The following is a 57671-nucleotide window of genomic DNA, read 5'->3' as shown; positions in this document are numbered from 1 at the left end:
AGATTTTAATTACTGATCAAATCAACTCTGATAAGGAAAGAGGAGTACAAGCCTTTGCTCAGGGTAATTTTGATAATGCTAGAAGCAATTTTCAAGCATCTTTGCGCCAAAATCAAAATGATCCAGAAAGTTTGATTTATCTCAATAACTCCCTGGACAATAGTAGTAAATATATCAAAATTGCCGTGAGTGTACCCATCGGCGGAAATCTAAATGTAGCCAAGGAGATTCTGCGGGGTGTGGCTCAGGCTCAAGATGAGGTAAATCGTAATAGTGGCATTAATGGTAAATTTTTGCAAGTAGCGATCGCTAATGATGATAATGATCCCACCCAAACCCAAAAAATAGCGACGCATTTTGTCTATGATTCCAGTATTCTGGCTATAGTTGGACATAACGCTAGTAATGCTTCTATTGCGGCTGCACCAATATATCAGCAGGGAGGACTAGTGATGATTTCTCCTACTAGTTTCGCTCAAAATCTCTCTGGTATTGGTAGCTATATATTTCGCACGGTCCCCAATATTAGTTCCCAGGCCGAACCTCTGGCTGTTTATACCTTAAAAACCGCCCGTAAAACTAATATTGCTTTGTGTTTAGATTCCAAATCTATTGATAATCAATCTTTTAAGGATGAGTACGCCAAAAATATCGTAGCTGGTGGTGGTAAAATTAATCCCACCAAGTGCGATTTTTCCGCTCCTGATTTTAACTCTACTACCATAATTTCTCAATTAATTAGTAGTGGTGCTGATGGGTTGGTATTAGCTCCCTATGTTGGTAGAATTAACCGGGCTTTAGAACTAGCAGCAGCAAATCAAGGTAAGTTAGCGCTGTTTGGTAGTCCGACATTATACACCTTTCAAACATTAAAATCGGGGAAATCTGATATTAACGGTATGGTTATTACTGTACCTTGGCATCCAAAGGCCATTTCTGGTAATCCTTTTCCTGAAAAAGCTAGAAAACTTTGGGGAGGAACTGTGAATTGGCGTTCAGCAACAGCCTATGATGCAACTATGGCGATCGCTAAAGGTTTACAACAAGGTTATACCCGTGAAGCATTACAAAAGGTGCTACATAGTCCAGATTTCTTTGTCAATGGTGCTACAGGCAAGATTGAATTTCAAGAATCTGGTGATATTAAGGGTAAGGCAATATTAGTCAAAGTGCAACCAAGTAAAAACTCAACTGCTAACTATGACTTTTTCCCCTTGCAGGGAAAATAAATAGTGAGATGATGTTATTAACCATTTCAATTTGTTGCTTGGGTTTGACTGCGTTCTACCCAACCTGCGGGACTTTTTTGATCATGTTTTCATAACTTTATTAAGAATTGTTTCCATTCAATTAATATCCCCAGCAGGGGCTTTCCTGCCGTTCGCCCCTAGGCGGTTTTCCATTGAATTAATGTCCCCAGCGAGTGGGGACAAACAAACAATAGACATTAACAATCAAATAGACGATTGTTTCCATTCAATTAATGTCCCCAGCGAGTGGGAACCCCTCAATTTTAAACCCTTACCCGGCAAAGTGTCTAGAGACAGTTTCCGACAGCGAAGCGTGGCGTTAGCCTTATGTCAGGAAAAAAAGTGGTAAAACCACCAATCGAGAGCGGGAAAAAACCCCCGAAACCCTTACCCAGCAAGCGACCCAAGTTCCCAACGCCAAAATCAACATTTGGTTCAAAAATTACCGGTTGTTCAACTGGAGGAATTAGTAACGCACCTTGTTTAGTTTGAGCGATCGCCATTACCCCAAAAATGTTAAATTAATATACAGCGTTTTCCGCTCTGATGAGGTACAAAGTTGAATCATGAAACTCTTGTGGTGCGGGCATCTTGCCCGCTAAATATGTACCTCATAACACTCTTATAGTGCTGTATGTATTAGTAAAGGTCAAATAAATGACGAGATTTATACATGACCAATTCGCCAAAGATTATTTAGAAGAACTGCTAAAACCTTATGGAAAAGTAGAAGCACCCAGTCATGTATCTGGAGAAGTACGAGAAATAGATGTATTATTTACACCATTTCCTGAACAAAAAGCGGATATAGCATCATTAGGGTTATTAGGTAAACTAGCCACCACACTAGCCATATTTGAACCATTTCGCAACCCAGCCTCAACAGAAGAAATATGTGATTGTCTATTAAAATCATTAGAAGTTAGAGGTGCATTAAAACGAGAAGCAAAACGTAATGCAACCAAAATAGCAGAAAGTAATTTTCCTAAATTATGGATTCTCACACCCACAGCGTCTAAGAAACTGCTATCAGGATTTCATGGTATATTGGAATCAGATTCTTTACCAGGAATATACTATTTACCAGAGTCTTTCCGCGCAGCAATTATTGTCATTCATCAATTACCACCTATTCCAGAAACATTGTGGTTAAGACTTTTGGGCAGAGGAACGGTACAAAAACGAGCAATTGATGAATTAGCTGCGTTACCATCAAATCAGCCTTATGTGAAAATCACATTAGAATTACTGTACAACCTGCAACAGAACTTGAGAATAAATCAAAGTCCAGAAATAGAAGCAGAAGATAGGGAGTTGATTATGAGATTAGCACCACTTTATCAACAAGAGCGAGAACTCGCTAGACAAGAAGGACTACAAGAAGGAGAACAACGAGGCCTACAACAAGGAGAACAACTTCTGATTATCCGTCAGTTAAATCGCCGCATTGGTACAATGGACTCATCATTGATTCAACAAGTCCAAAAATTACCTGTTGCACAACTAGAGGAATTAGGAGAAGCCTTGTTAGATTTTACCTCAGTTACAGATTTACAAACTTGGTTACAATCTGTTAGCTAATCTTTTTCAAAAGACCGTTTATGATGTTTTCATGACTTTATGAAGAATTGAAAACTTTTTGATTTTTCCCGCCGAAAATTGGGATTAGGGGCTTGACAATTGATTTTGAATTTGTTATCATAGACTCGATAAGGAAGAACTATCTTACAACCAAATATTGTTAAACTCTGGAAAACCGCCCAGGCGCTATATTACCCACCATTCCCATCTTAGCTTTAATATACATATCGAAACAATCGAGGAATAGAATGGCGTTAAAAACCATTAATAATCCTGATGTAACAGTTTCGACATATAGACAAGTAGGTTAACACAATAAAACCAAACTCTGTAAAGAAAAGTAGGCGTTGCTGAAACCAGGTATGAATTTAGGTGTAGAGACGAGAATCCCTACATGAGGAACGTCTCTACAAGGGTTTTGAAATCATCAAAAATCATACCTCAAATCAACAACGCCGAAAAGTAACATGATTGAAAACTTCTTCACCCTTGCAAGAGTGCTATAACGACAATTTTTTGTTATCAACCATTTTAATTTGTAGGTTGGGTTGAGGTACGAAACCCAACACAGTCTATAACTATATGACATTTACAGCAAGTAGCTTTGAGTGAGGTACACCTTGTGCGGGCATCTTGCCCGCACCACAAGAGTTTTATTATTAATATTTGTACTTCATAAGATCGGGAACTGCTGTAATGTTGAGGTACGAAACCCAACACAGTCTATAAGTATATGACATTTAATGTTAAAGTACGAAACCCAACACAGTCTATAAGTATATGACATTTAATATTGGGGTTTCACTTCGTTCTACCCAACCTGCGGAACTGCTGTTCCTATTCCCTCGCCAAAGGTACAAGATATAGGTAAGATAAATTAGTTGCTATTTACCAAACCTCCGGGAGTTAGTTCTATGTTGAGTTTAAAAATTGCTGTTTATATCGTTGTCGGCTTGTTTGTGAGTATCTTCATCTTCGGGTTTTTGTCTAATGACCCAGCCCGTAACCCCGGTCGTCAAGACTCAGAATAAATATACAACAAATCACTCCTAGTGGCCGGAGGGTAGAAACAGGCTAATATGTAATTCAACCTTCCGGCTATTTTTTGCTTTTTGATCAGCTTAATTGCCTCAAAATATGTTTCATCCAGCCCTTCCACCTCAACCACCGCCAAATCTTGTATCGTCAAAACCTGTTTCTGATCTCGCTGCTACTGCTGTTATTAAGGTAAAAAATGATCAACAAAAACTGATCATCGATGGTAAAAATCAACAAGATCGGTATCAATCAACTACCAAGCCAGTCAACGATTCTCCCTTATCCCGACTAGAAAACTCAGGTGGGGAATTTTCCATAATTCAAGGTCAAAAACGCAAAATTATTTATATTATAGCCGGACAGCAGGTTTTAACAGGAACATCAACACCCCCGGTAGAAAAAAATTACGTAAATTTACAGGAATCAGGGAGAAAGGTTGATCTATTGGTTGGTGAAAAGACACCATCGTTACCAGTACAAAATCTGATTGAATTTAAACTGCGTCATCCTCAAGATCAGTCAAAACCTGATAATTTAGCAGTTCCCCCGTTACCGCAAATTTCAGAAACGACGAAAATATCACCGCAAAAAACAAGAATTGTGGAGGTAATTGCCGATCGCCAAGAGTATGATCAAGAAAGGCGAATTGTCACGGCTGAGGGTAATGTAGTAGTCAGGTTTGATGGTGCGGTAATTGATGCTGATACCCTACATATCAATTTAGATAATTTGATGGCGGTGGGGGAGGGTAATGTGGCTTTAACCAGGGGTAATCAGGTATTCCAAGGACGACGTTTTACTTATAATTTTATTCAAGATAGTGGTAATCTAGAAAACGGTAAAGGTGAACTTTATATCCCTACCACCGCAACGGATTTTGCTTTTTCCCCAAGTCTCCCTACAGATATTACCGCAGGTGGTGTACCTAGTCGCCCTTTGAGTTATCGGCTTCGCGCTAATCAACCTCTAACTGGTGTTAATAGTCCCGGAGGGATAGAATTTGGTGTTAGTGGTCAATCAGACGCGCGAAATGTTTCTGTACCTAAATCTGGTGGTGTCCTCAAGCGGTTACGATTTGAAGCCCAATATATCGAATTTTATCCCCGTGGTTTTCAAGCTCAAGATGTGAGAATTACTAATGACCCTTTTTCACCCCCGGAATTGGAAATCAGGGCGGCTAAGGTGACTGTGACGCGAGAAGCACCTTTAATAGATAGGGTGACTACCCAGGGTCAACGGTTAGTTTTTGATCAAAAGGTCGTTGTTCCTATTCCTGTGAATAGTCGCAAAATAGATCGTCGGCCACGACAGGTAAATCCCACTATTGTTTCTGTGGGTTTTGATAATGGTAAACGCGGTGGTTTGTTTATAGAACGCGCTTTTGAACCAATTGATAATGATCAGACTCGCTGGACTATTACACCCCAGTTTTATGTACAAAGGGCTGTAGAAAATGGTGGTAATGTAGCTAATTTGTTTGGTGTAAATACTAAACTGAATGCTGTTTTGAGTCCTAAAACTGTTGTGGAGGGTACGGGAGAGTTAACTAGTTTTGATTTTGATCAGGTGGAAGATACTTTACGCGGGAGTTTGCGATTACGCCAAAGTTTGGGTAATGTCAAGCCTTATACATTAAGTTTAGAGTCTAGTTACCGCGATCGCCTTTACAATGGTAGTCTAGGGTATCAAACTGTACAGAGTAGTATTGGTGGAATTATTACTTCTCCTAGGATTCCTTTGGGAAAAAGCGGTATAAATATTAGTTATCAGGGTGGCGCACAGTATATAAATTCTAACACAGATCGTCAGGATTTACTCTCACCACTACGCAAAAATGATCGCATTTCTCTAGGGCGTTTCCAAGGTAGTGTAGCATTGAGTAGTGGGATCAAATTGTGGACTGGGAAACCCTTAGCAGCTACTGCCAAGGAGGGATTAAAATATACATCTAATCCTGTAGTACCGTATTTACAAGCGATCGCTGGTATCACAGGAACTACTAGTTATTATAGTAGTGGTGATAACCAAGGCACTGTCACTGGTACTATTGGTTTAATCGGCCAAATTGGCCATTTTTCCCGTCCTTTCTTAGATTATACTGGCTTTAACGTCAGTTACTCCCAAGGCACTAATAGCGGTTTATCACCCTTTCTTTTTGACCGTTCAGTTGATAACAAAGTTCTCAGCACTGGTATTTCTCAGCAAGTTTATGGACCTATTCGCTTAGGTTTACAAACATCCATTAACCTAGATACATGGAAAGAGATCAGCACCGATTATACATTAGAATATAGCCGTCGGACTCATGGTATCACCCTTCGTTATAATCCAGTGCTGCAATTAGGTGGTTTTAGTATCCGTATCAGTGATTTTAATTGGACTGGTGGTACAGATCCATTTGCTAATGGACAAGTTAAACCAGTGGTTGGTGGTGTAGTCGGTGAGGAAAATTAAGCTTCAGCGGAACTATAATCGGGAATTAAACCACCTTTTTCGGTAATTTTCTTCGCTGCATCTAAAAGATACTCATAATAGGTGTGAGCAATAATAGATAACTGCTTACCAGCAGGATAAACCATATACCAATCCCGTTTAATTGGAAAGTATTGGACATCTAAAATGCTAAATTCCGTAGTTTCGGTTAATAATGTATGACGGGATAATACAGAAATACCTAAGCCACCAGCAATAGCTTGTTTAATCGCTTCATTACTTCCCAACTCCAACTTAACTTTGACCTTGACCCCATGTTTCTCAAACAGAGTTTGGACAGCGCTGCGAGTCCCTGAACCCGGTTCACGCATAATAAACCGTTCTTCACCCAAACGTTCAATAGGAATATTTTTTTCCTTTGCTAAGGGATGATCTGCGGGTGCAAAAACTACCAGCGGGTTTTCTAGAAATGGCTGGAAATTGACATCAAAATGATCGGGAATTTGACTCATAATATATATGTCGTCTAAATTATTCATCATCCGATCTAAAATCAGTTCATGATTTGTGACCTGGAGAGAAATATCAATACCGGGGTAAAGCTGACAAAAAGGACCCAACAATCTAGGTATAATATACTTAGCAGTAGTAATTACCGCCAGTTTTAATTGTCCTTGTTTTAATCCTTTTAAATTGGCAATGGTCATTTGAAACTTGTCCATAGTCTCAAAAATTTGCCGACAAGTAGCAAATAATTCCCGTCCCGCTTCTGTCAAGTATAAACGCTTTCCTACCTGCTCAAATAATGGCAAACCCACTGATTTAGTTAGCTGTTTGATTTGCATGGATATGGTAGGTTGAGTCAAAAACAACTCCTCCGCAGCGCGTGTAAAACTACCATGCCGTGCCGCAGCCTCGAACACCTTCAACTGGTGCAATGTCGCTTGGTTCAAGGTTATTCCCCTCTGATAACAATTTATATATATACTACAGTATTACGTAGCAACAAATTTTTTTTAAGTGTTATTTATACAAATATTGTATAAAATAAATTTGAGCATTTGCCCAATTGTAGGCGTGTCTAGCTACTCCAGAAGCTTTGCGAAAAGCTGTAACTTGTTGCTTATTTGGGGTGAGCGCAGTCTTGAAACTAAGCAACATTGTTCGACCTCCAATGCTTTGATTACTACTATTTAATCTATTAAAGTACATTCTGGTAAGTTTGTTTACATCTGGTTAGAATTTAAGTTGCAGTTTCCAACCCTATCTGATAGTTAAAATACATAGGGCTTGCTGTATGTATATTGATAAGCATAAAAATACTCCACTACAATAGATTTTAGTACGAATGAGTGGAGCATACTGCATAAACTCAGACAGTTTGTATCTTATTTAGATACTCCCAGAGTTAAAACTCAATTCAATGATACTAAGGAGTTTTTATATAAGCACTCATGGGTTCTTTGATAAATCGGATGTAAAGATGTCTAAAGGTAGATTTAATCACACGGGGCATGGCAAAATCTATAGGCATTAATTTGTCGGGTAATTGCCAATCTGTAATTTGTAGTAAATCAGGTGATAAATTAGGAAAGTGAATATCATTTAACTCTGGACATATTCCTAATCTTTGAGAGGCTGCAACTGTGGGAACTTGTGCCGGTGCAACTTGGAGAATTTCTAACATTGCTCTATCTAAAGCAAAGACATTACTAGAAGCTGCTAAAATTTCTAAGTTTCGAGGTTCTCCGGCACTAGGTCCATTACCTTCATGACCAATAATACCATCCAAAATTGTTAAAGTGGGATTAATTGCTCTGGCAGTTTCTACTAACATTTCACCGAATTTATTAGCATCTTTACCAGCTTCTAGATGCCACCAGGCTTTCATTTTACCAGGAACACAACCAAACAGATTTTTTACTCCCAATGTTAGGGTTAATTGCAGATGAGATTTAACTTTGGGAAGGTTAATAACCACGTCTGCTGACATTGCTTCTTTTGATAAAAGTAAGTGATTGAAATTGTCATTTACTGTTTGATAACGTTGGCCATGAAATTCAACAAGTGGTAAATTCAGTTCTGCTAAAATTGGTAATAAACCATTGGCTATTGCTACACCTTTAGCACTACCAAAAGCAGGACTATCCCCTAAAAATGGGTTTCCACCAACTGCAATTACCATTTCAGCAACAGCACGGACTAATTCTGGTCGTGTGGTACATTCTTTTGTAGGCCGAGAACCTGTGAGCAGGTTAGGTTTGAGTAAAACCCGATTTCCTGGTTTCACAAAGGCAGCCATTCCCCCCAAAGGTTCTAGCAGTATTTCCAAAGATTCTTTTAAAGCTTCTTGTTCGTAGGATTTGGCACGAATTAGACTAACAGATGGTTTTGGGGTTTGCATGGGTAATAATATGCGTAATAATTTGGTGACATGATCATAATATAAAGCAAATGGCCATAAAATCAATGTTCCCGGCTTCATCAATTCCATGACTACAACAACTGAAAATTATTTATCTAAATAGTGACAGAAAATCGTTAATACTTGTTCTATTGATAGTTTTTAGGAATACCAACTGGCGATAAACCGGCGATTACTTTCAAGTTTTGACAACGAATTAATTCACTAAAATTCAGTCCAGAACGCTCTTCTATTTTTGCTACAGCTTCAATGGCTGTTAACAAATGTTCGGCGGCTTCGGTTTCTGAATAACCTCGTCTTTGGGCAATACGAATAGCCGCTATATCAGCATTTAATTTTGATTCCTGAGATCTATTCATGCGCCAAATCTGTATGGCAGCTAAAGCAGTTAATCCCCCAGATATTACCATACCTACTACATCAGACTGCACCGCCTCCAATATTCCCCCCATAAACCCCGCTAAAACTACTCCTTGATAAATATTGGGTTGTAACCATTTTACCCCTGTTAACCAGCAAACCATCTGCAATAGCAGTAAATCCCGTTGGGGTCTTGTTAACCGTCGCCACAAATCGAAATTAATATATATCGGTCTTGATTGACTCAAAGGCAGGGGAAAAGCAGCATCTATTACCTGTTTTTGTTCTGGTTTACTGACGATTTTCGTCATCATTCGCCCAGAAGCAGGCATGACATCCAATAAACGACGAATTTCAATATTTGGCTCCATAGCATCCATTATTAGTCATAATTATCTATATTCCGTGGCTATTAAGATTACACTTTATTACACTTTATCACTTTATATTTATATGGACGCTTTTGATCCTCATCCCCCAGAATGGACAAATCAGGCAACTCACGCCTATCAGTTTCATTGTCCCAAATGCCACGCCAGTAGTCGAGAGGCTGTTAATGTGTGGTTAAATAGGCGATCGCCTGTAACTACCGCAGATCGTCTGCGTAAATGGCAAGAATTTTATCATTGTCATTGCGGTTATGTCTGGTGGGCTTGGAGTAATGATCGGCCACCAACAAATTTATCTGCGGAAAAATGATTTTTATCTGATATCCCCGACTTCTCAAGGCAGTCGGGGATCTATCTTAACTAAGACTTTAATGCAACATTTTAATTTAATCTAAATTTAATCTATTAGTTAAATATTTAGGAAAGTTGTGCATTTACTAATTCCCGCAGCCGGAAGTGGCAAAAGAATGGGCGCGAACCGTAATAAACTTTTATTACAGGTACGTTCAAAACCTTTGATTGCTTGGACTTTGTTAGCCGCAGAAGCCGCAAGTTCTATTAGTTGGATAGGAATTGTTTCCCAACCACCCGATTGGGATGATTTTAAATCCATTATCGCTGACTTAAAGCTGAAAAAAACAATAGCATTAATTCCTGGTGGTTCTACTCGTCAGGAGTCTGTTTATAATGGTTTACAGGCATTCCCAACTAATGCGGGACAAGTATTAATTCATGATGGCGCTCGTTGTTTAGTAACACCAAATTTATTTGATGTTTGTTCGGACGCAATTCTAAATTGTTCTGGTTTAATTGCGGCTGTACCTGTTAAAGATACGATTAAAGTTGTTGATGAAAATGGTATTATTACAAGCACACCAGAGCGTAAGCAATTATGGGCGGCTCAAACTCCCCAGGGGTTTGATGTTAATTTGTTAAAACATTGTCATGCTGAAGGTGTACGTCAAGGTTGGGAAGTTACCGATGATGCGGCTTTGTTTGAAAAATGCGGTCTGGAAGTGCGAATAGTTCCTGGGGAGGAGACTAACTTGAAAATTACCACTCCTCAAGATCTAGCGATCGCTGAATTTATACTTAGTCATAGGTAGCAGGCAAGAGGTAAGAGTTTTTTTTAGTGACTAATTTACAAATCTAAAATCCCAAATCTAAAATCTAAAATTCTGAATGGTCAAGAATATATCTATAGCCACAACGATAGAAGCGATTCTTTATTTAAAAGGTAAACCCTTATCTATCAGTGAAATTGCTGAATATGCCAAGTGCGATCGCCCTAGAGCAGAAGCGGGGGTTATCGAACTAATTGAGAATTATGCCCGACGGGATACGGCTTTAGAAGTCGTAGAAACTGAACATGGTTATAGTTTACAACTGCGCTCAGATTTTCATGATTTAGTACAAGTTCTGATACCAGTAGAATTGGGCGTAGGGGCTTTAAGAACATTAGCAGCGATCGCTCTTCATAATCCCATATTACAAAGCGAATTAATTAACATTCGTGGTTCTGGTGCTTATCAGCACGTTCAAGAATTAGTAGAATCTGGTTTTGTTCGCAAACGCCGAGAAAGTGATTCTCGTTCCTACTCCCTGCAAATAACGGCAAAATTTCATCAATATTTCCAAATCGAACAACTTCCTCAAATTTTGACAACTCCAGAAAAAGAACAACAACTAGAACTGAATTTAGAGGATAGTCCCAGCCATTAGGAATCATCACCACACAAACAGAATCCACGCAGGTAGCCTACCATACATTTTATCTATTCCCCGTAGAAAATGCGCTAGTTTACTAATATGGTTTAGAGTAGAATCAGCAGTTAAGCTAATATAAATCGCCAATGGTGTTTGATCCTGACTTTTCGCATGACGACTCTGAGCAACACCCTAATCAACTTCTGAATGATCGCTTTGGGGAAAACCCTAATCAATTACTCAAGTATTTACAGCATCAATCTCCCGAAGTTTTAGCCCGTGTCGCCCAATCTGTCAGCCCCGAAATTAAACAAATCATTTCCCAGAATGTCCAAGGACTAGTGGGGATGATGCCACCAGAGCATTTTCATGTCCAGATTACAACAGATCGGGATAATCTAGCAGGGCTACTGGCCTCGGCAATGATGACGGGCTATTTTCTCCGCCAAATGGAACAGAGAATGCAATTGGAACATTTATCCAATCAATAGTCAACCCCACAGGCGTGTTTATTCATGCCTGTATTTTTATTTATAGCAGTTTTAGGCATTGTGGTATCACTGATGATAATTTGCTGTAACCGCTGCTAACCTCTCCCCTAGATGAACCTATAGATATAAGCAAAATCTTTATCCTATCTTTAAGAATCCGCAACTAAAATCTAAAAATTAGCGATTTGTGGACTTGTTTACATGAAATTTTCCTATTGTTCACTTTGTTTTCTCACATTTTTTAGCACGTTGGGATTATTATCTACACAGCCGCAATCACAAACCGCCAATGCTCGTCCCAGAAATTGCCCTAGTCCGGTTTTAGCTCGTATTCAACGTCATCAGGTAAGCCCTGGTGAAACTTTAGCAGCTATAGCCAGTCACTATCATCTAGCACCAGAAACAATTATCGCTATGAATCCATCCGTGGGGAAGGGGGTGGTAAGTGCGGGAACAACACTACAAATTCCCCCTTTTAATGGCATGGTTGTGGAAATTCCTCCCCATCAAACTTGGCGACAAATAGCATCTAAGTATCAAGTTCGCCCGGATACGGTATTTGAAATTAATGGTTGTCAGGAAAACCCTAAATTTGTCTTTTTACCAATAATTCCAGGTGTAAAATTTCCCCCTAAGATAGCCACAAAAGCTACCACAACCGTGGGTAGTAATGGAAAAATTACTGGTTATCCTCTCCCTAATACTACAAGTGTGGCATTAGGTTATGGTTGGAACTATCACCCCGTGACCAAGGAGGCTGTTTTTCATAGTGGGGTGGATTTATTAGCACCTGTAGGTACTCCTGTGGTAGCGATCGCTCCCGGAATCGTCGTTTTTGCCAAGGAACAGGGTAGTTATGGCAAGTTAGTCATTATTAACCATGCAGATGGCTTACAAAGCCGTTACGCCCAACTTGACGGCATTAAAGTTACTCTAGGTAAAAAGGTCAATAAAGGCGATATTTTGGGAACAGTTGGAACTACAGGACAACCAACCTCTATTCAACCCCATCTTCATTTTGAAATCCGTGTTAACGGTTTCTTGGGTTGGGAAGCCAAAGATCCCAAAGGATTTTTAATTTAAACTCTGTCCATTTTCAAACATCGGGTTTTTCACAAGTTATTCCTGATCATTAACCGCAGATGAATTTCACGATGACGTTGGAAATTTTCTAAGTATATACTATGTATATATAAGTTTTTAATCCTGGTTTAATTCGTGATCGTCTGGAAAACTGAGGACAGGCAAGCGATCACCGCGAAATAATTCCTCACTTGCCTCTCCCAGGCTTACTAAAGCATCACTGGTGGCTTTTTGAGCTATGATCAACATGAGTATAGATACTGTACCAGCTTGCAAAAAACAAGATAGGGGAATGGTGAATGGAATTAAATTTAATCTGGGTTGAGAAAAGAACTGTTGGTTTACAGGTGACATTGTAATTCTTAATAGTTAGTAAATGAATAAATTTTTTCTGCTTTTTCCCAGTCTCTAACTTGATAGCACTATCTTTGTATTTTTGTCAATTTTGCCAGCCGCGAAGGTAACAAAATTGTAAAAAAACCGCTAAAGTGCGATAATTCTATGGTTATAGCTGACAAGTACAGTCAAAATCCTCCAGTACACCCTTCCTGTTAAATTTCACTGCCCATGAAAACAGTATTATTTAAATTATTTAATCGTCAACAATTTTTAGCACCATCGGTGAGTCATGCAGTAAATATAAATACTTACGTAATCAAAGTCCGATGGCTAGGTAATAACCTATATATTCTCTGTGAAAGTGTTGAGTGTCCACAAGGTTGGCAAACCCTGTTGGAGTTACTGCAACAACTAGAAGAAAACAATGTAGACAGCCTGACTAATAATGATCAATCCTCAATATACCAAGTATTAGTTTATGGTCGCAAACTAGGTGAAGATATTCCCCAATGGTGTTATAGATTGTACTTAAATCAACTGAATCAATATTTAGAACAGGTAGAAAAATCATTATTAGCAGGGACAGAAACACCCACAGGCTCAGATAGTCCACTGATGATCTCTAATGAGAGTTTGGCACATCAAAGAGATATAGAGGCAGATTGGCTGTCGCACCTAAATTTGACAACTCCAGAGGTGATGTTAAAACCATGGGATGATTCGGGAAATGTGCCAGCGATCGCTAGAATGTTGGAAACATCTGCTATCCGGGTGATGCTAATTCCCACAGAAGATTTATTACATATTATCTGTGATCATCCCATTTGTCCTACACTCTATCAAGTCTCTAGGAAATTTACTCAATTTATTATCCGCGAACTGCAAATTTCTGCTATAAGTGGTTTTTCTATTGATGTTCGTCGGGCTGCCGATAAAGAACTGATGTGGTTTCATGGACTTAACATGGTAGAACGTTCCCGACTAATCCCCACAGAGACACTGGAATTTGCTGTTACATCTGAATATGTAAGTTACCAGATTACTCATCAGACTCGTGAACCAATTCTATGTCTTAATTCAAGAAATGAGAAAGTACAAAATTTGGGCAAACAAATAGCAAAAAATTGGGCAGTAAATATTAATAAACAAATCCGACAGTTACTTTTAAACAGCCAATTATTTACAATATTTAATCACGACACAAATCAAAACCCTGATCATAAAGATCATAAAGGAATTGGTGGTGGTATGATTTGGCTGGGATTAGGATTACTTCTAGCTTTACAAAGTGATTTGATATTAAGTTATGTCTTAGCACGTTCTCTTAAAAGTTATCCCCAAGTTAGTGTTAGTAACAATATTGTTTCACCTTTACCCTTAGCATCTCATCCATCTTTGCCAGGAGAAAATAATCAAACAAGACCAGTTTCAAATCAATCAGTAACACCGAAATCACTTAATCATGATCAATCTACTTTTAATGCCTCTGGATTTATCAATGATCATGATACTAATTTCGCAGTAGCACCATTAACAGAAAACGCCACTGCCACAGCTATTCTATTAGCGGCCCGATCACAAATGCCCAGTTTTAATGCTAGGCAATTAGATGAGCAATTAGCTCTATATAAACAGCGTTTAGCTATGAAAAAACGCCCACCTGATGTCTTAATTGTTGGTTCTTCCCGCGCCCTCAGAGGAGTTGACCCCCTAGCCCTTTCTAGGGCTTTAGTCAGCCAAGGTCATAGCAATCTTGATATATTTAACTTTGGCATTAATGGAGCAACAGCCCAAGTTGTTGACTGTCTGATTCGTCAGATTTTAGAACCTGAAGAACTGCCGAAACTAATTTTATGGGCTGATGGTTCTCGCGCTTTTAATAATGGACGAGAAGATATTACTTTCAATGCAATTGCTGTCTCACAAGGATATAAACAAGTATTACAGAAAACTAGAACCAGAGTAAATGCTGATGTAGTAAATAAAAATAAAGAAGGTTTTATAGGAGAGATTAGCAGTAAATCAGCAACAAAAGATATTAACATCTATCAAGCGGCTGACAGTTGGCTAAATCAGTCTTTATCTGGGTTATCTGCTAGTTATAAAAACCGTGAGCAAATTAAAACTCTTCTGCAAAAAAAATTTGAAAATCTACCTTTTAGTTATCAACATCTCCAGGTTAAATCAAAGGTTAACCTCACAAGTTACTCCGCAATGACTAATTCTCTACAAGGAGTTGATTTTGATGGATTTCTACCTATATCTGTTCGATTTAATCCGGCTACATATTATCAAAAATATCCAAAAGTTTCTGGAGATTACGACAATGATTATAAATCTTTCCAGCTTGCGGGTAAACAAGAACAGGCATTTCGTTCAGTGTTAGATTTTACTAAAAAAAATAATATATCCTTGGTATTTGTAAATATGCCCCTCACTTCAGATTATTTAGATCCGGTTCGCACAAAGTATGAACAGCAGTTTCAAAAGCATTTATTAAAATTTACAAGTGATCCTCATTTTATTTACCGTGATTTAAGTCAACTATGGCCAACAGCAAGTAATTACTTTTCTGACCCCAGTCACATTAACCGCTATGGTGCCTATGAGGTTTCAAAAAACTTGGCACTAGATCCAATTATTTCCTGGACAAAAAAGTAATTAAATGGGAAAATAGCAAAGGGTATTATGTTATTTTTCCTCTGTGAATAATTCAAAACTATCATAATTAGTAATTAAACAATGAAATTCATATCAATTTTCTATGGGATTTTTCTGTTAAGTGTCTTGGTAATTTACTGGAATGTGTATTTAGCAAATTTCCGATTATGGATTCTCCTAATAGCCAGTATTTTGTTTTACTCATCTTTGCACATTCGATATTTACCATTACTTTTAATACTAACTTTTATCAACTTCCGCTTAGGTTTAGGAATTAGCAATAATACCTCATCAAACAAGCATTCTCAAGACTCGGATTTATCTCCAGAGGAATGGCATCGAAATCGGCGAAATCTATTATGGATTGGTATAGTTTTTAATCTTTTTATTCTCTTGGGTTTTAAGTATATAAATCATCTACAAAATTTATTTTTTCATCTGTTTAATCACTCAGATGGATCATTAACTAAGATAGTTTCTCCCTTGGGAATTTCTTTCTTTACATTTGAATGTATTGCTTATTTGATAGATGTCTATCGTGGTGATCCTGCTGCGGCTAATTTTATAGAATTTGCCACATATAAATTATTTTTTGCAAAACTTATTTCTGGACCAATTACTCGTTATCATCATCTGGAATTTCAATTCAATACACTACAACTTCCTAGTATTGATAGGACGGCTGAAGGACTGTGGTTAATTGCGCGAGGTGCGGTTAAAAAAGGAATTTTTGCCGATAATCTGGGCATATTTGTTGATTTATGTTTTGGTAATTTACAAAGAGCAGGTAGCACTGATTTGTGGTTAGCTACTTTTGCTTATGGACTACAGTTATATTTAGATTTTAATGGTTACGTAGATATTGCCCGTGGTAGTGCTTTACTGTTCGGTTTAGTTTTACCGGAAAATTTTAATTTCCCCTACTTCAGTACCAGTATTGCGGATTTTTGGCGACGTTGGCACATCACATTAGGTGATTGGTTGCGTAATTATCTTTACTTCCCTTTGGGTGGTTCTCGGCGCGGATTGATACGTACTTGCGGAAATTTATTGATAGTAATGCTATTAGCTGGGATTTGGCACGGTTCAGCCTGGGGTTTTATTGTTTGGGGTCTATTCCATGGTATCGCTTTAGCAGTTCATCGTCTCACGGCTTTTTTAAGCGATCGCTTAACAATTCTTAACCTATTTTGGCAAAATCCACTCGGAATAATCTGCGCTTGGCTGCTAACACAAATCATGGTTTTTACATCTTGGATTTGGTTTCGTCTCCCCAACCTCCGGGACTCTAGTTTAGTCATACAGCATCTTTGGGGTTATCCTGCTGATCAACAATTTGCGGAAAAGGTTTATGCAGAAGCTCTGAACAGCAATCAATATCAAATTTTTTACTTATTAGCAAGTATAACCATGCTAATGACTGTATCATATAGCTTCAAAGGAAGGATGAAATTAGATTTTAGCTGGCAAATGAAGATTGTTCTCGTCCCCTTATGCTTTTACGCAGTTTGGTTATTAGCTCCTCAAGGGAGTTTACCTTATATCTACTTTGATTTTTAGAGGAATTATCTGCTCGAATAAATTTCCTGTATACCTAATTACATCAGGAAAACATATAACTGACATAACTAATACTAATTTTAATTATCTTTACAAATTTCAATTTATCCTTTAATGTTGTATTCAGGTAGGCAAAACAACCTACCAAACATCATACGAACATAAAGCACTCATAAAATGACCACCACCTTACAACAGCGCCAAAGCGCCAACGTATGGGATCGCTTCTGCGAATTCATCACCAGCACTGACAACCGTCTATATATCGGTTGGTTCGGAGTATTGATGATCCCTACCCTATTAGCTGCTACCACCTGCTTCATCATTGCTTTCATTGCTGCTCCTCCCGTTGACATTGACGGTATCCGTGAGCCAGTTGCAGGTTCTTTACTATACGGAAATAACATCATTTCCGGTGCAGTAGTTCCTTCCTCTAACGCTATCGGTTTACACTTCTACCCAATTTGGGAAGCAGCTTCTTTAGATGAGTGGTTGTATAACGGCGGTCCTTACCAGTTAGTAGTATTCCACTTCTTGATCGGCGTATTCTGCTACCTCGGTCGTGAATGGGAACTTTCTTACCGCTTGGGAATGCGTCCTTGGATTTGCCTAGCTTTCTCTGCTCCTGTAGCAGCAGCTACCGCAGTATTCTTGATTTACCCCATCGGTCAAGGTTCATTCTCTGACGGTATGCCTTTAGGTATTTCCGGTACATTCAACTTCATGATTGTGTTCCAAGCAGAACACAATATCTTGATGCACCCCTTCCATATGTTAGGTGTAGCTGGTGTATTCGGTGGTTCTTTGTTCTCTGCAATGCACGGTTCTTTGGTAACTTCTTCCTTGGTTAAAGAAACAACCGAGAACGAATCACAAAACTACGGTTATAAATTCGGTCAAGAAGAAGAAACCTATAACATCGTTGCAGCACACGGTTACTTCGGTCGGTTGATTTTCCAATACGCTTCCTTCAACAACAGCCGTTCTTTACACTTCTTCTTAGCTGCTTGGCCAGTAGTTGGTATCTGGTTTACAGCTTTGGGTGTAAGCACAATGGCGTTCAACTTGAACGGATTTAACTTCAACCAATCAATCATTGATTCTCAAGGTCGTGTAATTTCTACATGGGCTGACGTAATCAACCGCGCTAACTTAGGTATGGAAGTAATGCACGAGCGCAACGCTCACAACTTCCCCCTAGACTTGGCTGCTGCTGATGTTGCTCCTGTTGCTTTGAGCGCTCCTGCAATCAACGGTTAATAATTAAAGCTTTCTTAACAGAGCTTAATTAAAGAAATGCTCTCCAGAAATGGGGAGCATTTTTGTTTTATAGAAAACCGCGAAGTTAGTGGAACTTTTACAACTGTTGGGGAATAGGAAGCCGGAGATAACCCCTATTATTGATTATTCACTCTAGAGGAGTTGTAGAGACAGGATTTTAAATCCCATTCTTTGGTGTTTCTGAGGGAGTGGGTTTATGTTCTTTAGGTAGTGCCTGTTTAGCGACATTTTCAGCAGCTTGTTTAAACATTGGTTCTATTTTATCGCGCCAATATTTAATATTAGGCAGCTTTTCCGGGTGGTCTCGATAAGCTAAAACCTGATGCCATTGACCATTATCAATTGCCTTATTAATATCATTAGCTAAAGCTTCTGCTTTTGCCCAATCACTTTGCCATTGATTAACAGTATCAACGGTTTGTTTAATACCAGAAACAGCATTTCCCGATGTTGACTTGAGCAGAGAAATTGCTCCTTGTAAATCTCCTGATTCAAACTTTTCCCTGGCCTTATCTACCGTTTTCACCTGATCCGCAGTAGCGGGTAAAGAAGGCTTTGCTGTGGGATTTACCACCACAGATTTTGCGGGAACTAAAGGAATTGGCCGAGATGTAATTAAAGGAATATCATCTACAGTTTGTATAGCCAAACCTTGGTCACGACGGCAAGAAATCCACTTTTCACGATTAGAAATGACATCAGAATGGGCCCAGGCCAACCTGCCAGAAGAAAGTTTAAGTTCTACCCAACCCCGCTTTGTCTGTTTACCGGTCACTTCAAACTGACTGGCCACACCCAAAGTTTTCAAAATATTATCAGAATTGATAGCGCTGGGTTCAGAACGGATATTAGAATCAGCCGTAACTACAGCTAAACATTTACTGATTAATTTGCTATTTTCTCCTGTCCAATTAATAGTTAAATTTTTAAAATTGGGATATATATTTGTAAATAAAGCCGCGACACCACCCGCTAGTAATATACCAATTAATAAAGGTAAAGGATCGGGTTTATTGGTATCTTGGGGAAGAGATTGTTGAGGAAGAGATGAAGAAGAAATATGATTAGCGGGAGAAACCGCCATTGTTTTTTGTGTCAATCTTGAAGATATAACTTGAGGAGATTGATAAATAATCTTAGGAGCTAGGGAGGGTTGGGAAAATTCAGGGATGATATTCACCAATTCTTGACAAGCTTGTAAAGCTTCCGTTGCTGTTTGATAGCGTTCTTTGAAGTGGTAACGCACCATCTTCGTTAAAATCGCCACCAAATTAGAATTAACGGGTATTAAATGCTGCCAGTTAATTTCCCCGGTATCTGGGTCATCTTGTAATTGACTAGCAGGAACTCCCGTTAATGCTTGAATAGCGATAATTCCCAAAGCGTAAAGGTCACTATTAGGGCGGGGTTTACCTTGACCTTGTTCCGTAGGCATATATCCAGGAGTACCAATAGCTACAGTAGCAGTTTTTTGTCCATTTACTGTCACCAGGGGTGAACGTAATTGTTTAACTGCACCAAAGTCCACTAAAACTAATTTATAATCAGCGGCGCGGCGAATGATATTATCAGGCTTAATGTCGCGGTGAATTACACCTTCTTGGTGAACAAACTCTAAAATCTGCAAAATTTCCAACAACATTTGTATGACTTGGGCTTCACTCCAAGGCTGTCCGGGGATAAGTTCTTCCTGGAGGGTGTGGCCGTCAATAAATTCTTGGACTAGAAAAAATTCTTGATTTTCGTCAAAATAAGCTAAAAGTCTGGGGATTTGGTCATGATTACTCAATTTTTCTAAAGTTTCTGCTTCGCTGTGAAATAGCCGTTTAGCAGTAGTAAAGATTTTAGAGTCAGAATTGGCTGGTTTCAAGTGCTTAACCACGCAGATGGGATTGCCTGGCCGTCTGGTATCCTGGGCAATATAGGTTTGACCAAATCCTCCCGTGGCCAAAATGCGAATGACTTGGTAGCGATGATCTAGCAATTTACCTATCATAATCTCCCTCCCCAGCTTTATAACCTAATTTTACCCATAGTAGTCAATATCTCCCAATTTCCTCCCCTGAGATCAGGTATCTTGAGAAAAGATTTAAATTAAAAGTACAATTCTTTCATCAAACAAAATCGTTAATTTTACTATCAGTATCCCCTTGACTAGGAATGCCACCTAAAATCACTAATTATACCTCATGGCAGCAAGCTGAAATCTTGATGCAACCTGCTTTTATTCGCGTAATTGATAATATTCGTAAGCAGCTTGATACATCCAATTGGCAAGGGACTTACCAAGATGTATTGACCTGGCCTGCTAACACGAGTGATGAAACAAAGTCTTTAGTAACTGAGTTGGTGCGGGAAATGGAAACCGCAACACCAACACAAGTAGAGGAAATTAAAGAAACTCTTGCTAGTTTGCCAATGCCTTATCCAGGATATCATTTACTTTTGCAAAATCAACAGGAACGGGTAAATATAGATTTATGGGATTTGTGTTATCAAATATGTTTTCTCAATTATAGTCCAGAGCAGGGGGCAGTTGATATTGATCCCAACTTAATTGACGAATATGGTGATGTAGACTGGCAAAATTTAGAAAATAAAACTCAGCAGTTAGTTAAACAGCTATTCGCTAGTTTACCAGCCAACCCAGACTAAATTTAAGAAGTTCTTTGAAAATCCTTAGTTTACAGAAAAACCGCTCTGGTAAACATCTCCCCCACGGGGGGAGAGGCTTTGAAAACCCCATTACAGTCACAAAAGTTCTTCGTTTTACCCTCTCTTCCTCAGAGATATAGAAATTATAGTAAAATGAAATACTTATATAGCTGGCTGTAATACTTAATAACTAGGACTGAGGAATTAAGCTGGTTGTTTTGGTGGTGCTATCCCAAACAATCCAGTTAATACTATTATCTAAATTATCGGCATTATTGGTAACTTTAAAATAGAACTTTTCTCCGTTTTTAAACTGGACAGCAAAATCAGCATTTTGGGCAAAAATAACTATAAAACCTCTATCCCGTAAACAATACATAGCCCAATTTTTTAAAGATTGTTTATGGGGTTCGTGGGGAATTGGTGGGTTAGTAATTACGTCGTTAAGAACTTTTAAAACTTTTTCCATGTTCGCATTTAATGAGGATCACAACGAATTTCAATCATAAACCCATCGGGGTCATAAAAATACAGCCCTCTACCTGTGGGACGGGAAACCGGACCATAAGCAATGACTAAATTATGATCTCTGATCACGGCAACGGCTTGATCAAATAATTCTGGAGCAATATCAAAGGCTAGATGATATGCTCTGGTAAAAGACTTGCTGGGATCTGGATCTGGTGGTAATAATTCTGGTTCTGCAAATAGGTCTATAATTGTGCCGTCAGGAGTGATGAAATTAGCGACTTTACCAGCATTGACAAGTTCTATTAATGTTTCTGGTATTTCGTCTCCTGTGAGTTCGTGTAAGCCTAAAATATGACCATAAAAATGGCGAGACGCTGCCATATTTTGGACGTTAAAAGCGATATGATGGACTTTACGGAGGTAGCCATTGGGAATAGTTTTTTGAGAAATCATGATCCCGAAATTTAGAATCTATGGATTTAAAATTATCTGCAAATCGAGAATAAAGCCTGGTAAAATATCTTCACCAGAAAGTTTTGGTGGGTTGTCAAAATCAAAATTTAAAACTTCTACATCCTTTCCGTAACGATAAATTTCTACCAAGGGTGTTTGTGGATCAATTAACCAACCTAAAAGCGCGCCATTATTTTCATATTCTCGCATTTTAGTACGTAATTTTTCTAAACTATCCGTTTCTGATCGCAATTCCACCACAAAATCAGGACAAAGGGGGGGAAACCGTTTTTTTTCCTCTTGACTTAAAGCATCCCAACGTGCTAGTTTTACCCAAGCTGCATCAGGACAGCGATATGCACCACTGGGTAGTTTAAATTCGGTGGAGGAGTCAAATACTTTACCTAATTTAGTTTGACGATTCCATAAACCTAATTCTATATTAATATCTGAGTTCCTAATTCCACTTTCTCCACCTGTGGGAGGCATAATAATTAATTCTCCGGTTTGGGTAAGTTCTAACTGACAGGGTTCGTTAGCAATGCAAAGTTGATAAAACTGCTCATCTGTTAAATTTACTGCGGGAGGTATGTTTAAAGTGAGGGTTTCCATAGGTTTTGCTTGAGGAGACTAGTTTTATTATCAGATAAAATTCAGAAAAATTTAGGCTAGGCGATCGCTAAAATTGACCCCAATGGTAAAAATGGCGAGATGCTGCCATATTTTGGACGTTAAAAGCGATGTGATAGACTTTACGGAGGTAGCCATTGGGAATAGTTTTGTTAGTCATTTTTGATAGTTAGAGTGATGTTTGGGGAAAGTTTGCGATTACTAGGTCGCGCAACGCTTAAGCTCATGTACCTTTGCGTCTTTGCTCCTTAGCAACTACCCTATGCCTTCGGCACGCTCCGCGAGTGGGATCTCTACGAAAGATTGCGAGACACAAAAAGCTATGTTGATTACAAAGTATCTTAATAGTATAATTATAAAAAAGTCAAAATTTTAAACAATATGGCAACGGGAATACCTAGTAAAAATGGACGTAATCACAAACAAAATACGACATCTTTCCGAATTGAATATGAAGGAAAAATGCCTGTAGAAGATATATTGAAAATTCAGCCAGCTAACTTAAATCATATAATTAGCGTTGAAGGATATCCTAGAAATCAATTAATATATGGCGATAATTTAAACGTTCTTCGCACATTATTAAATAATGAGAATGTTGCCGGAAAAATTAACTTAGTATACATTGATCCTCCATACTCCACAGGTAGCAGTTTTGAGTCTCGTAATAGCAATCATGCTTATCATGATCTCATGGAAGGTGCAGAATATTTAGAATTTTTGCGTCAACGTCTAATCTTAATCAGAGAAATTCTATCAGAAGCAGGTTCTATTTATCTACATTTAGATGAAAAAATGGCTTTTCCTGTAAAAATTATCATGGATGAAATTTTTGGAGTTAAAAATTTTCGTAATTGGATTACGAGAAAAAAATGTAATCCTAAAAACTATACACGCAAACAATATGGTAATGTTGCTGATTTTATTCTTTTTTATACAAAAACAGATAATTATGTATGGAATCAACCTTTTGAAGCTTGGACAGAAGACTCGATTAAAAAAGAATATCAATATGTGGAAGAAGGAACAGGAAGACTATATAAAAAAGTTCCTATTCATGCTCCAGGGGTAAGAAAAGGAGCAAGTGGTCAACCTTGGAGGGGTATTTTACCACCTCCCGGTAAACATTGGCAATATACACCAGAAACATTAGATGAAATGGATGCAAGAGGGGAAATATATTGGTCTTCAACAGGTAATCCTAGACGAAAAGTATATTTAGATAATAGTCAGGGGATTTCAATTCAAGACATTTGGCTTGATTTTAAAGACGCTCACAATCAAAATATTAAAATCACTGGTTATCCAACGGAGAAAAATTCAGAGATGATCAAACGGATAATTATGGCTTCATCAAATCTAGGAGATATTGTTTTAGATGCCTTTGCGGGAAGTGGAACTACTCTAACTGTAGCTGAAGAATTAGGTAGAAAATGGATAAGTATTGATAATTCTCCATTATCTATTGATACTATAATTCAACGTTTAGTTAATGGTAGTGAAGTAATGGGTGATTTTGTTAATGGCAAAAATGATGGTTGTAAATATAAACAAATAAACTTAATTGACGTTAGTAGAATTTTAAAAACAGGCTTAGACTTGTATATTGAAGAATCAGAAAGTTTAGAGTTAATTTCTGATCAAATCATCAAAAATTGGCATAGTAAACTTAACTATCTAACCAGCCTTGTGTAAGTCTCTCGTCTAACATTTTCAAAGTACAAACCATCACTCTACTTTGTCCATATTTTTCTAAATTAGCGTAATCATTCCACATAGAACCTAGAAGTAATCCAGGACCATCATTCAGCATCAATACTTTTAATGGTAAATTGTATGTCTTAGCATAACCCAAAATTTCTGTTATTTTATCTCGATTGCCACCTGTTCTATCATCTTCCTGAGAACCTCCCCTGTCGGAGTCATAACGAGCAAATCCAACTACTAATGGAGTTCCATCTAAGCGGGAGATTAACATATCCGCAGGAATTTGATATGGAAACTTATTCAAAACCTTATGCAACATTACGTCTTTCCCTGCGCGAACCGGTCCTTGGATAGAATAATTTTGGCTAAATACCTTATTAAACCATAAGAAAAAACTTTCTGTTAAATCATACCCTTTTTTTCCTTTTGTCTTATATTCAAAAAGAAGTGCCATGAGAATTTCATCAGGTATAGGACGGCTTTGCAAATTTCGTTTAACTTCCTCTATCGGACGAAATTTATCACTAAAGTTTATGATAATATTAGGAATGTTACCTTTCTTTTTAGTCATTTCAACTGATGTATCTGGAGAGACGTATCTACGAAAGATTCTCAGTAATTGATTTCGTAAAGGATTATGTTCTTTAGCAATCATCTCCAGTAATTCTGTAGAAGTTTGTGCTTTATCAACAAGTTCTATAAAGCGTACTTGTACTTCTTCATAAAGAATTTTAGCATCATCTAAGTAATCTGGATAAAAAGGGGAATCAAATATAGTAATCCACTTAGATGCTGTTGCTTTATAACTAGCAAATGTAGTCAAAATTATTTCCTTATTTTTATGATCAGTACAGGTTTTTAATATAAACAATAGTGGTATTCTTGTCCAGGTCTTTCTCAAAAAAGTGATATTGGGGGGAAACTGTCCGATTTTTGCGGTGAGGTATGCGATATTAGTGTTTAGATCCCCAACTTCTAATATAAATCTATAATATATTGACAATAATATCAAAGAAGTCGGGGATGTTATTATTCAATTATCGTCTATATTCATCTCCACAATCACCAATTAGTTGATATAAATCCCGCGAATGTTGAGAAACTGCATCTATTTTCCCGATATCTTCTGCATCTAAATTGAAACTAAATACCCTAGCATTATCTGACAAATGTTCTGCAATTCCCAATCTAGCGCCGACAATTACACCCCCCACTGCTGGCTGATTTAAAATGTAATTTACAGCCACATTAGCAATACTCACTTGATGTTTATCAGCAATAGTTTTTAAGGTATTTAGTAACTCTTGAAATAGTCCCCAACCACCCCAATTATCAATCATTTGTTTGTATTTTCTCAGGCTGGTGGTATTTATTTCTGAGCCTTTAGGTTCTGGTTTTTGCAAATATTTTTCTGATAACAGTCCACCACAAATAGTACCATAGGTAAACAATTTAATATCATGTTCTTGACAAAAATTAACCATATTTACCTGTGGTCTTCTGTCTACGAGAGAAAACTGCACTTGATTAGAAACAATTTTGATTCCTGCTGCGGTAATAATTTGCAAATGTTCCGTATCAAAATTAGTTAAAGCTAAATGTTTGATCTTCCCTGCATTTTGCAATTCTACCATATATTGGAGAGCATCTAAATAATTAGGATCTCGATATTCCCACCAGTGAAACTGCATTAAATCCAATGATTTAACGTTCATTCTTCTCAAAGAGATATCAATATTTTCCTCAACCAATTTTTTCGTCATTTTCCCAGGACGAGGAACCCATTTTGTAAAAGCCTGAATATGATTAACAGCTTCCTCTCCACGAGTTGCGATTAATTGACGACGAAACTCACCAATAAAGTCCTCTGCTGGTCCATAATGGTCTGCTAAATCCCAAGTGGTAAAACCAGCATCAACATATTGAAACATAGACTCAATCGCAGTTTTGGGGTTAATGCGTCCATGTCCTCCCGAAACTTGCCACATTCCATTTAAAATTCGGCAAATTTTCAAATTCGGGGTAAATTGTAAATAGCTTTCTTGAGGTAAAATCATATTGTTTATATTGTTATTTCCAGTTTTTTTCTGCTTGTTCCAAAACATAATTTGCAACTTGTTGAATTTCCGCTGTTGTCAATCTTTCTTTGTAAGCTGACATATTATTTTTACCATTAGTGACAATAGCTGTAATTGCTTCCAAAGAATCCATTTTATATCTTTTCAGTGCATTCTTTTTTAAACTTTTACCACGTCTAATGATGTTTTCTCCATGAATATGACAACCAGCACAATGGAAATCAAAAATTTCTGCACCTTGAGAAGTATTTAAGGCGTTAACTGGTGAAGTAGAATTAATTATCCACAAGCAAAAAGTGAATAATATCAATGTTACCATTTTTGTTACCATTTTTTTCATAAAGATGCAAAATCTCCTGTAAAACCGACAAATTTTGTACATTCTTCTGCAAAAGCTTCGGCTTCGCTGATATCTTCAATTTTATAAGACATAATGCGTTTTCCGTCGGGCATTTTTTTAGAACCCATTAATTCACCTTTGTAATTTTCTGCTATTTTCTTAAATTCAACACCAGAAAGTTTCCAAGCTTGATCATCACAAGTGATATTTACCTGCCACATAATTTAAAATTTATTTATTGATCAATATTAATTATTTCATAAATTGGCAACATTTAACTAAGAAATCTGGCGAATGAAATTCGCGGCTATACAGACAAAACCCACCCAGGTGGGTTAGAAATTTCTCATTCCTGAGTCCGGGTAGACGGACTTTGCTTGTGTAGTAGCGACTTTTAGTCGCCGAATATACTACCTTGAGATAGATATGATTTTCTATCTTTAGGGAGTGTTAATAACAAAAATATTTTACCATACTGAATATAAGTATTGCCTGATATCTTCATTAAATATGGCCATGAATAAGAACATTAAAGAACAAATTCAATTAGATTTACGTCAAGCTAAAGAAACAGGACAATTAAAGTCTGAACGCATTCGAGAAATTGTCAAATCTGCTGTTTCTCAAGTCAGTTCTGAATTTCAAGAAGGTTCTCATGAACTGAGTAATTTAGTTAATGATGCTGTTTCTACTGTCGTTGATAATTTACAGGAGAAAAGCAGTGAAGTTAAGGAGGGGGTAGTAGCTTCAATTGAAGGTGCTATGGAAGCGATAAATCTGAAAAAACACTCAAATATCGTTCAAACTCAAGCAGAAATAAAGCAGTTACAAGCAAAATTAGATCAAGAGGAAGAAAAACTACAAACTGAAATTGAAGGAATTTTTACAAAGATAGTAGAAACAAGTCAAGATAAATCTGTTGATACCAAAATTGCTATTAATTCAGCAATTAATTCTATTAAAGATAGTGAAGAAGTGGGATTATTAAGAAAACGTTATGCACAATTACAAGCACAATTAGCAATTGTCAGAGCAAATTTATTTGCGCGTTATAGCGGAAGTAATCAAGAAGTACAAGATTATTTGAATGAAGCAAAACAATGGTATGATAAATCCCATCCACAAGCTGAATCTATTACTTTACAAGTAAAGGAAAAATACTCCCTGTTAGAACAGAAATTAGCAGAAGCAGGTTCAGCAATAGCTAAACAAGAACGTCAATTAAAACAAACTTTGCGGGAGTTACTATTAGCAACGGCTGATTTATTTAAAGATAAAGATATTCGGGCTTAATATCCGCAATTTTGTTTTCTCAAAATTTCTACATAAATGAGTAAATTAATTTTGATAATTTTTAATTTACTCATTATTTTTATTTATATTATTTTTATTTATAACCTATTAACCTATTCTATTAGAGACTTCCAATTAAATTAAAATTAAGAAAAATTAAGAAAATATCTTAACCTGTAGGGTGTGTTAGCTGTCTTTGTAACGCACCATTCTGATTCTCATTAATTTCATATATTTAATATAAAAATATAAAGATAAAGGTGCGTTGATAACGCACCCTACAAAATTAATAAGTACCTTCCTCTCTATTAATGTTTTCTTCATGCTTGACAATTACCCAAACCGCATGAATGCTACCAGGAAGCCAACCCAGGAGGGTAAGCAAAATATTAATTAACAAAGTTGGACCAAATCCAACTGTAAGGAAAACCCCCAAAGGAGGTAAAAATAAACCGAGAAGTATACGCAATAAGTTCATGGATATTTCCTATTTTTGAAATTGGGTTTACCTATTGACTATCTTGTAACTGAAAACCTTTTTCTGCGAAGTATTTGCTAAGAAATGTATTAGCTAAAGACAGAATTACAGGACCGATAATAAAAGCAATAAATCCTTGAACTTGAAAACCTGGAACTAAAACTGATGCTAACCAAAAGCAAATTCCGTTGACAATTAGGGAAAAACCACCTAATGTGAGATATGTCAAGGGTAAAGATAAGATATTAATCATTGGTTTAATTCCACTATTGATTAAACCAATGACAACAGCAGCAATTAAAGCTGCGGGAAAGTTAGCAATATCTACTCCAGGAACAACTAAATCAACAATCAACAAACTTAAAGCTGTAGCAAGTGCGATGAAAAAATATCCCAACATTTTTTACCTCAGTAACAGCAATATCAGTGCTATTTACTATTTTTAAATATAGATTAATATTTGACATCTTTACTTAGGTAGAATCTTGATCTATCTTAGGTTAGACGAAAAGAAAAGATCCCCGATTTCTTAAATAAGTCAGGGATCTAAATCCCGTTAGGTTTGATTACTATAGTAAAGAGAAGATTTATATAAAACCTGTTCTTGATGAGTTTCTAATACACAATCAGATAAGGGATAACTGACACAGGTAACAACATAACCAGCTTGAATTTCCTGGAGACGCAGAAATTTTTGCTCACTTTGATCAATTTCTCCACTAATAAGTTTAGCAATACAAGCGGAACATTCTCCTTGTTTACAACCTGATGGTAAACGAATACCAACTTCTTCCGCTATGTCAATTATATATTGATCATCTGGTACTTGAATGGTGCGATTCAATTTTAGGTTAGGGTTGATGAGTTGAATTTGATAAATGGCCATACTAATTTAAGATTTTTTCAGTCATAGTCCCAGAGAGAATTAACTTATTGTTTGATTCCTTTCATTGATAAACTTATGCGTTTGAGTTTTTCGTTGATTTCTAAAACTTGTACTTTAACGACTTGTCCAACTTTAACAATTTTTTTGGGATCATCTACAAATTTATCAGCAAGTTGGGAAATATGCACTAAACCATCTTGATGTACTCCAATATCAACGAAAGCACCGAAATTAGCAACATTGGTAATAATTCCTTCTAGTTCCATTCCTACTGTTAGATCTCTAATTTCCTTAACTCCAGCTTTAAAGGTAGCATATTTAAATTCAGCACGAGGATCTCTTCCTGGTTTTTCCAATTCCCTGAGAATATCGCGCAGGGTTGGTTCTCCGATAGTATCGGTTACGTATTTTTTGAGGTTGGCTTTTTTCAGGTTTTCCGCAATTTGTGTAACTTGATTTAAAGATATTCCTAAATCAGCAGCTATAGATTTTACTAAAGGGTAACTTTCTGGATGAACTGCGGTATTATCTAAGGGGTTTTCGCTATCACGAATTTTTAAAAAACCTGCGGCTTGTTCAAAAGCTTTTGGTCCTAATTTTGCTACTTTTAAAAGTTGACGACGATTTGTAAATGCTCCATTTTCGTTGCGATAGGTGATAATATTATTGGCTATAGTTGGGGTGATTCCTGAAACAAATGTTAGCAGTTCTTTGGAGGCAGTATTCAAATCTACACCCACATAGTTAACGCAACTTTCTACAGTTTCATCTAATTTCTTTTTCAGTAATTTTTGATCAACGTCATGTTGATATTGTCCGACACCAATTGATTTAGGATCTATTTTAACTAGTTCGGCTAAAGGATCTTGTAATCTGCGACCAATACTAATTGCACCCCGCACAGTAATATCTAAATCAGGAAATTCTTCCCTTGCTACTTCACTAGCAGAATATATAGATGCACCAGATTCATTTACCATAACTTTAACTGGTTTATGGGCTATATTTGGTAATATTTCGGCGATAAATTCCTCTGTTTCCCGTGAAGCTGTACCGTTACCAATAGCTATTAATTGAATTTGGTATTTTTCCAGTAATTTTTTGATAGTTTGTGCCGCTTTTTGGCGTTGTTCTGCTGCTTGGTGGGGAAACACGGCTTGATATTCTAAAAATTGCCCAGTTTCATCTAAAATAGCTACTTTACACCCGGTTCTAAAACCAGGATCTATAGCCATTGTTGGTTTCATCCCTGCTGGTGCTGATAACAGCAATTCTCGCAAATTTGTCTCAAAGGTTTTGATTGATTCTATGTCAGCATAGGTTTTTTTATCTTTGATAACTTCGCTAATTAATGAGGTTTTCATTAAGCGATTAAAACTATCTTTTAACATTCCTTGATAAAAGTCGCGCAGGTTGCGAACTTTAGTTTTAACTTCCTGAAATTCTAAATAACCCAGAACAAAATCTTCATCAAAAGCAATTTCAAAACTGAGAATTTTTTCCTCTTCTCCTCGACATAAAGCTAACATATTATGAGGAGCAATATTTTTGACTTTAATTTGATAATTTCGGTACATTTCAAATTTTGTCGTCCCTTCGGGATGTTCATCTTTGATATGAGAAATAAATACCCCATTTTCTAGGAAAAAATCCCGGATATATGCCCGTAATTCGGCTTTATCTGCTACTTCTTCCGCTAAAATATCCGATGCACCTTTTAAAGCTTCATCTGCATTTTTTACTCCTAAAGTTTCGGAAATATATTTTGCTGCTTCTGCTTCCAAGGATACAGAAATCGCATTTTTCACATTCACCGATTTAATGAATATTGCCAGGGGTTCTAAACCTTTTTCTCTAGCAATGGTAGCGCGGGTACGACGTTTAGGACGATAGGGTAAATATAAATCTTCCAGTTCAGTTTTTTGTAAACAAGATGCTATTTTTGTGTTGAGTTCTGGAGTAAGTTTATCTTGTTGAGCGATCGCATTCACAATTACTTTTTTTCTTTCTTCCAATTCCGTTAAGTAATTATATCTATCTTGTAAATCCCGTAATTGCATTTCATCCATTTCATCTGTTCGTTCTTTACGATAACGCGCAATAAAGGGAATTGTCGCCCCTTCGGCTAAAAGTTCCAGTGCATTTTGTACCTGGTGGGGCTTAAGTTTTAGTTCACTTGCAAGCAGTTGAGAAATATTCAACATCTGTGAGTTCAATTAAAGAAGTTTGAGAAATTTATATTAGCGTCAATAGGTATTATTATATCACCTAACTCAGAATCGGGTTGTCAGTCACGTTATTAGTTTTATATCCCACATCATGAGACTATTTGCCAATAGCTGCACTATGGCTTAATATTGAATGTATTGCCATTTTTCCTTAGTTAAGTATAACATAAATAACGTTGCTGAAAATGGCGCAAATCTACTAGTATTAAACAGTAGTTCGTAGTTTAGAGGTGAGTGCAAATGCCTTTATTTTTCTTAATGACATTATCTATGGGTGTAATTACTGGCTATCTTTTCCAAAGAAAGGATGATGAAATTACCAATATTGCTGGTGTTTTCACAGCTATCATTTTCATTGTGAGTTTAGTATTAGCGCCTTGGCAATTTCAGTTTGGTCTGTTGATGTTTGTGGTCATTGTTAGTAACAAATTACTGAAGAAAAATTGGTTTTAAGCCAATTTTTTCAGGAACTTTAGCAAGTTAAATCTAAAATAAAATCAAGTCGGCAATTATCCACCCTCTGTCAAAGATAATAATTAAGGGGAATGAGGGTGTTGATAGTTGGATAAAATATAGTCAGTTGGAAACTAGATAGTTCAGTTAGAGCTAAAAACCTTTGTATTTTATTGAAATACTAATAATTAATATCATCTATAAATCCTTGTTTATTCTCCTTTAAATGTTGTAAACAGTTGGCAAAATCTAACAATGATTTATTTCTTCCCAGAGTTTCGTAATCAATTTTAATATATTCTGCTATTTTAGATGATTGACTTTCTTCATATTGACTTTCTTTCAAATTTCTAGGTTTATCCTGGAGATTAGGATTATGCTTAATTAATATTTCTCGTGATGCCTTTACTAAAAATTCTTTTGCACCCCTTCCACCTGATTCAGCTTCTGCTATTAAATCTGTTTGCCCACGTTGTTTACTATTAGCAAAGTCTATCCATTTTCTATTATTTCGATGATCAGCATTTTTGGTAAAAAAGCAGCATATACCCAAATAATCAACTAATAACCAAGCTTCAAGTTCTTGAACCATCGGAAAAAATTTTACTCTTCCTTCAAATAAGTTAACAACTTCTTCAATTCGATTAACCAGAGAATTTTTTTCTCTACGTCTTTGATTTTGCGATTGTGTTCCATCGGAATCGAACAGAAAGATGACTAAAACATCATTTTTTAAGTAAGCATCAACTGCCTTCTTTAAACCATCTTGAATTTTTGGATTTGTAGCCCTATTAAAACCTTGTTTATCGGCAAGTTGGATTGTTATATCACCACCATAAAGCGCGACTATTTTGTTAGCAATACAACCGACTGCTTTACTATCATAATCAGATTCCGGCACCCAAAGACGAATACTAGGCATATTAACTGGCACAAACTCCTTCAATTAAGTGACTATGATAAATCGCGCTACCTATTCCAAAATCATTCATCCAATCGGAAAGATCATCTCGGTTTTCTGCTAATTTATCCAATAAACAAGCTTGTGTTCCAATTTCTCCTTTCTGATTTAAAAGAATTACCGAAATGTCAGATGATATTTCTTCAGTAGAAAAACAATCTAATAATTGAGAACTATGGGTTGTAAAAATCACCTGTGTTCTCTTGGATAACTTTTTGATCATATCAGCAATATCTTGTAAAATACCAGGATGAAAATTTCTCTCAGGTTCTTCAATACCAATGAGAGTTGGAACATCAGATTGATAAAGCATGATAAAATAAGCTATCAATCTCAGAGTCCCATCTGACATATTAGATAAAGCTATTTTTTTACCATCCTCTTCAATAACTTTAATAAGTGGTTCTGCAACATCATCTAACCGTAACTTAATTTTCAGACAGTCATACAGTTCTTGACTCACTTTATCAAACTTATTTTTATCATGTCTAGCCCAGTATTGTAAAACTTCTTCAACTTCACTAGCGTCAGTATCAAGGCTAGGTATTCTTTCATCATGTTGTAAAGATTTATAAATCATATTGAATTTAGTAATTCTAGAATGTATCCTGACGCTATCAGGATCTACATCATAAAATTTCCAATCTTTTATATAGCTTGCCAACTTTTTTGTAATCGGTTTATGACCATATTTACCTACATCTGCTAATGTGAGTCCATCACCTTCAGAAAATTCGTATGGTTGAGAATTTTCGCCATTTTCATCATTCACTTTTCCTCTACCATCAATAATATTAATTACTTCAATTTCATTAACTAAAAGATACTCCCTATTAATTAAAGTATTATTTTCACTGATACTAAGTACCAAACTATATTCTATTTTAGCTTTATTATCTTCATCATCTTCTATAAGAATTTGATAAAATGTTTGTTTTTCCCCCACCCTTAAGATGCTATCCATATATTTTAGAGAAGGAAGTTCTTGGTCTTTTAAAAGTTTACTGAGAAAGCGTAATGCTTCTAAAGAATTGGATTTACCACTAGCATTAGCCCCTACCAAAATTGTTAGATCCCTGAAATTTAAATCCACATCTCCTAAGCTTTTAAAATTTTTAATTTTTGCGGATATTAGTTTAAGGGTCATAAATATCTCCAGTATATTAGTCAATTTAGTAACTACGCAATTATTTTAAATAAAAAGTCACAAAAAGTGAGAATTAACTATGTTTCACAGCAATACTTCAACCCAACATTAACATAAAATCAGAATTAGATTACATCATTATCTTAATTAGAATGTCCACTCACCCCATCTTAAAAGACAATATGGCGGAAAACCCTACAGCCTAAATGCCAACAATGGCTTTCATAGATTTGTTAGACTGAACACACCAGGATTATTTCAGTTACATCTATAGATAACGCCAGCAGACGAGGCACTTCATGCTTACAAACACCCTACTTCTCTCGAATCAACTCCCCAGTTTACAATATTCCTCCACCACAGAACGCTTCGATGACACTTGGGAAGCCCCCCTGGCAACCCTTTTAGGACTAGGACGCGCCGCTGGGGCAGATTTTGTAGAATACTTCCTAGAACGCCGCAACTACATTAGTTGTCTAGCGGAAGATGACACCATTACTAGCATTTCCCCCAGTTTAGCTACTGGTGCAGGAGTGCGCGTATTTCGCGGTAAAGCTGACTGCTACGTTAGCACCAATAACCTCACATTTGCGGGTTTAAAAGCAGCTTTAGAAAAAGCACTTTCTATTTTGGGACTACAATTACCAGGTCCTAGTGGTTTCATTCCCGAAATCAACCTAGAATTACTCAGAGACTACGCCAGCAAACGCGGTAAAGACGGTTGGCTACCCTTATGTAGTTCTATCCGGGAAATGGGAGAAGTCCTCCTTGATGGTACAGCCCAACTGAACAAAAAAGCTACCCACGTCCAATCTCGCCGCGCTTCCTACTTCCGTGACTGGCAAGAAGTATTAGTTGCTGGCAGTGATGGTACATTTGCTCGTGATATCCGCCTTACCCAGTCCGTGGGCTTTAATCTGCTTTGTGCTGACGGTGCTAACCGTTCCTCTATTGCTGAACGGGCGGGTAATACCAGTGACGCTAACTTCCTGAGAACCTGGGATTATCAACAAGCCTCCGAACAAATCGCCGAATCTGCTGGTAAAATGCTGTACGCAGATTACGTAGAATCAGGAACTTACCCCATTATCATGGCCAATCATTTTGGCGGTGTAATTTTCCATGAAGCCTGTGGACACCTTTTAGAAACCACCCAAATTGAACACAAAACCACACCATTTGCCGATAAAAAAGGTGAAAAAATTGCCCATGAAAGCCTGACCGCTTGGGACGAAGGACGGGCAGAAAATGCCTTTGGGACTATTGACATGGACGATGAAGGAATGCCCGCTCAAAGAACATTATTAATTGAAAAAGGCATTCTCAAAAACTTCTTAGCGGATAGAACCGGTTCAGTGCGGACTGGACACCCCAGAACAGGTAGTGGCCGCCGTCAAAATTACACCTTTGCTGCCGCTAGTCGGATGCGAAATACATACATTGATTGTGGTGAACACACAACAGAAGACCTATTTGCCTCCGTTGATAAAGGCATTTATTGTAAGAAAATGGGAGGCGGTAGTGTCGGACCTACTGGTCAATTTAACTTTAGCGTTGATGAAGCTTACCTAATAGAAAATGGTAAAATCACTAAACCATTAAAAGGTGCTACCCTCATCGGTGAAGCTAAGGAAATTATGAACAAAATTTCCCTATGTTCCCAAGATTTAGAACTAGCTCCCGGCTTTTGTGGTTCAGTTAGCGGTAGCATTTACACCACAGTTGGACAACCCCATATTAAGGTTGATTCTATTACTGTTGGTGGCAGATAACTAAATTTTAGATTTTAGATTTTGGATTTTGGATTGTGAATGAGCAACAGTTTAAGACCAGAACAAAACAACTTGCATTAAGAGTCATTCGTCTAGTTGAATCATTACCGACAACTAAAACTGCTGATGTTATTGGTAAACAAGTTTTGCGCTCTGCTACTTCTGTAGGTGCTAATTATAGATCAGCTTGTCGTGCTAAGTCTACGGCTGACTTAATTGCTAAACTTAGTATTGTAGAAGAAGAAGTTGATGAAACTCTTTACTGGTTAGAACTCCTGATTGAATCAAGATTAATAACCGGAGAAAAACTTAACAATTTAATGCAAGAAACTAGCGAAATTCTGGCTATGACAGTTGCTTCAATAAAAACTCTCCTACAAAAACCCAAATCATAACATCCAAACTCCAAAATCTAATTTCTAAAACAGTTCTTTATGGAATCCAAAATCTAAAATCTAAAATCCAAAATTCATTCACCATGTCTAACATTCAACAAATCGCCACCTACGCCCAAGAAAATGCCGCCAAACTCGGCATTAAAAAATTCGATATTTACGGCTCAACTGTGGATGATACCAGCGTTCAAGTTGACCAAGGTGAACCCAAACAAGTTAAAGCTTCTAATCGTTCTGGGGTGACAGTTCGGGTCTGGAATGAAGAAAATACCATGGGTGTTACCAGCACCACAGATGTAGATGATAAGGGATTAGAATTAGCTCTAAAAACAGCTTATGAAGCCAGTTTTTTTGGTGTGAAAGAAAATATTCCTGATTTTAGTCCAGAAGCAACTATTCCCATTCCTGATAAACATCAAGAAAAAGCCCTGCAAGCACCTGTTTCTGAATTAATAGAAAAGCTATTAGTAGCAGAAAAAGAATTAATGGCAACTCATCCTGCTATTACCAGTGTGCCTTATAATGGTTTAGCACAAAGAGATATTGACAGATTTTATCTCAATAGTGAAGGTGCGTTAAGAACTGAATCTCATTCTTTAGCTTCTATTTATTTGTACAGCAAAACTGAAGAAGAAGGTAAAAAACCTCGCAGTGCCGGGGCTTATCGAGTTAAGGAAAGTGTAGCTGATTTAGATATTGCCGGTTGTATCAAAGAAACCGCCCAGAAAACTATCAGTCATTTGCATTATGAAAAAATCAAAACTGGTAAGTATCAAGTAGTTTTTTCTCCTGAAGCTTTTTTAAGTTTGTTGGGCGCTTTTTCTAATTTATTTAACGCTCAAAGTATTCTGGATAATCAAAGTTTATCAAAAGTTGATGATATCGGTAAAGCAATTGCTTCACCTTTACTGTCAGTTTATGATGATGCTTTACACCCCGCTAATATTGGTGCAGAAAGTTTTGATGGTGAAGGTACTCCTACTCGACAAATTAAGTTAATAGAAAAGGGCATTTTAACTAGCTTTTTGCATAGTGCGGGAACTGCTAAACGGTTAAATGCTCAACCTACGGGTAATGCTAGTATTGGCGCGAAAGTCAGTGTCAGTCCTAATTTTTATCACGTTTTTGCAGCAGAAAATCCTGAGCAAGAATTGAGTTTAGAAACTGCGGAAAATGTGATTTTAATTGATGATTTACAAGCTCTTCATGCGGGTGTTAAGGCTTTACAAGGTTCTTTTTCTTTACCTTTTGATGGTTGGTTAGTTAATAAAGGTGAGAAAATTAGTATTGAGTCCGCAACGGTAGCTGGTGATTTTTTGGAACTTCTCAAATCTATTGTTTATGTGGAGAAAGAGGTGGAATTAACACCAGGAGGAGTTGCTCCCAGAGTTTGGGTGAGTGAACTTTCTATTACTGGAGATTAATATCTTTTTCACTCTGTGCGTCTGCGGTTTAAAGATATTTTATCGAACCACAGAAGCACAGAGGACACGGAGGAAGAAGGTTAAGAAGGAATTTTTTTATGGTTAATTCTTTGATGTAACCAAGCTATGGCTGCTCCGGTGGTTTCTGCTAAGATGCTAATGAGCCGATAAAGAGCGATCGCACTAATTACTAAAGCCGCCGGAAAATGATATTGTAATAGTAATATGGCTATGGTTTCAAAAACGCCTAAACCACCGGGCGCTCCCGGCATAACTAATCCCATTACCCAAGCACAACTAAAAGTGCCGAATAATAAGGGTATTTGCTGCCAAGTTAAGGAATTTATCGCTAACATAGTTAAAATGAATCCAGCCCCACGCAACCCTAAAAAAACTATTTCTCCTAATAAGGGTTTCACAGGGTAGCGGTTGATTCTAAAACTATCTATTAACTGGTTTTCTAGGTGAGATTTTTTATTTTTCCACCTGTCTAAAAGTTGAATGACTGGATTTAAAAATCGAGGATGAAGTATACCCAAAACAATTATTAAACCCAATAATTGCAGCATAACTAAATTAATTTTCCAATTATTTATATTTACAACAATTTGACTAGCAAATAAAACAATAATAATTAAAGCGGCTGCTAACATTAAGAGTGGTTCTAATAAAACACTCAAAGTAGCAATATTAGTAGTAATATTAGCGTTTTTTGCTGACATAATTCGTCCATAATAATGCCAGACATTCCCAGGTAAATATTTAGCAATATTCGTTTTTAAATAAACTTGAATAAACTCCATGGAAGATACAGATTGATTTAACTCCTTTAGCACCCAAGTCCAAACCCAACCCGCCCAAATATGTGCCAATAAAGTTACACCCGTAGCAGTACCTAATATTAACCAGCCGGTGATATTAATCCGAATAGCACTAACTCCCAACCAATTATCTTTGAAGGCTTTTAATAAAAAAAACAGCGTTCCCCCTAAAATCAACCACCGGAAAATTTTTTTCATTTTTTATTTGTGAAAATTGTAAATATCGAGAATTACCTATTTTTAAAACTAGGCACAATACCCGTAATAATATATTACTCTTTTGGGGTAGGCTTCTAGCCTACCCATTTTCTATTTAATCATTTATACCTTGTTAATTTTGATATTTTAAATACCAACTTTCTAATGCCAAACGATAAATTTCTCGCCAAGGAATATTATTTTTTCCTGCTAAAACTGCACAATCTTCATATTCAGGCTGGACATTTGTAATTACCTTTTCTGTCGCTTTTTCTCTCCAGGCCACTTTTACTGATATTGTCCCATAAATAGTTTCCACTTTTTGCATTTCTCTATGTAAAATTGATCGTTGTTCAGTAGTGCGACGAATCCCTAAAGTGCTGGTTTCTCGAAATAACACCGCTTCACAATTATCTAATTTATCTGGATGACAAATCACAGTTAACAAAATTCCGGGACGAGATTTTTTCATTCCTATCGGTTGGGTAAAAACATCCAGCGCCCCAGCAGCAAATAAAGCCTCAAATAAATAACCGAATACTTGGGGATTTAAGTCATCTATTTGAGTTTTTAATACAGTAATGGTTTCCAAATTTGGGGAATGTTCCACAAAATCAGAATTATCAGTCTGTAAAGATTCACTTTCACCAAACCAAAGCCGTAGTATATTAGGAACGGGTAAATCTAGAGAACCTGCCCCTAATCCTACCTGTTTGATAGTCATTGGTGGCGGTGAACCAAAGTCCTGCACTAAAGTAGTAGTAATCGCTGCCCCCGTCGGTGTTACCAGTTCTCTATCAATACCATTGCTATAAACTGGACAACCCCGCATTTCCCACAATTTTAACACCGCTGGCACTGGTACTGCCATTCGTCCATGGGACGCATGAACAGTTCCACCCCCCGTAGGGAAAGCCGAACAGTATAGCAAGGGAAAGCCCTGCTGATTGCTGTCAATACCCAACCAATCCAATCCTAAGCAAGTACCAACAATATCCACAATCGCATCTACAGCACCTACTTCATGAAAATGAACTTTTTCCGGTGCAATGCCGTGAACAGCCCCCTCAGCTATTGCCAAACGTCGGAAAACAGCTAAACTCCAAGCTTCCACCCGCTTTGGTAACTTGCCATTGAGAATCATCTTCTCTATTTCTGGTAAATGACGGCCATGGTGATGATCATGTTTATGTTTATGATGATGGTGATGATCTAATAAATCAACATGAACTTTAGTCGCCTCTTGAGTTTGCCGGTGGACAAATTCTGCCCACAGTCGGTATTCTTGCTCAATTCCCAAACTATTGAGTTTTTCTACTAAATACCCCACAGGCACACCTAAACTGACTAACGTTCCTAAGCACATATCGCCAGCAACCCCTGTTGGACATTGAAAATAAGCAATTTTATTCATAAATTTATTAGTCCGTTGTGCGTTATCCGTTGTCAGAAGAAAGAAGGAAAACTTTTACCCATTACCCATTACCCATTACCAACCCTATTATGGCCAAAATATTCACCATTCATCCTGATAATCCTCAAAGTCGCCGAATAGAGGAAATAAAGTTGGCGCTATTAGGTGGCGCTATTATGCTCTACCCTACTGATACAGTTTATGCAATTGGTTGTGATTTGAATGCCAAGTCGGCGGTGGAAAGAGTGCGGCAAATTAAACAGTTAGCAAATGATAAACCCCTGACATTTTTATGTCCCTCACTTTCCAATGTGGCTACTTATGCCTTCGTAAGTGATACAGCCTACCGGATTATGAAGCGGTTAATACCAGGTCCCTACACATTTTTGCTCCCTGCTACCAAATTAGTACCGCGACTAGTGCAAAATCCCAAACGCAAAACCACAGGAATTAGAGTGCCAAATCATAACGTTTGCTTGGCATTACTGGCGGCCTTAGGAAACCCGATTATTTCGACTTCGGCTCAAAGCCAAAGCGTGAATGACGAAGATGAGGAAATAAATGGAGACGGAGTACAACCAATACTGTCACGGGTAGATTTATATGACCATTTAGATAAACTGGTAGATATCATCATTGATACGGCTCAAGAGCCGACATATCAAGTGTCTACCATTTTAGACTTGACCGATGAAGAACCAGTTATTATTCGCAGAGGTTTAGGTTGGGAAGCCGTAGCCACTTGGGTTTAAGGATAAAGTTTAACAAGTACAACCCTTTGTTTTGGACTCGGTTGCGCTAATTTATGATCACCTGACTCCAAGGAAATTGTCATCCTTACGGGTGCTGTAATCCTAATTGATCAAATTATGGCTACGCCACGCAGGCTATAGGCCAATTTTACCATGACTAACCTTTTGGCGATTTGTCCTCAAAGTGAATATCTATTATGCCATCTTTGATTTAGTTGCTAAAAACAAAGCGACACAATTAACAAGCCCTTAACTTGGGAAATTTCCTACAGTATCTAAATTTCAGCCGTCCAGGTGGTGAATCTTCACAGAAAGAATACTCAAAGGTTCTCACTGCCGTGACTGCTCTTAAATACTGTATCTGCATTTGAGTTAAGGTGCAATACCAATTTTACAGAAAAGTCATGAAAGCTAATATCGCCAATCTGTCTAATTCTACATCTGCTTTTAATACCTATATTTCTCTGGAAGAATTGTCTGTTGTCAACAGCGATACATTGGTGCAACTTTTATCCCAGGAAATGCAATCTCAAGTTAAAGCTACATCGATTGGTGTGCAAGATGTCGTCGGGCGCATAGCCAAGGAAGTAGAACGGATATGTGATAAAAGCTCCCGCATCCAAAATTCAGGACAAATTCAGTCTTGGCAAATTACTTTAGGAAGACATCGTTTACAAAAGTGCCTGCGTTACTACCAACTCGGTTCTAGACAAGGACGGGTGGAATTACATAGTAGTTTGGGGGCTATTGTTTATCGTCACGTTGCTGTTGCCGGCTCAGATTTAGGCTTTGACGCTCGTTACAATCTCATTGAAGATTTTTTACAGGCTTTTTATATCGAAGCTATTAAAGCTTTTCGTCGGGAAACCGAATTACCTGAAGATTACACCCCCCGGACTCAGTTACAAGTGGCCGAGTATATGGCTTTTACAGAACAGTATGCCAAACGCCGGATTAATTTACCAGGTGGAGCTAATCAACAGTTAATTGTTTTACGCGCTCAAGGTTTTGCCCGTCGTCAACCTCAAGAAACTACTGTAGATATTGAAATGGCTGTAGATTCTGCGAAAACGGAAGAAGCGGAATCTTATCAGCGTAATGTGGCTGTGCAGCAAATTCGCTCACAAATGATTGCTAAACCTGGTTTTGACCCTTCTGAGGAGTCGGAACGCAATCGAGTAATTACGGAATTAATGAAATATCTGGAGTCTCAAGGACAATCTGATTGTATGGATTATCTGACTCTTAAACTTCAGGATCTCTCTGCACCGGAAATTGACCAAATTCTCGGTTTAACTAGTCGTCAACGCGATTATTTACAACAAAGATTTAAGTATCACGTTGAGAAGTTCGCTAAACAGCACCAATGGCAATTAGTTCATCAATGGTTGGGCGCTGGTTTGGAACACAAGTTAGGTCTATCTTCTCAGCAATGGGATACTTTTTGGCATCAACTCACACCACAACAACAGCAAATTTTTGAGTTGAAAACTGCTTGTCAAAGTGATTTACTTATCTCTAAAGCTGTTCAATGTACTCCTAAACAACTCCAAAAACGCTGGACTCAAATGTTAGAACTAGCATGGTCTATTCGTAATGGTCATGCTGAACCTAAGAGCAATTAAATTTAATTCGGTAAGTTGGGTTGACGCAAGGAAACCCAACAAAATCATGTAAATGTTAAATGTCACAATGTTGGGTTTCACTTTGTTCTACCCAACCTACAATTTTATTACCACAAGTAACAAACTAGCAACTTTAGATTTTAGTAGGACTTACGCACGAGTCACGGAATAACGAACCACTCCAGGCACAGAGGTCACGGATAAATGGGGGTTTAGGGAGAGATATTTTGCGTAAGTCCTGTTTAGCTAGAAATTAATATAGTTGTTTTTCAGTACAAAGGTATCATATTATTTTTATCGTAGTTTAGAAAAATTAAAAATTCTTATGAGTTAATCACGCCTTACTACTGCTTTTATGGAATGCTATAATAGGTATGACTTTTAGTAGGGGGGTTAAGCATGACTATGACTCAGGGTAGAAAAGCAGCTAAGGCCGGCAGTGTCTTAGAGACAACTGTAGAAGGGACTTTGTTAGGTCATAAATATGCCCAGGTAGGTTCTGATTTACCAGAAAAAAAACGCCTTGAATGTCTTTTAAACTCGAATCAATTACTCAAAAGATATGCAAAGCAAGTTCATATTGGAAAAGGAATTTATGGTAGCGAAATAACTGTAGACTTTTATATTATTAATTCTACCTCAATCTCCGATGGGCTAATTATTGAATGTAAATGGCAGAATAGCAGTGGTTCAGTTGATGAAAAACTACCCTATCTCAATTTGAATATTCAAAATTGCTATCCTGTACCAGCCCTTGTATTAATTGATGGCGGTGGCATGAAGTCAGGAGCAATTAACTGGTTAAAAACACAAGTTAATACGAATAAAAATCTCCTAGGTGTTTATGATTTGAGTTCATTTATTGCCTGGGCTAACAATAATAATCTCTAATAAGAAGTTACTAATAATTCATTTATTTTTCCTCGTTTTTGACCATGAGAATTAATTGACCTTGCTGCTAATATAGTATGAATATTAAACCCAGCATAAAGCTCACGAACAAATGGACAATCAGAATTAGATAGCATAACTTTTACACCTTTATTAGCTAATTTACTAAAAATATCCCTCAGTTTTATTTGTTGATTCTCATCAAAACAAAAATTACTATAAGCTGTAAAATTGCTAGTTCTATTTAGAGGATAATAGGGGGGATCAAAATAAACAAAGTCATTACTACCAATTGGATAATTTAAAACCTCATCAAAATTCCCTTGTTTAATTTCTACATTCTTGAGTGCAAACGACGCTAATTTTAAAACTTCTTCCTGACAAATACCAGGATTTTTGTATTTCCCCACAGGAACATTAAATTTACCCTGAGAATTAACCCGATAAAGTCCATTAAAACAAGTTTTATTCAGATAAATAAACCGAGCCGCCTTTTCTAAATCTGTCCCACCATGATGATTTCTTGCATCATAATAATAATCTGAATTATGCTTGATTTGATGATATTGCAACAGAGTTATTAACTCTCCCAAATTATCTCTAACGCACCGATAAGTAAGAATTAAATCTGCATTAATATCAGTTAAAACCGCTTGAAATGGTTGCAAATAGAAAAAAACTGCTCCACCACCTAAAAATGGTTCATAGTAAGTTTCGTAATGTTTAGGAAAATAGTCTTTATATTGCGAAATTAATCTAGTTTTACCCCCAGCCCACTTTAAAAATGGCCGTGGGTAAATTTGTTGAGGAATTTGACTTACCATCTACTTACTGTTAAAATAAAAACCAAATTAATCTAAGTTATCTATTCCCTGTTCCTTCCCGCTCCCTGCTATATGATGGTTATATTGGTTATATATTATAATCAGAGTAGGTAAAGAACACAAAAACAAACTTGCATTATATCACAAGGCGGTTTAAATTCAAATGTTTGATGGATTTTGGGATAACGTCTTCCGCTACCCTCGTTACTTGGTTAGTATCGTCTTAGGTATTTTTCTCAACACTTTTGAGCCGCTGTTTCCTCTGTTGAAACGTCCTGTGACACTGATTGCTATTTTAGGCTTTTTTGCTGGTGGTCTTTTTTTCGTAACCCTTACTCTCCGGGCTATGTTGGGGTTAAATACAATCTAGACTAGGGAAAGAAAAAGTTTTAGTCTATTGGACTTTTACTCTTGATTTAATCACATCAAGCACAGTCCACTCTAACTTACATTTAGAATCATGTTATCAAAACTTTGTGAGAAGGCGGAATTTATATGGCTACAAATCGCCGCGTTTCCCGCGTTGCTGAATTAATTAAACGGGAAGTTAGCCAAATGCTACTCAACGGGATTAAAGACGACCGTGTGGGTACGGGAATGGTGAGTGTCACGGATGTGGATGTTTCTGGAGATCTGCAACACGCCACAATCTTTGTCAGTATTTATGGGACCGAGGAAGCTAAAGCGGAAACAATGGCAGGTTTAAAATCTGCTACAGGTTACGTCCGCAGTGAACTTGGGGCGAGAATTAGATTACGGCGCACTCCAGAAGTGCTATTTGTTGAAGATAGGTCTATAGAAAGAGGCACTAAGGTGCTGAGTTTATTAAACCAACTTCAGCAGCAACGGACATTGTCAAGTATAGATGAGGTGGCAGAAGAAATGGTTGAATGATTCAAAACTGACCGGAATATAGAGAAATCTTGATATTATTGGTTGTAGGACTTACGCATGAGTCACGGAATAACGAACCACTCCAGGCACAGAGGTCACGGAGAAATGGGGGTTTAGGGAGAGATATTTTGCGTAAGTCCTGGGTTGTTCTGGAGTAATTAAGATCATGCTGCGATTAATTTAGAAAAAGAAGCGGTCAGGTTGACGGTGGTAGCCTGGGGACTGGATAGTGATATTGTTAGCTTATGTTAGCTTTTTGGGATCAGATCATCTTCCCTATTTTTAAATAATTAAAGGTGTTGTAGATCCTGTATCCTGGGATAGATGTCAAATCCCATAAATACACCTAAACTAGTACAGTTAACGTTAGAACAAGTCCAGTATAGTTTTAATAGTTTTTTCATAGATTAATGTAGAAGTTGTTGAAAATGGAAATATTTAGGTTTGAATAGTAAAATTAGTTTCTTTTATCTTGGGAATATGAAATCCAAATACCATAAATGTCATATTTTCTTGACAAATTTAACATTTCTTTAGATAATTTAGAAGTGTATAGCGTCAAAATGATAATAGTTCCGTATAGCAAACTACAAAACCCTGGATACAGGTTTAATTATTGCCATCTTTGTTCCTAGTTCCTAGCGAATAATGGGAACGCTTTCTAAATGTAATTTTGTGAGTAAAAAACCATGACTGTAAATACGGTGCCTTCTATCAATTACAATTACTATTCTCTGAATGTTATCCAGGACGAAGCCCGTCGACTGGTAGAAAGGGGAATGGTTGGCCGTCAGCAACCAATATATACACTTTGCCAATTTATACCTGCTAGGGAGTGGGTTTGCGTTGAATGTGAATTAGAAAAATGTGATTTTTTACTCCGTGATCGTATCGGTGATTTAATCGGCCGCGAAGAATGGGATAACGATTAATCTAGTCTTTATTTAATAAACTGCTGTTATTTTTAACTGTACTTGTTTGTAGTTTCTGGCTACAGGCAAGTATATTTTTTGATTTTAATTTATTTACTACTGGGTATTTCTGGAAGGGTTTTCTCACGCCAAAGCGCAAAGGCGCGGAAAGGAAGAGGAAATAAATTCCGTGAACATTTTATGGTAGCAATAAATATAGTTTATGTAGGGATAGGAATAGCTGTTATCCCCACATAAACACTTTTTAACGCAGAATATAGCAATATATATGCTGCGATATGATTATTTGCGCTTGCTAGTGCTACGTCGGGCTGCGCGGGTTTCGTCTTCGAGACGACGACGGTCGCGCCAATCTGCTAATGTTAGGTAAACAACACCACCAGTGACTCCTACCAGCAGCACTACGCCAAATAAGGCTAAAATACCCAAAAATGGACTTTCCACGATTCCTCTATAGTCCGTTGCGTCCCCAAACTACCATAGAAATCGACCAAGTAAACACAACTAACAGTGATACCCAACCCAGTGTCAAAATCATAGTTCTACTTTTCAAATAATTACAAAACGTCTCTAATATTTATCATACTGGGAAAACGCGGTTGATTCATTAACTATATTCATAGCAGGTTTGGCAATATCATGGAACTAATGGCAGAACGGTTAGAATCCCTAAAAGCGGGAGTAATTGGTAGTATATCTTTAGGTTTAGCTTTCCTTAGCACTAGCTTGATTAATGTTTTATGGCTGTATAAGTATTTTTACTTGGTTGGTTATCATACCATTAATATGGTAAGTTTACAGGTGTTATTAAGTGGTGTAATAGCAGGGTTTTCTGGGTTTCTATTTGGTGTCACCTACCGTTATATTATCCGCGTAGATACAAATCCTCACCTGAAAACTGGGGGAATTTTGGCTTTTGGTTTAGTGCGGGGATTAACTCAAATCGAAGTTGGCTGGAATATAAATAATCCGCTTTTGCCTTTTTTAATCTTAGTAGCAGAAAGTATATTGTGGTTTGCCCTGGCGGCTTTTGCTTTAGATACTGCTATTTTACGAAAATGGCTTAAACCGTTTTCATGAATTTATAAATAACATACAGCAAGTAGCTTTGAGTGAGGTACACTTTGTGCGGGCATCTTGCCCGCACCACAAAAGTTTTATCATTAATATCTGTACTTCATAATATCGGAAACTGCTGTAAAAATAATATCCCCAACTTCTTTGAGAAGTCGGGGATATATCAAGTTTAGCAAATTTTGTTCAAAACTCAAATAGGAGTCTTATATGTTATCGAAAAATTACAGAATATCCCAGAAGTGGAGAAAGCCTTGACCGGAAAATAGTTCAATTAAAGCTGCTGCTAAAAAACCAATCATTGCTAAACGGCCATTCCAGATTTCTGCTTCCGGTGTGAAACCCCAACGCCAAGCATTGCGGTCAGTAGCTACAGGTGTAGTAGCTGTTTTTGTTGCATTAGTCATGGTTAGCACTCCAATTAGGATTTACTAAGCTATATTGCTTTATGTAAATAAATATAACAAATTTATTCAAAAATGCAACATTGTATTATTGTATTAAAATTCTTCAGACAACGTGGTCGGGTTCTAAAGCGCAGGGATAAGCAGAATCCCCCGTTTCTACCTGAATAGTAGCGTGTTTGATCCCAAAATGGTGTTCAAGTTTCCGACAAACTTCCCATAAAAAAGCATCACCAGGATAGCCTTCTGGCATGACTAAATGAACCGTGAGTGCCGTTTCCGTCGTACTCATAGCCCAGATATGAAGATCGTGAATTTTTGATACTCCAGGACGTTCCATTAAGTAATTTTTCACAGCCCGCAACTCAATTCCTGCTGGTACTCCATCAAGTGCCAAATTTATAGAGTCCCTAAGTAATTGCCACGTACCAATCACGACAACGACGACAACAATTAAACTTACCAATGGGTCAAGCCACACCCAATGGGTGAATAAAATAGCAATCCCCGCTACCACCACTCCCAAGGATAGCAACGCATCCGCAGCCATGTGTAAGAATGCTCCCCGAATATTCAAGTCACTTTTGCGTCCTGACATAAACATCATTGCCGTCAAAGTATTGATGATAATTCCCACCATGGCAACACCAATAATAGTTTCACCTGATACAGAAGTAGAATCATTAAAGCGGCGGATAGCTTCCCAGCCAATAGCACCCATAGACAAAAGTAAGACCACAGCATTTGTTAAAGCGGCCAAAATTGAAGAAGCACGTAAACCATAGGTATAGCGGTGGCTGGGAGGACGACGGGACAGGGAACTTGCACCCCACGCTAGGAGGAGTCCCAATACATCACCCAGGTTGTGACCAGCATCAGCAAACAAAGCCAGAGAGTGTGCTAAATAACCATAAGTTATTTCACAGAGGACAAAACCTAAATTAAGTACAGTACCAATAGCAAAAGCACGAGTAAATGTTGCCGGAGCGTGACTGTGATGATGGTGTCCATGTCCATGGTGATGATGGTGTTCGTGGTGGTTGTCCTGTGTCATAACTGATAAATAAACAACAAAAAAACTGAAAAATTCCCAACTCTCACTCTCCGCGCCTTCTGCGCCTCTGCGTGAAATAAATCTTCATTAAACATCTACTTCCACCACAGCAATAATTTTCTCATCTCGATTGAGTTGACAAATACTTTCACCTTTAGTATCTTTGCTGAAGCTAGGAATTATATCCACAGATACCCGAATTACCCGGTCTTTATTGGTCATGAGTGCGACTTCTCTCCCTGGTTTTACTTGTACCATTGCCGCTAAATTGTCTGTTTTGTTATGAAATTTTAAAACTTGGATACCTAAATCTCCCCGATTTGCAACCCTCAACTGATTAGCAGTCGAGGATATTGCAGTGGCAAATCCTTCTTGAGTTACTAGTAATAATTTGTGATCTTGATTAAGATTGACACAACCAACCATTTGCTGATTTTTTAAAAGGCGGAATGCTTGTAATCCCATAGCAGCGCGACCCATAATCGGTAGTTGTTCATCATTAACGGGAAACCTCAACAAACGACCGCTAGAACTCGCCAAAATTATATGTTGTCCGCTAGTAATGAATTGAGTAAAAGCTAATTCATCATTATCCTTCAGCTTTAAAATTGTAATGCCTCGCCGGGAAAGATTCACAAATTCTGATAAAGATAGGCGTTTAATACGTCCTTCTTTGGTCAACAACACCATTTCCTGGGTTTCGGGTTTTTCTGGGAGCAAGAAACGGCTAATGACACCTTCTGTGTTACCCTGGGCAGTATTGGTAAGCATGGTAATTAATGGCGTTCCCCTGGCTGCACGTCCTGTAGTGACGGGAATATCTCCCACAGTAATGGGGTAAACTTTACCACTGCTGGTAAGGATTAATAAGTCTTTGTGGGTATTAGTTAATTCGGTTTGAATAATGAAATCATGGTCTAACAACCCATTTTCCCCTCTTGATTTTTTGCTACTAGGAGAAATACGGCGCACATAACCCCGTTGAGTGACTTCTAAAATCGTTTCTTCAGTGGCCAGTTTTGCCACCTCTGTTTTGATTTCTTTCTTCTCCTGACTCCCTACTCCTGTTTTACCTTTCTCTCCTGAAACAGGGTTTTCTTTAGTGTTAACTATTTTGGTGCGTCGCGGATCATTGTATTTACGTTTGAGCGATCGCAAATCCTTTTTTAAAGCTTTGAGTAATTCCTGTCTATCTTCCAGTAATTTCCGCAATACGCTAATCTCGCGGTTAAGTTGGTCAAATTCCTCTTGTAAGTTTTGTTGCTCTAAACTGGTGAGACGACGTAATGGCATGGACAGAATTGCATCCGCTTGTAAATCGCTCAAATCTAGGCGGCTACAAAGTGTCATTTTGGCTGTACTTCCGTCCGCAGCTTGCCGTAATATAGTGATGACATCATCCAAATTTGATAAAGCTTTGAGTAATCCTGAGAGGATATTAACCCGATTTTCTGCTTTTCCCAATTCATAACTGTAGCGACGGTTGAGAGTATGTTCTCGAAACTTGAGAAATTCCTGCAATAGTTGTCGTAAGCTTAATTGGCGGGGTTGTCCATCAACTAAAGCCAATAGAATCGCGCCAAAAGTCGTTTGTAAAGCCGTTTGCTGATACAGATTTTGAAGCAGTTCTTGTGAATTTGTATCGCGTTTAAGTTCAATAACTACGCGCATACCCTCCCGATCACTTTCATCTCTAATGTCAGAAATTCCCTGTAAACGACCTTGATTGACTAAATCGGCGATTTTTTCAATCCAACCAGCCTTATTAACTTGAAAAGGCAGTTCTGTAACTATTAAGGCTGTGCGACGTTTACCCCCCCTAGTGGCAGGAATTTCCTCCACTGTTACTATACCCCGCAGGACAATACCGCCCTTACCAGTGGTATAGGCTTCTTTAATTCCCCCATGATCAACAATTTCCCCACCTGTGGGAAAGTCAGGACCGGGAATTAATTGAAATAATTTTTCATCACTTAAATCAGGATTGTCAATTAAAGCAATTAAACCATCAACAATTTCCCCCAAATTATGGGGAGGGACATTTGTAGCCATTCCTACAGCAATTCCCGCACAACCATTAAGTAATAAAAATGGTAATTGAGCCGGTAGTACCGTTGGTTCTTGTTGGGAATTGTCAAAATTACCCGTAAAATCCACAGTTTCCTCAGCAATTTCCGTTAACATTCCCTCCTGTCCCACAGGAGCGAGGCGGGTTTCCGTATAACGCATGGCTGCTGGCGGGTCATTATCAACACTGCCAAAATTACCATGTCCTCCCAGTAAGGGATAACGGCTGGAAAAGTCTTGTACTAAGCGCACTAAAGCATCATAGACAGATTGATCACCATGAGGATGGTACTTACCTAGAACATCTCCCACCACACGGGCGCATTTTCGATAAGGCCTATCTGGCGTTAAACCCAGTTCGTGCATAGCATATAAAATACGTCTATGTACTGGTTTTAAGCCGTCACGGACATCTGGTAAAGCTCGCCCCACAATCACACTCATGGCATATTCTAAGTATGACCGTTGCATTTCGGTGTGCAGGGCGGTGGTGATTACCTGTCCTTTAGAGAGAAGGTTTAACTGTTTTGCCATGAAGTTTTTCCCTGAATTTTCCCTGAATTTTCACTACACAACAGTCGCTAAAAGATAACATACCCCGCAATTTACCATCACGGATTAAATAGAAATACTCACACAATCTTAATAGTCATGAAGATAAAAAGCAGTAGTATTATCCTTGATGGGATCTTTGTAGCTTATAGATTATTAAAAATACAATAGACATTGCCCAGGTGTTAACTCTATGAGTATAAAGTTTCATGAAAACAGTTCTAATTGTCGACGATGATTTAATTAATGCTCGCGTTTTTTCTAAAATTCTGACTAAACGCGGCGGTTTGAGTGTAAAACATACAGAAAATGTGGAAGAGATTCTCAAAATTGCCCTGTCAGGAGCGGCTGACTTAATTTTAATGGATGTCTCTCTGTCCCGTAGTGTATATCAAAGTAAGTCCGTTGATGGGATCAAAATTACCCAAATGTTGAAATCTGACCCACAAACGGCTAAATTACCAGTGATTTTAGTGACAGCACACGCAATGGAAGGAGATCGAGAAAATTTTTTGAAACAAAGCGGTGCTGATGGTTACATTTCTAAGCCTGTAGTTGATCATCAACAGTTTGTTGACCAAATTTTAGGACTCTTACCACAAGCATAATTAGGTCATGAGTAATTTTATCTACTCCTTACCCCCTACTCCCTGGACTTTTGTTTGATTAGGGCGTTGGCGCTTGTCTGAGCTCCTGTAATGCTGATTTAACCTCCGGTAATTCTAAGAACTTTTTGGCTTCTAAAAGTAACCGTTCACCCCAAAGATTCTCTTTGAGAAAATCTAAATCAGCATAACGGGAATCAATGCGGAGTGCAGATACTCCCATTTTTACCCCTTGCTGGATTTCCCCTTTATTGTAGGTAGCTATTGCTAAAGCTAATAAAGGTTCTGCGGCTTTTTTATCAATCTTAACTGCCGTTTGCCATTGCTGAATTGCTCCCGAAATATCCCCTTGTTGATGTTTGATTAAGCCGATATTATTAATTGCTGGCCAAAACTTTTGATCTTGTTTGACAGCCAAATTGAATTGAGCGATCGCTTCGGGTAATTTATTGAGCATATAATAAGCATTGCCCAAATCAAATAACCCTCCCGAATAATTGGGTTTTAATTTCAAACCTGCTTGATAATCAGTGATTGATCCTTGGTAATCTTTTTTTTGAAACTTGGCTGAACCCAAAGCAAACAGCACTTCAGCATTTTTGGGGTTGAGTGTTTGGGCTTTATTCAGGGTGGTAATAGCTTGATCAAATTCTTTAGTTTGTAGATACAAACTCCCTAGTAACCACCAGACTTTATCATTCTGCGGAGCCAGTTTCACCGCCAATTCGGCTCTGATTAAGGCTGGTTCAATTTGCTGAAACTGAGCTAATTGAGCCGCCTCCCGTGCAAAGTTCAAACCCTGCTTTTCCAACTGTGCGTGATCAATTTGCACTGTATGGGGTATAAACGCTTGAGCATGAGCAGAAGAGGGAATACTCCATAAACTACAAGCAACTAAAAGAGAAACTAACCGAATGTGTTTTGGCACACTACCACCTCCTAGTCCGAATATTGGCATCTTTAGGCTAATCTCACGCTACACTATCACATAGCTTAACAAAATCAGATGGATAGGCCTATTGGTCAGTTGTCAATTTAATTCCGAAATTGGCGGTTTTAGGGGTAAAATCACAATGAAAGTAGTACCTACACCCAGTGTGCTGACTACTTGAATTTGTCCTTGATGATGAGCGATAATGGCTTGAGCGATCGCTAATCCTAATCCTGAACCAGTATTTGTAGTTGAGCAGCTTTTTTCGCTTATATGTGTCCGGGCTGGATCAACTCGGTAAAAGCGGTCAAATAATTTTGGTAGTGCCTCCGTAGGAATACCAATTCCCGTATCACTAACTTTAATTTGTAAATGAGAATTGGTGCAACGCATTCCTCTAACTCGATTTATGCCTTCAATTCTTTCTAGCTCCACTTTTATTACTCCCTGTACAGGAGTATAATGCAAAGCATTACCAATCAAATTTGTAAATAATCTGACTAATTGCTCCCAATTTCCGATGAGAGTAAACCAACTTTCTTGTAATTCAGCATTAACTTCCGTCCCCGGAGAAGCGACTAAATTCAAAACCAAATTAATTTGTTTTTCCCTCGCTACAAGTTGTTGTTCTTCCACCACTTCCATTAATAAAGCATCAAGAGGACAAAGGGAAAATACATCTGTGTTAATTCCACTATCTTGTCTAGCTAAAAATAGCAAATCATTAACTAACTTCCCCATGCGTTGAGTCAGTCTTTCCATGATTTTTAATTGTTGACGATATTGAACAGTATTATTTTCTTCTTTGACTAAATCTAAATCAGCCAAAGCCACCTGGACATTAGTTTGAATTAAAGCAATAGGACTTCTTAATTCATGGGAAGCATCAGCAGTAAATTGTTTTAAACGCTGGTAAGATTCTCCCACAGGTTTCATGGCTTTACCCGACAAAAACCAACCACTAGCTGCTACTGACAATAGCATTAAACTAATTCCTAAAGCCAAATCAAAAATTAATTGTCGGCTAGGTTTTGTCACCTCAAACCAAGGATGACTTACTCGTAAATATCCTAAAACCTGTCTTCCTCTTTCTATTCTTTTGGTAACTTGTCTTAATAATTGTGCAGATTCTGCCCATCCTCCCTTGCTTGCTACTCGCACAGTTTCACCTGTATGATTAGGATGAATAGGAATATTTAATATTTCCGAAAAAGTTGACCACAATAATTCACCAGTAGGACTAAACCACTCTAAATCAATGCGATCATCTTCGGCATTTTCAGCATTATTAGGAAAACTAGATTTTACATTTACTCGCAATTGATGAGGTTGCAGGTTTATCTGTTCAATGACTAAAGAACGCTCGACAACTTCCACCACATGATATAATGTATCATCAACTCTTTCAATTAATGTACTGTGAACATATAAATATACACCACTAGCAAATAATAATAATAAAATCGCAGTTATAGCCGTGTACCAAATCGCTAACCGACGACGAGTTGCTTGAAATAAGTAAATGGACATAAAACTAATATGTAGCAATTCTATTTGAGTCATGAACGGGATTTTCTTGATACCATACAAGTTACACTCAGGATGTTATTATTTTCTGTGAATACTTGCATTCATAATGTATTTTTATACATAAAAATACCATATTAAGAACTTGCTCAAGTTTTTATATCAGGAACTGTAAAAATCTATGCAGTAGCAATTAAGATATTTATATTCATACTTCATAAACAATATCTACTTTATCTAAATGATCATGGCGAAATCAAAAAAAAATCATACCTTTATTAATCTAAGTGATCCACAATACTACATTAACCGGGAGTTAAGTTGGCTAGAATTTAATAACCGGGTGTTACATGAAGCTTGTGATCCTAGAACTCCCCTATTAGAAAGGCTGAAATTTCTGGCCATTTTTAGTTCTAACTTAGATGAGTTCTTCATGGTGCGAGTAGCAGGTTTAAAGCAACAGGTAGAAGCTACTGTTAATTTATTAACACCTGATGGACAGACACCACAAAAACAACTAGATGATATTCGTTCACATCTCAAACCCCAACTGAAAAGACACAACGTGGAATTTGAGAAAGTTCTCCGACCACTTTTAACCCAACGGGGAATTTACATTTTAGATTACATAGAATTGAATCAAAAACAGCGAAATCACTTAAATAATTATTTTCAGGAACAGGTTTTTCCCGTTCTTACTCCTCTAGCTGTTGATCCTAGTCATCCCTTTCCCCACATTTCTAATCTCAGTTTAAATTTAGCAGTGGTGGTCAAAAATCCTGAAACAGACGAGGAGTTTTTTGCTAGAGTGAAAGTTCCCAAAGTCTTACCCAGATTTTTGCCCATACCGCCAGAATTAGCAACCCAGGAAGATTATAACACTATTCACTGGACAGGAGTTCCTTTAGAACAAGCGATCGCCCATAATTTAGAATCCCTCTTTCCAGGAATGATTATTCAAGAATATCACCCTTTCCGTATTACCCGGGATGCTGACTTGGAATTGGAAGAAGACGAAGCAGATGATCTCCTCCTAGCTATTGAACAAGAACTCCGCAAACGCCGCATGGGTGGAAATACTGTCAGGTTAGAAATTCGTTCCCAAACCCCTGTATCAGTTCGTTCTCGTCTCCTCCAGGATTTAGGATTAACTGAAAGCGATGTTTACGAAGTTGATGGTCTTTTAGCACTGCGAGATCTAATGTATTTTCTCGCATTACCCCTACCAGAACTCAAAGATCCCCCGCGTCAATCTGTTGTTCCCTTCCGGTTACAAAGACTTAGAGAACCCAGTATTGATACTGATATCAACGAACCAGAAGAAGGAAAAGACTTTTTCTCCGTAATTCGAGAAAAAGATTTACTAGTGCATCATCCTTATCAATCCTTCTCCGGTACAGTGGTACGCTTTATTACTAGTGCCGCCCAAGATCCCCATGTTTTAGCCATCAAAATGACCCTTTATCGGACTTCTGGTGATTCACCTATAGTCAATGCTTTAATTACTGCGGCGGAAAATGGCAAACAAGTTTCCGTATTAGTAGAATTAAAAGCACGGTTTGATGAAGAGAATAACATTTATTGGGCCAGACGTTTAGAAAGAGTGGGTGTTCATGTTGTTTATGGTTTAGTAGGCTTAAAAACCCATAGCAAAATAGTTCTAGTAGTGCGACGGGAAAAAGATAAAATGCGTCGCTATGTACATATTGGTACTGGCAATTATAATCAGAAAACAGCACGACTCTATACAGATTTAGGCTTATTTAGTTGTCGGGAAGAATTGGGTGCAGATTTAACAGATGTATTTAATTTCTTAACAGGTTATTCTCGCCAAAAATCCTATCGAGAAATTATGGTAGCACCTGTGAATATGCGCGATCGCTTTCTCGGATTAATTCGGCGGGAAATTGCCAATGTCCAAAATGGATTTTCCGGCAGAATTGTTGCGAAAATGAATGCTCTAGTTGATCCACAAATCATTTCTACATTATACGAAGCCTCTCGTATTGGCGTACAAATTGACCTGATTATTCGCGGTATTTGTTGTTTACGTCCCGGAATACCAAATCTCAGCGAAAACATTCGTGTAATCAGCATTATTGGCCGCTTTTTAGAACACTCTCGCATATATTACTTTCACAATAATAGTCAAGAAGAAATATATATCGGTAGTGCTGATTGGATGTGTCGTAATTTAGATCGCCGCGTCGAAGTAATTACACCAATAAAAGACCAAGATATTGCCAAAGATCTACAAGAAATATTAGGAATTATGTTAGCAGATAATCGCCATGCTTGGGAACTACAACCTGATGGTAATTATATCCAAAGATGTCCCGGCGATAACTGTCCAGAAGCCAATTCCCAAAAAACTATTATGTCCATGGCATTACGTTCTACTGGTATTAATTAGAGAATATCTCAAAAAGCTATCTGCAAAGATACAGCATTTTCCGAGATTATGAAGTACAGATATAGGAATCCGGTTTGATTCTGTGAATTTACTTGTGTGGTCAGGGAACAGGGAACTCTTAACTGGGAACAGGGAACTCTTAACTGGAAGAAAGACAGAATTGATACCTACTAATTCTTGTATGGCTACGCCACGCAAGCTATCAAAAATCAAATAGGAGTCCTATATTAATAATAAAAATCTTGTGGTACGGGCATCTTGCCCGTCAAAATCGTACCTCACCCTGATGGTAATTCCCTGTCATACCCAAGGGTAACGCTATTATCAAACCAAAATCCCCTTTGGAACTCAGAAAAAATCAAGGTTTCCAAACCCACGCAAGTGGGTTTTTTCTGTTTAGGTGCGGTTTCTAACCACCAAACTAGTATTAGTGATACTAGATATCAATTTAGACTTTGCCAACTCTCCATAATAGCAAATAATTTAATTTTTCATAAAATCATGATGCGAAAAAGACATGACTAAATCTTTTTTCTGCATAAAAATATTTTTTTAATCACTAAAATTCATCCATAAGATAGAGTGAATTATTTTACTACCCACATTCCGCACCCCAAACTGTCACAGAGGTAAATTACGTAGAGAAAAAATTAAAGAGAGCATCAAAACAAACATATAAAGTGAAAAAAGGCATTTGAGAAACAGTAAATCACCAAAAACGTCA

57 protein-coding genes (1 of these 57 running past the window's edge) are annotated in these 57671 nt (G+C 37.6%); 28 read left to right on the top strand and 29 right to left on the bottom strand.

The features are described 5' to 3' along the window. From FFO06_RS11385 to FFO06_RS11365, 4 genes are all read left to right on the top strand, one after another. Positions 1-1229: the 3' portion of an ABC transporter substrate-binding protein gene (locus tag FFO06_RS11385; protein ID WP_137908140.1), read on the top strand. 172 nt of this gene lie to the left of the window's left edge; the window shows 1229 of its 1401 coding nt (coding positions 173-1401); its start codon lies beyond the left edge, outside the window; the stop codon is at positions 1227-1229. 678 nt (positions 1230-1907) lie between these two features. Then, a complete protein-coding gene (locus FFO06_RS11375; RefSeq protein ID WP_137908138.1) occupies positions 1908-2831 on the top strand; it encodes a DUF4351 domain-containing protein in 924 nt (307 codons plus the stop codon). A 914-nt stretch (positions 2832-3745) separates the two neighbouring features. Beyond that, positions 3746-3862, top strand: coding sequence for a photosystem II reaction center protein I (locus FFO06_RS11370; protein WP_071604835.1), 117 nt, complete (start codon positions 3746-3748; stop codon positions 3860-3862). A 106-nt stretch (positions 3863-3968) separates the two neighbouring features. Next, complete coding sequence (locus tag FFO06_RS11365) at positions 3969-6323, top strand: DUF3769 domain-containing protein (protein ID WP_137908137.1); 2355 nt, start codon at positions 3969-3971, stop codon at positions 6321-6323. On the opposite strand, the gene FFO06_RS11360 is transcribed toward FFO06_RS11365, so the two are convergent. The 4 genes from FFO06_RS11360 to FFO06_RS11345 form a co-directional block, all read right to left on the bottom strand. Next, positions 6320-7255: a LysR family transcriptional regulator gene (locus tag FFO06_RS11360; protein WP_137908136.1), complete on the bottom strand. Its 936-nt coding sequence runs from the start codon at positions 7253-7255 to the stop codon at positions 6320-6322. The genes FFO06_RS11365 and FFO06_RS11360 overlap by 4 nt on opposite strands. Positions 7256-7325: 70 nt before the next feature. Beyond that, complete coding sequence (locus tag FFO06_RS11355) at positions 7326-7463, bottom strand: helix-turn-helix domain-containing protein (protein ID WP_236097129.1); 138 nt, start codon at positions 7461-7463, stop codon at positions 7326-7328. A gap of 268 nt (positions 7464-7731) precedes the next feature. Then, positions 7732-8706, bottom strand: coding sequence for an Npun_F2552 family protein (locus FFO06_RS11350; RefSeq protein WP_137908156.1), 975 nt, complete (start codon positions 8704-8706; stop codon positions 7732-7734). Positions 8707-8855: 149 nt separating this feature from the next. Next, entirely contained in the window at positions 8856-9458 is a 603-nt protein-coding gene (locus FFO06_RS11345; RefSeq protein WP_137908155.1) for a DUF3318 domain-containing protein, read from the bottom strand. Between the two features lie 82 nt (positions 9459-9540). On the opposite strand from FFO06_RS11345, the gene FFO06_RS11340 reads away from it, so the two are divergent. From FFO06_RS11340 to FFO06_RS11320, 5 genes are all read left to right on the top strand, one after another. Then, positions 9541-9786 carry a hypothetical protein gene (locus tag FFO06_RS11340; protein WP_137908154.1) on the top strand — a complete coding sequence of 82 codons (246 nt, stop codon included), beginning with the start codon at positions 9541-9543 and terminating at the stop codon, positions 9784-9786. A gap of 118 nt (positions 9787-9904) precedes the next feature. Then, complete coding sequence (gene ispD / locus FFO06_RS11335) at positions 9905-10582, top strand: 2-C-methyl-D-erythritol 4-phosphate cytidylyltransferase (RefSeq protein WP_137908135.1); 678 nt, start codon at positions 9905-9907, stop codon at positions 10580-10582. Between the two features lie 76 nt (positions 10583-10658). Further along, the gene (gene scpB / locus FFO06_RS11330) at positions 10659-11198 is read left to right on the top strand and encodes an SMC-Scp complex subunit ScpB (protein ID WP_137908134.1); all 540 of its coding nucleotides are present in this window, start codon (positions 10659-10661) and stop codon (positions 11196-11198) included. A gap of 131 nt (positions 11199-11329) precedes the next feature. Continuing rightward, entirely contained in the window at positions 11330-11674 is a 345-nt protein-coding gene (locus FFO06_RS11325) for a DUF760 domain-containing protein (protein ID WP_137908133.1), read from the top strand. Between the two features lie 201 nt (positions 11675-11875). After that, on the top strand, positions 11876-12757 hold the full coding sequence (locus tag FFO06_RS11320; RefSeq protein WP_137908132.1) for a LysM peptidoglycan-binding domain-containing M23 family metallopeptidase: 882 nt from the start codon (positions 11876-11878) through the stop codon (positions 12755-12757). Between the two features lie 117 nt (positions 12758-12874). Here the strand turns inward: FFO06_RS11320 and FFO06_RS11315 are convergent, their stop codons facing one another. After that, positions 12875-13111, bottom strand: a complete 237-nt coding sequence (locus FFO06_RS11315) for a hypothetical protein (RefSeq protein WP_137908131.1) — start codon at positions 13109-13111, stop codon at positions 12875-12877. Between the two features lie 213 nt (positions 13112-13324). Between FFO06_RS11315 and FFO06_RS11310 the strand changes: the two genes are divergently transcribed. The 3 genes from FFO06_RS11310 (at position 13325) to psbA (ending at position 18577) form a co-directional block, all read left to right on the top strand. Then, positions 13325-15757: a DUF1574 family protein gene (locus FFO06_RS11310; RefSeq protein WP_137908130.1), complete on the top strand. Its 2433-nt coding sequence runs from the start codon at positions 13325-13327 to the stop codon at positions 15755-15757. 81 nt (positions 15758-15838) lie between these two features. Beyond that, entirely contained in the window at positions 15839-17317 is a 1479-nt protein-coding gene (locus FFO06_RS11305) for an MBOAT family O-acyltransferase (protein ID WP_137908129.1), read from the top strand. Between the two features lie 177 nt (positions 17318-17494). After that, a complete protein-coding gene (gene psbA / locus FFO06_RS11300; protein ID WP_137908128.1) occupies positions 17495-18577 on the top strand; it encodes a photosystem II q(b) protein in 1083 nt (360 codons plus the stop codon). Between the two features lie 178 nt (positions 18578-18755). Here psbA and FFO06_RS11295 read toward each other — a convergent pair whose 3' ends face one another. Further along, positions 18756-20594, bottom strand: a complete 1839-nt coding sequence (locus tag FFO06_RS11295; protein ID WP_137908127.1) for a serine/threonine protein kinase — start codon at positions 20592-20594, stop codon at positions 18756-18758. Positions 20595-20758: 164 nt separating this feature from the next. On the opposite strand from FFO06_RS11295, the gene FFO06_RS11290 reads away from it, so the two are divergent. Continuing rightward, positions 20759-21253, top strand: coding sequence for a hypothetical protein (locus FFO06_RS11290; RefSeq protein WP_137908126.1), 495 nt, complete (start codon positions 20759-20761; stop codon positions 21251-21253). A 190-nt stretch (positions 21254-21443) separates the two neighbouring features. Here the strand turns inward: FFO06_RS11290 and FFO06_RS11285 are convergent, their stop codons facing one another. The 3 genes from FFO06_RS11285 to FFO06_RS11275 are packed head-to-tail and all read right to left on the bottom strand — an operon-like array spanning position 21444 to position 22789. Then, positions 21444-21722 carry a hypothetical protein gene (locus tag FFO06_RS11285; protein WP_028084785.1) on the bottom strand — a complete coding sequence of 93 codons (279 nt, stop codon included), beginning with the start codon at positions 21720-21722 and terminating at the stop codon, positions 21444-21446. Between the two features lie 8 nt (positions 21723-21730). Beyond that, positions 21731-22177, bottom strand: coding sequence for a VOC family protein (locus FFO06_RS11280; RefSeq protein WP_137908125.1), 447 nt, complete (start codon positions 22175-22177; stop codon positions 21731-21733). A gap of 18 nt (positions 22178-22195) precedes the next feature. Then, a complete protein-coding gene (locus tag FFO06_RS11275; RefSeq protein WP_137908124.1) occupies positions 22196-22789 on the bottom strand; it encodes a Uma2 family endonuclease in 594 nt (197 codons plus the stop codon). Positions 22790-23188: 399 nt separating this feature from the next. On the opposite strand from FFO06_RS11275, the gene FFO06_RS11265 reads away from it, so the two are divergent. Next, a complete protein-coding gene (locus tag FFO06_RS11265) occupies positions 23189-24502 on the top strand; it encodes a site-specific DNA-methyltransferase (protein WP_137908123.1) in 1314 nt (437 codons plus the stop codon). Here FFO06_RS11265 and FFO06_RS11260 read toward each other — a convergent pair. The 4 genes from FFO06_RS11260 to FFO06_RS11245 all read right to left on the bottom strand — a co-directional run bounded on the left by FFO06_RS11260 (position 24477) and on the right by FFO06_RS11245 (position 27153). Then, positions 24477-25337, bottom strand: a complete 861-nt coding sequence (locus tag FFO06_RS11260) for a hypothetical protein (RefSeq protein WP_236097128.1) — start codon at positions 25335-25337, stop codon at positions 24477-24479. The two genes, FFO06_RS11265 and FFO06_RS11260, sit on opposite strands and share 26 nt — an antisense overlap. Positions 25338-25551: 214 nt before the next feature. Then, positions 25552-26571 (bottom strand): aldo/keto reductase, encoded by a 1020-nt coding sequence (locus tag FFO06_RS11255; protein WP_137908122.1) that lies wholly within the window; start codon positions 26569-26571, stop codon positions 25552-25554. 13 nt (positions 26572-26584) lie between these two features. Next, positions 26585-26911 (bottom strand): cytochrome c6 PetJ, encoded by a 327-nt coding sequence (petJ, locus tag FFO06_RS11250; protein ID WP_137908121.1) that lies wholly within the window; start codon positions 26909-26911, stop codon positions 26585-26587. 17 nt (positions 26912-26928) lie between these two features. Then, positions 26929-27153, bottom strand: coding sequence for a hypothetical protein (locus FFO06_RS11245; protein WP_137908120.1), 225 nt, complete (start codon positions 27151-27153; stop codon positions 26929-26931). 295 nt (positions 27154-27448) lie between these two features. Here FFO06_RS11245 and FFO06_RS11240 point away from each other — a divergent pair, with 295 nt between their 5' ends. After that, the gene (locus tag FFO06_RS11240; protein WP_137908119.1) at positions 27449-28225 is read left to right on the top strand and encodes a histidine kinase; all 777 of its coding nucleotides are present in this window, start codon (positions 27449-27451) and stop codon (positions 28223-28225) included. A gap of 286 nt (positions 28226-28511) precedes the next feature. Here FFO06_RS11240 and FFO06_RS11235 read toward each other — a convergent pair whose 3' ends face one another. From FFO06_RS11235 to FFO06_RS11220, 4 genes are all read right to left on the bottom strand, one after another. After that, on the bottom strand, positions 28512-28703 hold the full coding sequence (locus FFO06_RS11235) for a YqaE/Pmp3 family membrane protein (RefSeq protein ID WP_028091704.1): 192 nt from the start codon (positions 28701-28703) through the stop codon (positions 28512-28514). 31 nt (positions 28704-28734) lie between these two features. After that, on the bottom strand, positions 28735-29103 hold the full coding sequence (locus FFO06_RS11230; RefSeq protein WP_137908118.1) for a phage holin family protein: 369 nt from the start codon (positions 29101-29103) through the stop codon (positions 28735-28737). A 156-nt stretch (positions 29104-29259) separates the two neighbouring features. Beyond that, positions 29260-29589, bottom strand: coding sequence for a 2Fe-2S iron-sulfur cluster-binding protein (locus FFO06_RS11225; RefSeq protein WP_028091706.1), 330 nt, complete (start codon positions 29587-29589; stop codon positions 29260-29262). A 44-nt stretch (positions 29590-29633) separates the two neighbouring features. Further along, a complete protein-coding gene (locus FFO06_RS11220; protein WP_137908117.1) occupies positions 29634-31793 on the bottom strand; it encodes a Tex family protein in 2160 nt (719 codons plus the stop codon). Positions 31794-32057: 264 nt separating this feature from the next. Between FFO06_RS11220 and FFO06_RS11215 the strand changes: the two genes are divergently transcribed. After that, positions 32058-32270, top strand: coding sequence for a hypothetical protein (locus FFO06_RS11215; RefSeq protein WP_137908116.1), 213 nt, complete (start codon positions 32058-32060; stop codon positions 32268-32270). Positions 32271-32451: 181 nt separating this feature from the next. On the opposite strand, the gene FFO06_RS11210 is transcribed toward FFO06_RS11215, so the two are convergent. Further along, positions 32452-33192: a hypothetical protein gene (locus tag FFO06_RS11210; protein WP_137908115.1), complete on the bottom strand. Its 741-nt coding sequence runs from the start codon at positions 33190-33192 to the stop codon at positions 32452-32454. A 1-nt stretch (position 33193) separates the two neighbouring features. Next, positions 33194-34378, bottom strand: coding sequence for an AAA family ATPase (locus FFO06_RS11205; RefSeq protein WP_137908114.1), 1185 nt, complete (start codon positions 34376-34378; stop codon positions 33194-33196). A gap of 299 nt (positions 34379-34677) precedes the next feature. Between FFO06_RS11205 and FFO06_RS11200 the strand changes: the two genes are divergently transcribed. The 3 genes from FFO06_RS11200 (at position 34678) to FFO06_RS11190 (ending at position 37969) form a co-directional block, all read left to right on the top strand. After that, positions 34678-36150, top strand: coding sequence for a TldD/PmbA family protein (locus FFO06_RS11200; protein ID WP_137908113.1), 1473 nt, complete (start codon positions 34678-34680; stop codon positions 36148-36150). Positions 36151-36185: 35 nt separating this feature from the next. Then, positions 36186-36545 (top strand): four helix bundle protein, encoded by a 360-nt coding sequence (locus FFO06_RS11195; RefSeq protein ID WP_137908112.1) that lies wholly within the window; start codon positions 36186-36188, stop codon positions 36543-36545. 83 nt (positions 36546-36628) lie between these two features. Next, positions 36629-37969: a TldD/PmbA family protein gene (locus FFO06_RS11190; protein WP_137908111.1), complete on the top strand. Its 1341-nt coding sequence runs from the start codon at positions 36629-36631 to the stop codon at positions 37967-37969. An 80-nt stretch (positions 37970-38049) separates the two neighbouring features. On the opposite strand, the gene FFO06_RS11185 is transcribed toward FFO06_RS11190, so the two are convergent. Further along, a complete protein-coding gene (locus FFO06_RS11185) occupies positions 38050-38988 on the bottom strand; it encodes a lysylphosphatidylglycerol synthase transmembrane domain-containing protein (protein WP_137908110.1) in 939 nt (312 codons plus the stop codon). 133 nt (positions 38989-39121) lie between these two features. Next, a complete protein-coding gene (larC, locus tag FFO06_RS11180; RefSeq protein ID WP_137908109.1) occupies positions 39122-40402 on the bottom strand; it encodes a nickel pincer cofactor biosynthesis protein LarC in 1281 nt (426 codons plus the stop codon). An 89-nt stretch (positions 40403-40491) separates the two neighbouring features. On the opposite strand from larC, the gene FFO06_RS11175 reads away from it, so the two are divergent. The 3 genes from FFO06_RS11175 to FFO06_RS11165 all read left to right on the top strand — a co-directional run bounded on the left by FFO06_RS11175 (position 40492) and on the right by FFO06_RS11165 (position 43670). Then, positions 40492-41154 (top strand): L-threonylcarbamoyladenylate synthase, encoded by a 663-nt coding sequence (locus FFO06_RS11175; RefSeq protein ID WP_137908152.1) that lies wholly within the window; start codon positions 40492-40494, stop codon positions 41152-41154. 404 nt (positions 41155-41558) lie between these two features. Then, on the top strand, positions 41559-42779 hold the full coding sequence (locus FFO06_RS11170) for a HetZ-related protein (RefSeq protein ID WP_137908108.1): 1221 nt from the start codon (positions 41559-41561) through the stop codon (positions 42777-42779). Between the two features lie 405 nt (positions 42780-43184). Continuing rightward, entirely contained in the window at positions 43185-43670 is a 486-nt protein-coding gene (locus tag FFO06_RS11165; protein ID WP_137908151.1) for a PD-(D/E)XK nuclease superfamily protein, read from the top strand. Here the strand turns inward: FFO06_RS11165 and FFO06_RS11160 are convergent. Then, positions 43667-44494: a DNA adenine methylase gene (locus FFO06_RS11160; protein WP_137908107.1), complete on the bottom strand. Its 828-nt coding sequence runs from the start codon at positions 44492-44494 to the stop codon at positions 43667-43669. The two genes, FFO06_RS11165 and FFO06_RS11160, sit on opposite strands and share 4 nt — an antisense overlap. 163 nt (positions 44495-44657) lie before the next feature. On the opposite strand from FFO06_RS11160, the gene FFO06_RS11155 reads away from it, so the two are divergent. From FFO06_RS11155 to FFO06_RS11145, 3 genes are all read left to right on the top strand, one after another. Continuing rightward, positions 44658-44864 (top strand): DUF751 family protein, encoded by a 207-nt coding sequence (locus FFO06_RS11155; RefSeq protein ID WP_137908106.1) that lies wholly within the window; start codon positions 44658-44660, stop codon positions 44862-44864. A 125-nt stretch (positions 44865-44989) separates the two neighbouring features. After that, positions 44990-45388 (top strand): 30S ribosome-binding factor RbfA, encoded by a 399-nt coding sequence (gene rbfA, locus FFO06_RS11150; protein ID WP_137908105.1) that lies wholly within the window; start codon positions 44990-44992, stop codon positions 45386-45388. A 689-nt stretch (positions 45389-46077) separates the two neighbouring features. Next, a complete protein-coding gene (locus FFO06_RS11145) occupies positions 46078-46320 on the top strand; it encodes a DUF4327 family protein (protein WP_028091717.1) in 243 nt (80 codons plus the stop codon). A 282-nt stretch (positions 46321-46602) separates the two neighbouring features. Here FFO06_RS11145 and FFO06_RS21525 read toward each other — a convergent pair whose 3' ends face one another. Continuing rightward, positions 46603-46764, bottom strand: a complete 162-nt coding sequence (locus tag FFO06_RS21525) for a hypothetical protein (RefSeq protein WP_190371442.1) — start codon at positions 46762-46764, stop codon at positions 46603-46605. Positions 46765-46771: 7 nt separating this feature from the next. After that, complete coding sequence (gene petN, locus FFO06_RS11140; protein WP_013189847.1) at positions 46772-46858, bottom strand: cytochrome b6-f complex subunit PetN; 87 nt, start codon at positions 46856-46858, stop codon at positions 46772-46774. A 101-nt stretch (positions 46859-46959) separates the two neighbouring features. On the opposite strand from petN, the gene FFO06_RS11135 reads away from it, so the two are divergent. Further along, a complete protein-coding gene (locus FFO06_RS11135; RefSeq protein ID WP_137908104.1) occupies positions 46960-47400 on the top strand; it encodes a hypothetical protein in 441 nt (146 codons plus the stop codon). A 218-nt stretch (positions 47401-47618) separates the two neighbouring features. On the opposite strand, the gene FFO06_RS11130 is transcribed toward FFO06_RS11135, so the two are convergent. The 3 genes from FFO06_RS11130 to gyrA form a co-directional block, all read right to left on the bottom strand. After that, positions 47619-47801, bottom strand: a complete 183-nt coding sequence (locus FFO06_RS11130) for a CAB/ELIP/HLIP family chlorophyll-binding protein (RefSeq protein ID WP_137908103.1) — start codon at positions 47799-47801, stop codon at positions 47619-47621. Between the two features lie 103 nt (positions 47802-47904). Beyond that, positions 47905-48852, bottom strand: coding sequence for a cation diffusion facilitator family transporter (locus FFO06_RS11125; RefSeq protein ID WP_137908102.1), 948 nt, complete (start codon positions 48850-48852; stop codon positions 47905-47907). 87 nt (positions 48853-48939) lie between these two features. Beyond that, positions 48940-51453 carry a DNA gyrase subunit A gene (gyrA, locus tag FFO06_RS11120; RefSeq protein ID WP_137908101.1) on the bottom strand — a complete coding sequence of 838 codons (2514 nt, stop codon included), beginning with the start codon at positions 51451-51453 and terminating at the stop codon, positions 48940-48942. A gap of 227 nt (positions 51454-51680) precedes the next feature. Between gyrA and FFO06_RS11115 the strand changes: the two genes are divergently transcribed. After that, positions 51681-52079 carry a response regulator gene (locus tag FFO06_RS11115; RefSeq protein WP_028082090.1) on the top strand — a complete coding sequence of 133 codons (399 nt, stop codon included), beginning with the start codon at positions 51681-51683 and terminating at the stop codon, positions 52077-52079. A gap of 58 nt (positions 52080-52137) precedes the next feature. On the opposite strand, the gene FFO06_RS11110 is transcribed toward FFO06_RS11115, so the two are convergent. Continuing rightward, positions 52138-53004, bottom strand: coding sequence for a tetratricopeptide repeat protein (locus FFO06_RS11110; protein WP_137908150.1), 867 nt, complete (start codon positions 53002-53004; stop codon positions 52138-52140). Between the two features lie 102 nt (positions 53005-53106). Next, the gene (locus FFO06_RS11105; RefSeq protein ID WP_236097127.1) at positions 53107-54570 is read right to left on the bottom strand and encodes a sensor histidine kinase; all 1464 of its coding nucleotides are present in this window, start codon (positions 54568-54570) and stop codon (positions 53107-53109) included. Positions 54571-54781: 211 nt separating this feature from the next. Between FFO06_RS11105 and ppk1 the strand changes: the two genes are divergently transcribed. Next, entirely contained in the window at positions 54782-56947 is a 2166-nt protein-coding gene (gene ppk1 / locus FFO06_RS11100; RefSeq protein WP_137908100.1) for a polyphosphate kinase 1, read from the top strand. Positions 56948-57671 lie beyond the last annotated feature (724 nt).

It is taken from the genome of Dolichospermum planctonicum (assembly GCF_005402965.1).
In the GTDB taxonomy this organism is placed as follows: Bacteria; Cyanobacteriota; Cyanobacteriia; order Cyanobacteriales; family Nostocaceae; genus Dolichospermum; species Dolichospermum planctonicum.
This window is presented reverse-complemented; position numbering and strand designations above follow the sequence as displayed.

Bases quoted from the DNA above. Each gene is read 5' to 3' on its own strand.
- FFO06_RS11375 (WP_137908138.1), top strand. From the start codon at position 1,908: ATGACGAGATTTATACATGACCAATTCGCCAAAGATTATTTAGAAGAA.
- FFO06_RS11370 (WP_071604835.1), top strand. From the start codon at position 3,746: ATGTTGAGTTTAAAAATTGCTGTTTATATCGTTGTCGGCTTGTTTGTG.
- FFO06_RS11365 (WP_137908137.1), top strand. From the start codon at position 3,969: ATGTTTCATCCAGCCCTTCCACCTCAACCACCGCCAAATCTTGTATCG.
- FFO06_RS11355 (WP_236097129.1), bottom strand. From the start codon at position 7,463: ATGTTGCTTAGTTTCAAGACTGCGCTCACCCCAAATAAGCAACAAGTT.
- FFO06_RS11350 (WP_137908156.1), bottom strand. From the start codon at position 8,706: ATGCAAACCCCAAAACCATCTGTTAGTCTAATTCGTGCCAAATCCTAC.
- FFO06_RS11345 (WP_137908155.1), bottom strand. From the start codon at position 9,458: ATGGAGCCAAATATTGAAATTCGTCGTTTATTGGATGTCATGCCTGCT.
- FFO06_RS11340 (WP_137908154.1), top strand. From the start codon at position 9,541: ATGGACGCTTTTGATCCTCATCCCCCAGAATGGACAAATCAGGCAACT.
- scpB (WP_137908134.1), top strand. From the start codon at position 10,659: ATGGTCAAGAATATATCTATAGCCACAACGATAGAAGCGATTCTTTAT.
- FFO06_RS11325 (WP_137908133.1), top strand. From the start codon at position 11,330: ATGGTGTTTGATCCTGACTTTTCGCATGACGACTCTGAGCAACACCCT.
- FFO06_RS11320 (WP_137908132.1), top strand. From the start codon at position 11,876: ATGAAATTTTCCTATTGTTCACTTTGTTTTCTCACATTTTTTAGCACG.
- FFO06_RS11315 (WP_137908131.1), bottom strand. From the start codon at position 13,111: ATGTCACCTGTAAACCAACAGTTCTTTTCTCAACCCAGATTAAATTTA.
- FFO06_RS11310 (WP_137908130.1), top strand. From the start codon at position 13,325: ATGAAAACAGTATTATTTAAATTATTTAATCGTCAACAATTTTTAGCA.
- FFO06_RS11305 (WP_137908129.1), top strand. From the start codon at position 15,839: ATGAAATTCATATCAATTTTCTATGGGATTTTTCTGTTAAGTGTCTTG.
- psbA (WP_137908128.1), top strand. From the start codon at position 17,495: ATGACCACCACCTTACAACAGCGCCAAAGCGCCAACGTATGGGATCGC.
- FFO06_RS11295 (WP_137908127.1), bottom strand. From the start codon at position 20,594: ATGATAGGTAAATTGCTAGATCATCGCTACCAAGTCATTCGCATTTTG.
- FFO06_RS11290 (WP_137908126.1), top strand. From the start codon at position 20,759: ATGCCACCTAAAATCACTAATTATACCTCATGGCAGCAAGCTGAAATC.
- FFO06_RS11285 (WP_028084785.1), bottom strand. From the start codon at position 21,722: ATGGAAAAAGTTTTAAAAGTTCTTAACGACGTAATTACTAACCCACCA.
- FFO06_RS11280 (WP_137908125.1), bottom strand. From the start codon at position 22,177: ATGATTTCTCAAAAAACTATTCCCAATGGCTACCTCCGTAAAGTCCAT.
- FFO06_RS11275 (WP_137908124.1), bottom strand. From the start codon at position 22,789: ATGGAAACCCTCACTTTAAACATACCTCCCGCAGTAAATTTAACAGAT.
- FFO06_RS11265 (WP_137908123.1), top strand. From the start codon at position 23,189: ATGGCAACGGGAATACCTAGTAAAAATGGACGTAATCACAAACAAAAT.
- FFO06_RS11255 (WP_137908122.1), bottom strand. From the start codon at position 26,571: ATGATTTTACCTCAAGAAAGCTATTTACAATTTACCCCGAATTTGAAA.
- petJ (WP_137908121.1), bottom strand. From the start codon at position 26,911: ATGGTAACATTGATATTATTCACTTTTTGCTTGTGGATAATTAATTCT.
- FFO06_RS11245 (WP_137908120.1), bottom strand. From the start codon at position 27,153: ATGTGGCAGGTAAATATCACTTGTGATGATCAAGCTTGGAAACTTTCT.
- FFO06_RS11240 (WP_137908119.1), top strand. From the start codon at position 27,449: ATGAATAAGAACATTAAAGAACAAATTCAATTAGATTTACGTCAAGCT.
- FFO06_RS11235 (WP_028091704.1), bottom strand. From the start codon at position 28,703: ATGAACTTATTGCGTATACTTCTCGGTTTATTTTTACCTCCTTTGGGG.
- FFO06_RS11230 (WP_137908118.1), bottom strand. From the start codon at position 29,103: ATGTTGGGATATTTTTTCATCGCACTTGCTACAGCTTTAAGTTTGTTG.
- FFO06_RS11225 (WP_028091706.1), bottom strand. From the start codon at position 29,589: ATGGCCATTTATCAAATTCAACTCATCAACCCTAACCTAAAATTGAAT.
- FFO06_RS11220 (WP_137908117.1), bottom strand. From the start codon at position 31,793: ATGTTGAATATTTCTCAACTGCTTGCAAGTGAACTAAAACTTAAGCCC.
- FFO06_RS11215 (WP_137908116.1), top strand. From the start codon at position 32,058: ATGCCTTTATTTTTCTTAATGACATTATCTATGGGTGTAATTACTGGC.
- FFO06_RS11210 (WP_137908115.1), bottom strand. From the start codon at position 33,192: ATGCCTAGTATTCGTCTTTGGGTGCCGGAATCTGATTATGATAGTAAA.
- FFO06_RS11205 (WP_137908114.1), bottom strand. From the start codon at position 34,378: ATGACCCTTAAACTAATATCCGCAAAAATTAAAAATTTTAAAAGCTTA.
- FFO06_RS11200 (WP_137908113.1), top strand. From the start codon at position 34,678: ATGCTTACAAACACCCTACTTCTCTCGAATCAACTCCCCAGTTTACAA.
- FFO06_RS11190 (WP_137908111.1), top strand. From the start codon at position 36,629: ATGTCTAACATTCAACAAATCGCCACCTACGCCCAAGAAAATGCCGCC.
- FFO06_RS11185 (WP_137908110.1), bottom strand. From the start codon at position 38,988: ATGAAAAAAATTTTCCGGTGGTTGATTTTAGGGGGAACGCTGTTTTTT.
- larC (WP_137908109.1), bottom strand. From the start codon at position 40,402: ATGAATAAAATTGCTTATTTTCAATGTCCAACAGGGGTTGCTGGCGAT.
- FFO06_RS11175 (WP_137908152.1), top strand. From the start codon at position 40,492: ATGGCCAAAATATTCACCATTCATCCTGATAATCCTCAAAGTCGCCGA.
- FFO06_RS11170 (WP_137908108.1), top strand. From the start codon at position 41,559: ATGAAAGCTAATATCGCCAATCTGTCTAATTCTACATCTGCTTTTAAT.
- FFO06_RS11165 (WP_137908151.1), top strand. From the start codon at position 43,185: ATGACTCAGGGTAGAAAAGCAGCTAAGGCCGGCAGTGTCTTAGAGACA.
- FFO06_RS11160 (WP_137908107.1), bottom strand. From the start codon at position 44,494: ATGGTAAGTCAAATTCCTCAACAAATTTACCCACGGCCATTTTTAAAG.
- FFO06_RS11155 (WP_137908106.1), top strand. From the start codon at position 44,658: ATGTTTGATGGATTTTGGGATAACGTCTTCCGCTACCCTCGTTACTTG.
- rbfA (WP_137908105.1), top strand. From the start codon at position 44,990: ATGGCTACAAATCGCCGCGTTTCCCGCGTTGCTGAATTAATTAAACGG.
- FFO06_RS11145 (WP_028091717.1), top strand. From the start codon at position 46,078: ATGACTGTAAATACGGTGCCTTCTATCAATTACAATTACTATTCTCTG.
- petN (WP_013189847.1), bottom strand. From the start codon at position 46,858: ATGATTTTGACACTGGGTTGGGTATCACTGTTAGTTGTGTTTACTTGG.
- FFO06_RS11135 (WP_137908104.1), top strand. From the start codon at position 46,960: ATGGAACTAATGGCAGAACGGTTAGAATCCCTAAAAGCGGGAGTAATT.
- FFO06_RS11130 (WP_137908103.1), bottom strand. From the start codon at position 47,801: ATGACTAATGCAACAAAAACAGCTACTACACCTGTAGCTACTGACCGC.
- FFO06_RS11125 (WP_137908102.1), bottom strand. From the start codon at position 48,852: ATGACACAGGACAACCACCACGAACACCATCATCACCATGGACATGGA.
- gyrA (WP_137908101.1), bottom strand. From the start codon at position 51,453: ATGGCAAAACAGTTAAACCTTCTCTCTAAAGGACAGGTAATCACCACC.
- FFO06_RS11115 (WP_028082090.1), top strand. From the start codon at position 51,681: ATGAAAACAGTTCTAATTGTCGACGATGATTTAATTAATGCTCGCGTT.
- FFO06_RS11105 (WP_236097127.1), bottom strand. From the start codon at position 54,570: ATGACTCAAATAGAATTGCTACATATTAGTTTTATGTCCATTTACTTA.
- ppk1 (WP_137908100.1), top strand. From the start codon at position 54,782: ATGGCGAAATCAAAAAAAAATCATACCTTTATTAATCTAAGTGATCCA.